52 protein-coding genes and 3 pseudogenes (2 of these 55 only partly in view) are annotated in these 57096 nt (G+C 58.6%); 29 read left to right on the top strand and 26 right to left on the bottom strand.

Annotated features, from left to right (window positions below; genetic code table 11):
- On the bottom strand, window positions 1–688 hold the 5' portion of the coding sequence (locus ASD70_RS26555) for a response regulator (RefSeq protein WP_046068138.1). Its footprint begins 53 nt before the window's first position; only the first 688 of its 741 coding nucleotides appear in the window; it begins with the start codon at window positions 686–688; the stop codon falls past the left edge of the window.
- 305 nt (window positions 689–993) lie between these two features.
- Here ASD70_RS26555 and ASD70_RS26550 point away from each other — a divergent pair, with 305 nt between their 5' ends.
- Window positions 994–1254, top strand: a complete 261-nt coding sequence (locus tag ASD70_RS26550; protein ID WP_046068139.1) for a DUF2790 domain-containing protein — start codon at window positions 994–996, stop codon at window positions 1252–1254.
- A 30-nt stretch (window positions 1255–1284) separates the two neighbouring features.
- Entirely contained in the window at window positions 1285–2496 is a 1212-nt protein-coding gene (locus ASD70_RS26545) for a cytochrome c biogenesis protein DipZ (protein WP_046068140.1), read from the top strand.
- 100 nt (window positions 2497–2596) lie between these two features.
- On the opposite strand, the gene ASD70_RS26540 is transcribed toward ASD70_RS26545, so the two are convergent.
- The 6 genes and pseudogenes from ASD70_RS26540 to ASD70_RS26520 form a co-directional block, all read right to left on the bottom strand.
- On the bottom strand, window positions 2597–4015 hold the full coding sequence (locus ASD70_RS26540; RefSeq protein WP_056847873.1) for an aldehyde dehydrogenase family protein: 1419 nt from the start codon (window positions 4013–4015) through the stop codon (window positions 2597–2599).
- Window positions 4016–4032: 17 nt separating this feature from the next.
- Window positions 4033–4179, bottom strand: a pseudogene (locus tag ASD70_RS29690) (creatininase family protein); the annotation flags it as partial.
- Window positions 4180–4185: 6 nt separating this feature from the next.
- Entirely contained in the window at window positions 4186–4962 is a 777-nt protein-coding gene (locus tag ASD70_RS26535; protein ID WP_056847872.1) for an alpha/beta fold hydrolase, read from the bottom strand.
- A gap of 25 nt (window positions 4963–4987) precedes the next feature.
- On the bottom strand, window positions 4988–5497 hold the full coding sequence (locus ASD70_RS26530; RefSeq protein ID WP_056847871.1) for a cytochrome P460 family protein: 510 nt from the start codon (window positions 5495–5497) through the stop codon (window positions 4988–4990).
- A 26-nt stretch (window positions 5498–5523) separates the two neighbouring features.
- Entirely contained in the window at window positions 5524–6597 is a 1074-nt protein-coding gene (locus tag ASD70_RS26525) for an alpha/beta fold hydrolase (RefSeq protein ID WP_056847870.1), read from the bottom strand.
- Window positions 6598–6659: 62 nt separating this feature from the next.
- Window positions 6660–8027, bottom strand: coding sequence for an epoxide hydrolase family protein (locus tag ASD70_RS26520; protein ID WP_056847869.1), 1368 nt, complete (start codon window positions 8025–8027; stop codon window positions 6660–6662).
- A 563-nt stretch (window positions 8028–8590) separates the two neighbouring features.
- Between ASD70_RS26520 and ASD70_RS26515 the strand changes: the two genes are divergently transcribed.
- Window positions 8591–9520, top strand: a complete 930-nt coding sequence (locus tag ASD70_RS26515; RefSeq protein ID WP_056847868.1) for a LysR family transcriptional regulator — start codon at window positions 8591–8593, stop codon at window positions 9518–9520.
- 48 nt (window positions 9521–9568) lie between these two features.
- On the opposite strand, the gene ASD70_RS26510 is transcribed toward ASD70_RS26515, so the two are convergent.
- From ASD70_RS26510 to ASD70_RS26500, 3 genes are read right to left on the bottom strand one after another with little or no spacing between them, the layout of a single operon-like run.
- On the bottom strand, window positions 9569–10465 hold the full coding sequence (locus ASD70_RS26510) for an alpha/beta hydrolase (RefSeq protein WP_056847867.1): 897 nt from the start codon (window positions 10463–10465) through the stop codon (window positions 9569–9571).
- A gap of 16 nt (window positions 10466–10481) precedes the next feature.
- Window positions 10482–11333, bottom strand: a complete 852-nt coding sequence (locus ASD70_RS26505; protein WP_056847866.1) for a LysR family transcriptional regulator — start codon at window positions 11331–11333, stop codon at window positions 10482–10484.
- Between the two features lie 47 nt (window positions 11334–11380).
- Window positions 11381–12328 (bottom strand): MBL fold metallo-hydrolase, encoded by a 948-nt coding sequence (locus tag ASD70_RS26500; protein ID WP_082561480.1) that lies wholly within the window; start codon window positions 12326–12328, stop codon window positions 11381–11383.
- A 230-nt stretch (window positions 12329–12558) separates the two neighbouring features.
- Between ASD70_RS26500 and ASD70_RS26495 the strand changes: the two genes are divergently transcribed.
- The 3 genes and pseudogenes from ASD70_RS26495 to ASD70_RS28735 form a co-directional block, all read left to right on the top strand.
- Entirely contained in the window at window positions 12559–14196 is a 1638-nt protein-coding gene (locus ASD70_RS26495) for a GMC family oxidoreductase (protein ID WP_056847864.1), read from the top strand.
- Between the two features lie 16 nt (window positions 14197–14212).
- A pseudogene (locus ASD70_RS30090) lies at window positions 14213–14662 on the top strand (aldehyde dehydrogenase family protein); the annotation flags it as partial.
- A pseudogene (locus ASD70_RS28735) lies at window positions 14661–14774 on the top strand (IS66 family transposase); the annotation flags it as partial. The pseudogenes ASD70_RS30090 and ASD70_RS28735, both read left to right, overlap by 2 nt.
- A gap of 21 nt (window positions 14775–14795) precedes the next feature.
- On the opposite strand, the gene ASD70_RS26480 reads toward ASD70_RS28735, so the two are convergent.
- The gene (locus tag ASD70_RS26480; RefSeq protein ID WP_046072457.1) at window positions 14796–15716 is read right to left on the bottom strand and encodes an AraC family transcriptional regulator; all 921 of its coding nucleotides are present in this window, start codon (window positions 15714–15716) and stop codon (window positions 14796–14798) included.
- Between the two features lie 124 nt (window positions 15717–15840).
- Between ASD70_RS26480 and ASD70_RS26475 the strand changes: the two genes are divergently transcribed.
- On the top strand, window positions 15841–16803 hold the full coding sequence (locus ASD70_RS26475; protein WP_056847863.1) for an SDR family NAD(P)-dependent oxidoreductase: 963 nt from the start codon (window positions 15841–15843) through the stop codon (window positions 16801–16803).
- 332 nt (window positions 16804–17135) lie between these two features.
- On the opposite strand, the gene ASD70_RS26470 is transcribed toward ASD70_RS26475, so the two are convergent.
- Entirely contained in the window at window positions 17136–17384 is a 249-nt protein-coding gene (locus ASD70_RS26470) for a CsbD family protein (RefSeq protein WP_046068153.1), read from the bottom strand.
- Between the two features lie 275 nt (window positions 17385–17659).
- Between ASD70_RS26470 and ASD70_RS26465 the strand changes: the two genes are divergently transcribed.
- A complete protein-coding gene (locus ASD70_RS26465) occupies window positions 17660–18250 on the top strand; it encodes an acyl-homoserine-lactone synthase (RefSeq protein WP_046068154.1) in 591 nt (196 codons plus the stop codon).
- Between the two features lie 50 nt (window positions 18251–18300).
- On the opposite strand, the gene ASD70_RS26460 is transcribed toward ASD70_RS26465, so the two are convergent.
- Window positions 18301–19026 (bottom strand): autoinducer binding domain-containing protein, encoded by a 726-nt coding sequence (locus ASD70_RS26460; protein ID WP_056847902.1) that lies wholly within the window; start codon window positions 19024–19026, stop codon window positions 18301–18303.
- Between the two features lie 388 nt (window positions 19027–19414).
- On the opposite strand from ASD70_RS26460, the gene ASD70_RS26455 reads away from it, so the two are divergent.
- The 8 genes from ASD70_RS26455 to ASD70_RS26420 all read left to right on the top strand — a co-directional run bounded on the left by ASD70_RS26455 (window position 19415) and on the right by ASD70_RS26420 (window position 27625).
- Window positions 19415–19906, top strand: coding sequence for a PhzA/PhzB family protein (locus ASD70_RS26455; RefSeq protein WP_056847862.1), 492 nt, complete (start codon window positions 19415–19417; stop codon window positions 19904–19906).
- A 25-nt stretch (window positions 19907–19931) separates the two neighbouring features.
- On the top strand, window positions 19932–20420 hold the full coding sequence (locus ASD70_RS26450; protein WP_043050171.1) for a PhzA/PhzB family protein: 489 nt from the start codon (window positions 19932–19934) through the stop codon (window positions 20418–20420).
- A 24-nt stretch (window positions 20421–20444) separates the two neighbouring features.
- Window positions 20445–21647, top strand: a complete 1203-nt coding sequence (locus ASD70_RS26445) for a 3-deoxy-7-phosphoheptulonate synthase (RefSeq protein WP_056847861.1) — start codon at window positions 20445–20447, stop codon at window positions 21645–21647.
- A gap of 15 nt (window positions 21648–21662) precedes the next feature.
- On the top strand, window positions 21663–22286 hold the full coding sequence (locus ASD70_RS26440) for an isochorismatase family protein (protein ID WP_056847860.1): 624 nt from the start codon (window positions 21663–21665) through the stop codon (window positions 22284–22286).
- 20 nt (window positions 22287–22306) lie between these two features.
- Window positions 22307–24196: an anthranilate synthase family protein gene (locus ASD70_RS26435; protein ID WP_442965943.1), complete on the top strand. Its 1890-nt coding sequence runs from the start codon at window positions 22307–22309 to the stop codon at window positions 24194–24196.
- Between the two features lie 2 nt (window positions 24197–24198).
- Window positions 24199–25035, top strand: a complete 837-nt coding sequence (locus tag ASD70_RS26430) for a PhzF family phenazine biosynthesis protein (protein WP_046068160.1) — start codon at window positions 24199–24201, stop codon at window positions 25033–25035.
- Window positions 25032–25700, top strand: a complete 669-nt coding sequence (phzG, locus tag ASD70_RS26425; RefSeq protein WP_056847858.1) for a phenazine biosynthesis FMN-dependent oxidase PhzG — start codon at window positions 25032–25034, stop codon at window positions 25698–25700. The genes ASD70_RS26430 and phzG overlap by 4 nt, the downstream gene beginning before the upstream one ends.
- A gap of 632 nt (window positions 25701–26332) precedes the next feature.
- Window positions 26333–27625 carry an MFS transporter gene (locus ASD70_RS26420; RefSeq protein WP_046068162.1) on the top strand — a complete coding sequence of 431 codons (1293 nt, stop codon included), beginning with the start codon at window positions 26333–26335 and terminating at the stop codon, window positions 27623–27625.
- 47 nt (window positions 27626–27672) lie between these two features.
- On the opposite strand, the gene ASD70_RS26415 is transcribed toward ASD70_RS26420, so the two are convergent.
- Window positions 27673–29406 carry a hydrogenase maturation protein gene (locus ASD70_RS26415; protein WP_056847857.1) on the bottom strand — a complete coding sequence of 578 codons (1734 nt, stop codon included), beginning with the start codon at window positions 29404–29406 and terminating at the stop codon, window positions 27673–27675.
- 110 nt (window positions 29407–29516) lie between these two features.
- On the bottom strand, window positions 29517–30428 hold the full coding sequence (locus tag ASD70_RS26410; RefSeq protein WP_056847856.1) for a LysR family transcriptional regulator: 912 nt from the start codon (window positions 30426–30428) through the stop codon (window positions 29517–29519).
- Window positions 30429–30569: 141 nt separating this feature from the next.
- On the opposite strand from ASD70_RS26410, the gene ASD70_RS26405 reads away from it, so the two are divergent.
- Window positions 30570–31775, top strand: coding sequence for an MFS transporter (locus ASD70_RS26405; protein ID WP_056847855.1), 1206 nt, complete (start codon window positions 30570–30572; stop codon window positions 31773–31775).
- A gap of 5 nt (window positions 31776–31780) precedes the next feature.
- Here the strand turns inward: ASD70_RS26405 and ASD70_RS26400 are convergent, their stop codons facing one another.
- Both ASD70_RS26400 and ASD70_RS26395 read right to left on the bottom strand, forming a co-directional pair.
- The gene (locus tag ASD70_RS26400; protein ID WP_056847854.1) at window positions 31781–33127 is read right to left on the bottom strand and encodes a DUF6687 family protein; all 1347 of its coding nucleotides are present in this window, start codon (window positions 33125–33127) and stop codon (window positions 31781–31783) included.
- Window positions 33128–33152: 25 nt separating this feature from the next.
- Entirely contained in the window at window positions 33153–34574 is a 1422-nt protein-coding gene (locus tag ASD70_RS26395) for an MFS transporter (protein ID WP_056847853.1), read from the bottom strand.
- Window positions 34575–34772: 198 nt separating this feature from the next.
- Here ASD70_RS26395 and ASD70_RS26390 point away from each other — a divergent pair, with 198 nt between their 5' ends.
- Entirely contained in the window at window positions 34773–35426 is a 654-nt protein-coding gene (locus ASD70_RS26390) for a helix-turn-helix transcriptional regulator (protein ID WP_056847901.1), read from the top strand.
- A 55-nt stretch (window positions 35427–35481) separates the two neighbouring features.
- Window positions 35482–36384 (top strand): LysR family transcriptional regulator, encoded by a 903-nt coding sequence (locus ASD70_RS26385; protein ID WP_046068168.1) that lies wholly within the window; start codon window positions 35482–35484, stop codon window positions 36382–36384.
- A 1-nt stretch (window position 36385) separates the two neighbouring features.
- On the opposite strand, the gene ASD70_RS26380 is transcribed toward ASD70_RS26385, so the two are convergent.
- Window positions 36386–37318 carry a cupin gene (locus ASD70_RS26380; RefSeq protein WP_046068169.1) on the bottom strand — a complete coding sequence of 311 codons (933 nt, stop codon included), beginning with the start codon at window positions 37316–37318 and terminating at the stop codon, window positions 36386–36388.
- 192 nt (window positions 37319–37510) lie between these two features.
- On the opposite strand from ASD70_RS26380, the gene ASD70_RS26375 reads away from it, so the two are divergent.
- Together ASD70_RS26375 and ASD70_RS26370 are read left to right on the top strand one after the other, a co-directional pair.
- On the top strand, window positions 37511–37963 hold the full coding sequence (locus ASD70_RS26375; protein ID WP_046072460.1) for a hypothetical protein: 453 nt from the start codon (window positions 37511–37513) through the stop codon (window positions 37961–37963).
- A gap of 42 nt (window positions 37964–38005) precedes the next feature.
- Window positions 38006–38287: a hypothetical protein gene (locus ASD70_RS26370; protein ID WP_046068170.1), complete on the top strand. Its 282-nt coding sequence runs from the start codon at window positions 38006–38008 to the stop codon at window positions 38285–38287.
- Window positions 38288–38579: 292 nt separating this feature from the next.
- Here the strand turns inward: ASD70_RS26370 and ASD70_RS26365 are convergent, their stop codons facing one another.
- The 3 genes from ASD70_RS26365 to ASD70_RS26355 all read right to left on the bottom strand — a co-directional run bounded on the left by ASD70_RS26365 (window position 38580) and on the right by ASD70_RS26355 (window position 41343).
- Window positions 38580–38801 carry a PLD nuclease N-terminal domain-containing protein gene (locus ASD70_RS26365; protein ID WP_046068171.1) on the bottom strand — a complete coding sequence of 74 codons (222 nt, stop codon included), beginning with the start codon at window positions 38799–38801 and terminating at the stop codon, window positions 38580–38582.
- Window positions 38802–39025: 224 nt separating this feature from the next.
- Entirely contained in the window at window positions 39026–40363 is a 1338-nt protein-coding gene (locus ASD70_RS26360) for an LLM class flavin-dependent oxidoreductase (RefSeq protein WP_046068172.1), read from the bottom strand.
- Entirely contained in the window at window positions 40360–41343 is a 984-nt protein-coding gene (locus ASD70_RS26355) for an ABC transporter substrate-binding protein (RefSeq protein ID WP_056847852.1), read from the bottom strand. Before ASD70_RS26355 ends, ASD70_RS26360 begins: the two co-directional genes overlap by 4 nt.
- Before the next feature lie 329 nt (window positions 41344–41672).
- On the opposite strand from ASD70_RS26355, the gene ASD70_RS26350 reads away from it, so the two are divergent.
- On the top strand, window positions 41673–42542 hold the full coding sequence (locus ASD70_RS26350; protein WP_034119553.1) for an isocitrate lyase/PEP mutase family protein: 870 nt from the start codon (window positions 41673–41675) through the stop codon (window positions 42540–42542).
- A 23-nt stretch (window positions 42543–42565) separates the two neighbouring features.
- On the opposite strand, the gene ASD70_RS26345 is transcribed toward ASD70_RS26350, so the two are convergent.
- Entirely contained in the window at window positions 42566–43042 is a 477-nt protein-coding gene (locus ASD70_RS26345; RefSeq protein WP_056847851.1) for a winged helix-turn-helix transcriptional regulator, read from the bottom strand.
- Window positions 43043–43149: 107 nt separating this feature from the next.
- On the opposite strand from ASD70_RS26345, the gene fabF reads away from it, so the two are divergent.
- From fabF to ASD70_RS26310, 7 genes are all read left to right on the top strand, one after another.
- Complete coding sequence (fabF, locus tag ASD70_RS26340; RefSeq protein WP_056847850.1) at window positions 43150–44418, top strand: beta-ketoacyl-ACP synthase II; 1269 nt, start codon at window positions 43150–43152, stop codon at window positions 44416–44418.
- A gap of 71 nt (window positions 44419–44489) precedes the next feature.
- Window positions 44490–44870: a RidA family protein gene (locus ASD70_RS26335; protein ID WP_046068176.1), complete on the top strand. Its 381-nt coding sequence runs from the start codon at window positions 44490–44492 to the stop codon at window positions 44868–44870.
- A 398-nt stretch (window positions 44871–45268) separates the two neighbouring features.
- The gene (locus ASD70_RS26330) at window positions 45269–46162 is read left to right on the top strand and encodes a bestrophin family protein (RefSeq protein ID WP_056847849.1); all 894 of its coding nucleotides are present in this window, start codon (window positions 45269–45271) and stop codon (window positions 46160–46162) included.
- Between the two features lie 70 nt (window positions 46163–46232).
- On the top strand, window positions 46233–47291 hold the full coding sequence (locus tag ASD70_RS26325) for a tetratricopeptide repeat protein (RefSeq protein WP_046068178.1): 1059 nt from the start codon (window positions 46233–46235) through the stop codon (window positions 47289–47291).
- 141 nt (window positions 47292–47432) lie between these two features.
- The gene (locus ASD70_RS26320) at window positions 47433–48932 is read left to right on the top strand and encodes an ATPase domain-containing protein (RefSeq protein ID WP_056847848.1); all 1500 of its coding nucleotides are present in this window, start codon (window positions 47433–47435) and stop codon (window positions 48930–48932) included.
- Complete coding sequence (locus ASD70_RS26315) at window positions 48932–50602, top strand: ATP-binding protein (protein ID WP_056847847.1); 1671 nt, start codon at window positions 48932–48934, stop codon at window positions 50600–50602. The genes ASD70_RS26320 and ASD70_RS26315 overlap by 1 nt, the downstream gene beginning before the upstream one ends.
- A gap of 132 nt (window positions 50603–50734) precedes the next feature.
- The gene (locus ASD70_RS26310; RefSeq protein WP_056847846.1) at window positions 50735–53989 is read left to right on the top strand and encodes a hypothetical protein; all 3255 of its coding nucleotides are present in this window, start codon (window positions 50735–50737) and stop codon (window positions 53987–53989) included.
- A gap of 85 nt (window positions 53990–54074) precedes the next feature.
- Here the strand turns inward: ASD70_RS26310 and ASD70_RS26305 are convergent, their stop codons facing one another.
- The 4 genes from ASD70_RS26305 to ASD70_RS26290 form a co-directional block, all read right to left on the bottom strand.
- On the bottom strand, window positions 54075–54452 hold the full coding sequence (locus tag ASD70_RS26305; protein WP_034097949.1) for a response regulator: 378 nt from the start codon (window positions 54450–54452) through the stop codon (window positions 54075–54077).
- A gap of 78 nt (window positions 54453–54530) precedes the next feature.
- Entirely contained in the window at window positions 54531–55724 is a 1194-nt protein-coding gene (locus ASD70_RS26300) for a hybrid sensor histidine kinase/response regulator (RefSeq protein ID WP_046068182.1), read from the bottom strand.
- Window positions 55718–56317, bottom strand: coding sequence for a chemotaxis protein CheB (locus tag ASD70_RS26295; protein WP_046068183.1), 600 nt, complete (start codon window positions 56315–56317; stop codon window positions 55718–55720). Before ASD70_RS26295 ends, ASD70_RS26300 begins: the two co-directional genes overlap by 7 nt.
- Window positions 56314–57096: the 3' portion of a CheR family methyltransferase gene (locus ASD70_RS26290; RefSeq protein WP_173664487.1), read on the bottom strand. 48 nt of this gene lie beyond the right edge of the window; only the last 783 of its 831 coding nucleotides appear in the window; its start codon lies off the right edge, out of view; it ends in the stop codon at window positions 56314–56316. The genes ASD70_RS26295 and ASD70_RS26290 overlap by 4 nt, the downstream gene beginning before the upstream one ends.

Genomic DNA, 57096 nt, shown 5'->3' with positions numbered 1-57096 from the left:
TGCGCACGGTTTTGATGTAAGCCGGCTCGCGGGCATCGTCAAGCAGGCGTTGGCGCAGGCGGCTGACCAGCAGATCAATGGAACGGTCGAACAGGTCGGCGTCACGGCCCTGGGTCAGGTTGAGCAACTGGTCGCGATTGAGTACCCGTTGCGGATGGTCGAGGAACACCCGCAGCAGGCGATATTCAGCGCCGCTGAGGGCGACCATGGTGCCGTTTTCATCAAGCAGATGGCGGGCGGATGTGTCCAGGCGCCAGCGCCCGAACTCCAGCAACCTTCCGGTTTCGGTAACGACCAGGTTGGGCGGCAGCATGCGCGTACGGCGCAGCACAGCGTTGATGCGCGCCAGCAATTCACGGGCGGCGAACGGCTTGACCAGGTAATCGTCGGCGCCCATTTCCAAGCCGATGATGCGATCGGTTTCGTCGTTGCGGGCGGTTAGCATCAGCACCGGCGTGGCCTTGTGTTTACCGGCGCGAATGTCGCGGCAGAGCACCAGGCCATCGTCGCCTGGCATCATGATGTCCAGCACGATCAGGTCAACCGGCGTGGACTCGAGAAACGAGCGCATCTGGCGGCCATCCGCAACCACGGTAGTGCGCAGGCCGTTCTTCTTCAGGTAGTTGCCTACCATCTCTCGAATCTCACGGTCATCGTCCACGATGAGGATGTGATCAACGTGTTCCATGGGCCAAGCCTCTGTCAATGGGAATTGCGGCTCAGTCTATAGAGACTGAGTCCGTTCGCCCGCGGCGGTTTGTATTGCAGTGTATCTGCTCTGGCGAAGGATACATGCAGAGGCAAAAACAACAATTTCCGGGGGGGTTGTATGGCCGTGTATCAGGACGGGGTCCTGATACGAATCGAGTTATCCGCGCCTGTTTTTGACACAGACGAGATACCTCACGGGCTTCTAATGAGCCACATCGAGGCCAACCCAAGCGCCTCGGCTCAACTGAACCACCCAACCATCGAAGCCTTGAGAAAACGACCATGAACACCAATACCCTCTATGCCGCTTGCCTGTTTGCCGCCCTGAATATCTGCACCTTCTCGGCCCGCGCCGAAGCCGACGTCACGCCGCAAACCTACACCTACGGCACGCACCTGGACATCCAGAAAGTGCTGGCAATGACACAGGATGCCGGGGCTTCCTGCGGCATCGTCGATGCCCAACTGACCTACCTGAATTCGCAGGGCAAGACCGAGACCCTGAACTACCGCAAATTTGCCGATTGCCACAGCGATAACTGAGTTCGGCCCACATTTCATCAGGTGACCCTTATGTTCCTCATCGCATTCCTGGGCGGCTTATTGACCGTCCTCAGCCCTTGTATCCTGCCGGTCGTGCCATTTCTGTTCGCCGGTATCGACCGCACACGCTCATCGATCCTGCTCACCCTTGGCGGCATGGTCCTGACCTTCGCGCTGATTTCCAGTCTGGCCGTGGTCAGCAGTGAATGGGTGATTCAGGCCAACAACACCGGGCGACATGTGGCACTGGTGGTGATGGCGCTGTTTGCCTTGTCGCTGATCTCGGCGCGAATCAGCGGCTGGCTGGCCAGCCCGTTCGTGTTACTGGGCAATCGCCTCGACCCCCAGACGCGCAAAATGTCCGGGCCGCTGGGTTCGCTGATGATCGGCGTCGCCACCGGCCTGCTCTGGGCGCCGTGCGCCGGGCCTATCCTCGGGGTGATCCTTACCGGCGCCATGCTGCAAGGCGCCAATGCGCAAACCAGCCTGCTGCTGGCAGCCTACGGCCTGGGCAGTGCACTGTCGTTGGGTACGCTGATTTTCGCCGGACGCGGTTTAGTCAATCGCCTGAAGGCCTCGATTCCGGTCACCGGCTGGCTGCGTCGCGCCACCGGTTTTGCGGTCCTGGCCGCAGCGCTGATGATTTCTACCGGTGCCGACAAGACGCTGTTGGCCGGGGCGTCGTCCGAAGGCGTCAGCGTGCTGGAAAAAGGCGTGCTGGAACGCGTCCCCAAAGTCGTCGAATACCTGGTAAGCAAGGCCAAGGCCGAGCCCACCCTCGACAACGCCCAAGGCCCGATGCCGTCGCTGGCCGGCGCGGTGGAATGGCTCAATTCGCCCGCACTGACCAGTGAGTCGCTCAGAGGCAAAGTGGTGCTCGTCGATTTCTGGACTTACGACTGCATCAATTGCCAGCACGCCCTGCCGTATGTGAAGGACTGGGCGCAGAAATACGAGAAGGATGGCTTGGTGGTAATCGGCGTCCACACTCCGGAATACGGCTTTGAACGGATCATCAGCAATGTCAGGGATGAGGTGAAAAAGCTCGGCATCACTTACCCGGTGGCCATCGATAACAACTACGCGATCTGGCGCAACTTCGATAACCAGTACTGGCCTGCGCACTACCTGATCGACGCCAAAGGGCAAGTGCGTTTCACCCACTTCGGAGAAGGTGGCTACAAGACGCAGGAAAAGATGATTCAGCAACTGCTGCAGGAGGCGAAAGCTGCAGCCGCGTAACCCTTAAAGAAACAATGGCCCACAGGCAACGCGCCGTGGGCCATTGGCTTTTTCTCCTGGGGCCTGGGTTGCGCGACCACAATCTGCCGCTCACACCAGGTTAATCGGACACGATGCTTTTGGCCTCAAGAAATGCTTCCAGCCCAAAGACTCCAAACTCCCGGCCGACACCGGACTGCTTTACCCCGCCGAACGGCGCCAGCAGCTCTGGCGAAATTCTGTTGATCAACACCGAGCCGGCCTGCAGCTGGTTCGCCAGGCGTTGGGCACGTTCCGGTTGCCGGGAAAACACATAAGCCTGCAAGCCGTAGATACTGGCATTGGCAATGGCGACCGCTTGTTCTTGCGAGTCATACGCCATGATCGATAGCACCGGGCCGAATATCTCCGCTTGCGCGATGTCCATGTCACTGCTGACGTCGGCAAAGACCGTAGGCCTGACGAAATAGCCCTTATCCAAGCCGGTCGGTCTGCCCTCCCCGCCGATAATCAACGTCGCGCCTTGCGCCTGCCCGCGGCGGATGAAAGCTTGTACGCGGTCGAATTGGGTGCGATTGACCAGCGGCCCGAGAGCAGTGGCCGGATCCTGCGGATTGCCGACGACCATCGCTCCAACAAGGCTTTTGACGCGGTTGATAATGTCTTCGGCGTGCGTGCGTGGCACCAGCAGACGTGTGCCGGCGACACATGCCTGACCGTTGTTCATGAACGCAGCACTCAGAGCCAGGGGAATGGCGATGTCGAGATCGGCGTCATCCAGGATGATAGAGGCCGACTTCCCCGTGAGCGACAGACTCACTCGCTTCATGGTCTCGATTGCGGCGTATGCAATGAGCTTTCCGGTGGCGGTAGACCCGGTGAATGAAATTTTCGCAATGAGTGGGCTGGCGCTTATTTCATCACCCACATCACTACCGCGGCCCAACAGAATGTTGAAAACCCCTTTGGGCAACGCTGCGCGATGCAACGCTTGGGCGAGCACGGTGGTCTGCAAGGGGCTCAACTCGCTCGGTTTGATGACCGAGGCACAGCCAGCCGCAATGGCCGATGCCAGTTTGCTGCATATCGTCCCGGCGGTGCTGTTCCAGGGGGCAAACAGCGCCGCGACTCCGACCGGCTCCATCACCACGGTCGCGTCACCGACCGTACGACTCAGGTCGAAGTGTTTCAACACCTGCGCCGCATTGGTAAATGACTGCGAAGCGTAGCGACTGACCCATTGCGCACGGGCAAACGGCGCACCGTACTCTTGGATGGCGGTATCGCGAATTTCATTCGTGCTCGCCAGCACGGCAGTCTGCAACTGCTCGAGCATGTCGATACGCTCGGCCTTGGAGGTGCGGCTCATCGCGACTTGAGCACGCGAAGCCGCCGCGATAGCGCGCCTGGCATCTTCACGATCAGCCAGGGTGAGCGTACCAATGACCTCCTCGGTAGCCGGATTGATGCATTGCACCGTTTCATTGCCCTGAACGGGAACGAATGCTCCATCAATGTAACTGTGATTGATCTTCCACATCGTGGCGTACCTGATTATGGGCCCCAGTTGGCGGTCTGTGGCGAGTAGTCAACCGACTTGATAGCGTGCGGATAGGCCCGCTAAGTCACGGCAATTTCCCAAGGCGTTGCATGAGTGCCGTGTCCTGTCGGAAACTGGTCCTTCGCCAGATCATTGATACCCTCAGCGTGTTACTTCGCCGTGGCGGCTTTTTCGATCAGGCGAGCGACCGGTTCCGGGTTTGAAACCATCACGACATGTGACGCGCCCTCGACCACTTCCACGGCTTTGGCAGCGGCGCGCTTGGCCATGAATGCCATGGCTTGCGGGGGAATGTTCTTGTCCTTGTCGCCGTAGATGTACCAGGACGGAATATGTTTCCAGGCGGGGCTGCCGGACGCTTCGTTGAGCGCCGCTTCCGTTACCGGACGTTGGGTGGTGGCCATCAATGCCGCCTCTTTCGCGGGGACATCAGCGGCGAACTGGTTGTGAAATTTGTCCTGCTGGATGTACAAATCCTTGCCCCCATCGGCCAGCGGTACAGGCGCAGCCAGCGTTGGGCCCAGCGTGCTGCCCGGGAATTTGCCGGCCAGCCCGGCGACGGTTTCCCCGGCCTCAGGTGCAAACGCACTGACGTAAACCAGGGCTTTGACGTTGACATGATCGTTGGCCGCATCGCTGATAACGGTGCCGCCATAGGAATGGCCGACCAACACCACCGGCGAATGAATGCTCGTCAGCAATGCCGAGATTGCCGAACCATCGCTCTTTACACCGCGCAATGGGTTGGCAGCAGCAACCACCGGGTAACCGTCCTTCTCAAGAATCTTCACGACGCCATTCCAACTCGACGCATCGGCAAACGCGCCATGCACGAGCACAATCGTGGCTTTTTCAGTTTGCGACCAAGCGTGTGTCGCCATGCTCAAGCTGACGGCGACGGCCAGTGCGGTTAATACTTTTTTCATTGTTAACTCCGGGGTTGACGGGAAATCAGGGAGCGAAGCGAGTGAAGACAAAGTCGTGATTACGCACTCGCGCCTGGTGACAGGCGAAGCAGGTTTCGTGTTGGGCTTCATCGGCCGGTTTACCGTTGATAAACCGCCCGAATCCCCAACCACCGGTTGCTGCATATTTTTTCGAGTCCTTGACCATCACCTGCGCGGTCGTGGCCGACCCCGGGATAGACGCCGGCTCGAATTCCGGGGACTGCACATGTTTCCAGGCCAGCTTTACCAGCACCGTGCCATCGGGGAATGGCAGCGTTGAGTCCTGATAAGCCTTGATGGCCAAGTCATTGCCCAGCACGGCTCGCAGTTCATTCAGGGGTGCTGCTTCCTGCGCTGGCGCAATCAGCGGCCATAGGCGGTAGTTTTCAGGCAATTTCACGCCATAGATCGGTGAGGCGTCGCCAGTACTGGCGTCGCCCGAGGCAACACCGGTAGCGGTCAACGCTGCGATTGCAATGGCAGCCGGCATCGCGGCAAGAAATTTCAGCTTCATCATCGCTCTCCTCTCAGCCAGTTTTTTCAAAGATGATCGGCATCGATCACCGCCTGGGCGAAGGCTTTCGGCGCTTCCTGCGGCAAGTTGTGACCAACACCACCGGTGATCAATCGGTACTCATACTTGCCAGTGAAGCGCTTGGCGTACGCTTCGGCAGGTGGGTGCGGTGCGCCGTTCGCATCACCTTCCAGGGTGATGGTGGGCACGCTGATGGATGGAAATGCCGCGAGTTTCTTCTCCAGCGCGTCGTATCTGGCCTCGCCCTTGACCAACCCCAGGCGCCAGCGGTAGTTGAAAATCGACACGGCCACGTGATCAGGGTTTTGCAAGGACGCCGCGCTGCGCTCATAAGTGGCGTCGTCGAAATTCCACTGTGGCGACGCCAGCTTCCAGATGAGCTTGGCGAAGTCATGGGTGTTTTTCTCGTAGCCCAGGCGCCCGCGCTCGGTCGCGAAGTAGAACTGGTACCACCACTGCAGTTCGGCGGCTGGCGGCAATGGCGCCTTGCCCGCCTCTTGGCTGCCTATCAGGTAACCGCTCACAGCGACCAGGGCTTTGACTCTTTCCGGCCACAGTGCGGCAACGATATCTGCAGTGCGGGCGCCCCAGTCAAACCCACCCAGCACCGCCGTCTTGATCTTCAGCGCGTCCATGAAGTCGATCAGGTCGCTCGCCAGCGCAGCAGGTTGACCATTGCGAACTGTCTTGGCCGAGAGAAAATGCGTATCGCCATAACCGCGCGCAGAAGGGATCAACACTCGATATCCCTTGTCCGCCAAAGCAGGAGCGACATCAGCGTATGCGTTGATATCGTAGGGCCAGCCGTGCAACAAAATGACCACAGGGCCATCGGCTGGGCCGAGTTCCGCGTAAGAAACGTCCAGCAGCCCCGCTTTCACATGCTTAAGAGCACCGAGAGAGGTGTGAGCTCCCGGCGTGATCGCCCCAATGGTGGACGCGGGTACATCAGCCGCGCTGGCTTGGGAAAAACCGACAGCCACCGCTGCGAATTGCAGCACCGCTGCTGCCAACAGCGATGGGGCAAGACCCCGCAGGCGGCTGGATTTATTTTGGTTGTTCAGCAAGGTCATCTCCATGGTGTTTCTCCGTAGCGAGCCGCCGAATAGCGGCCCGGTGTGTTGACTCGATTGCGTGCGAGCTACTGGGCTGTCTTCGTTGCGCTCAGCTTGGCGCGAAGCGGCCGGAAGGCCTCCCGCAACTCCTCGCTGAACAATTGAGGTTGCTCCCAGGAAGCGAAGTGGCCGCCCTTGTTAACCTGGCTGTAGTAGGAAAGTGATGGGTAAGCGCGTTGCGCCCAGCTTTTTGGCGCCTGATAGATCTCGTGCGGGAAGACCGTGATCGCCACCGGCACCTTGATGCTTGCGGTGTTCTGCGCGGCAGCGCTGAAATTGTTGTTGTTGTTTTCCCAGTAGAAACGCGATGACGATGCGCCTGCGTTCGTCAGCCAGTACAGGCTGATATCGTCCAACATCTCGTCACGGGTCAATACCCGTTCAGGCTGACCATCACTGTCCGTCCACGCGGCGATTTTTTCGTACATCCACGCCGCAGTACCGGTAGGCGAATCGGCCAGCAGGTAACCGATAGTCTGCGGGCGCGTAACCATCATCGCGCCGTATGCTGCATTGCGGCCGAAGAAGGTGCTCAAGGAGTCAAACGCCTTGCGTTCAGGCTCAGTGAGCCCGACAGGGGCCGGGTCACCACTATTGATCGGCTTGACCAATTCGGGCGGGATGGTGGCCGGCATGTTCAAGTGAATGCCCAACAGACCCGGCGGATTCAGGCGGCCCAATGCATCCGATATCACTGAACCGTGATCTCCGCCCTGGGAAACATAGTGGGTATAACCCAGGCGCTTGATGAGCACATCCCAAGCCTTCGCGACTCGATCCGGCCCCCAGCCCAATTCAGTTGGCTTACCGGAAAAACCGTGTCCCGGAATCGATGGAATGATCACGTCGAACGAATCTTCAACTTTACCCCCGTAAGCAACGGGATCCGTCAGCGGGCCGATAGTTTTCAGGAACTCGAATTGTGAGCCAGGCCATCCGTGTGTCAGAAGCAGTGGCATCGCGTTGGGGTTTCGCGAGCGAACATGGATGAATTGAATATCGACGCCGTCGATAGTCGTGATGAATTCAGGCAGCGCATTGAGCTTTGCTTCGGCCTTGCGCCAGTCATAGCCGCTGCCCCAATACTTCACCAGCGCCTGGACCTGGGCCAACTGCACGCCTTGGGAAACGTCATTGACGGTCTCTTTGTCCGGCCAGCGGGTTGCCGCAATGCGCTTTTTCAGATCGGTCAATTGAGCTTCATCGACATGAATTCGATAAGGTCGGATCGATTCGGGATTGGTCGAGGCCGAGCTGGCAACTGACGCATCGGCGGCCGGGCCAGCAGCCCAGGCACCACCGCTGCCGGCTATCAGTGCCAACCCCAAAACGCCCATTCTCACGGAAGAAGCCTGACTATGGCGCCAGGTGAAACCGAACGTAGCTGCAGGCATTTTGAATTTCCTATAAGTCATTGGTCGACAACGTCGCGAAACGCGCAGAGATAGACGCGAGTTAAATGAGTCATCCATTGGAGAAGGTTTTCGCCTTCTCGATGGGTTCATTTAAAGCCCCGCAGGTATCCCGTATGTGTCATCAACCGACTTAAAAGAATCGCTGTGTATCTATCTAATGCGCAGATACACAACGATACAAACCGACCACACGCTCATCAGAAAGCCAATGCCCCGACTTTCGGGGACGTGGAAAACATAGGTGAACCTGGGAATGTCCAATCCTTAGCTCCCGCGCAACGTCGTGCCTTCATACGCCGTGCGATACACACCAGGCGCTTGCAACAACGGTATGACTTGCACAGTAAACCGATTGAATTGCTGCGGGTGCCTAGGCTGCTTGGGTCAATTTCTTTTCAACCCACTCATATATTTATGCAATTCCACTTATCATCACGCACACCAGTACATTCATTCCACTTCCAGGTGGGTAGAGTTCCAAATACGGTACTCATCTCTACACCCCTTACGCACGCCCAATGGCACAGCAACAGGAGCGGCCCGTGAACAAGTTGGCTGAGATGCATTGCTTCGTGGTAACCGTCGATACCGGTAGTATTTCAGAGGCCGCAAGGCGTCTTGGAACAGCCAAGTCGGTGGTGAGCCAGCGCATCCGGCAGTTGGAAAAACGCCTTGGCATTATTCTTTTCGATCGAGGTCGCCAAGTAAGCCCGACTGAGGCGGGAAAAGTGTTTTATCAGCACTGCGTACGTATCCTTGCGGATGTTGAGCACGCCGAAGAAGCCATTCTTACGTTCACATCTGAATTAAGCGGCAACCTTCGTTTGTCGGCACCGATGGCGTTCAGCAGCCGTTATCTGACGCAGATTCTTTCGTCCTTTGCGCTGCGCTACCCGTCGTTGCGCCTGGATATTGAATATGATGACCGTTATGTGAATTTACAGGAGGAGAACTTTGATGCTGCGATTCGCATTGGTGAATTGCCTGACTCCTCCCTGGTCGCCAGAAGCATTGCTGGAAACCGCCATCTCATCTGTGCAAGTCCTGGGTACATAGCCACTTATGGTGCGCCGCAAACGCCCGAGGAGTTGGCCGAGCACCATGCCCTGCTGTATGTGCATCGTGAGCCTCACGGCATGTGGGCATTGCCGGTAGGTAACTTGACAGAGTCTTTCCGGGTTCGAAGCCGGATGCGCACAAACAATGGATTTCAATTGCTGGAGGGTGCAAAAGCTGGCATGGGGCTGGCGATATTGCCTACCTTCCTTGCCGTGGATGCAATCGTTGCCGGTGAGCTTCAGATCGTGTTGACTTCTCACGAGCCTCGGGGCGGTAACATATCGCTGGTTTATCGTCAGTCGCAGCGCACATCGCCTAAGTTGGAGGCCTTGTCGAACTTTCTGATCGAACAGATTGGCAGCCCTCCTATATGGGAGCAGCAACTGACGGCTTATCTGGAAACCGTCAGTTGAGTGTGCGCAAAGCCCGAGATCTTCGTTTGCTTTGAAGGCCTGGTCATGTCAGCTGTTGAGGTGTTGACTGAACCAGCTGGCAGCGGCTTCACTCGTAACCTTGAAGTTTTCAACGTAGGGAGTGAAGTGCCCTCCTTTGATCATCACAAGCTTCTTTGGCTCCAGCGCTTTTTCATAGGCCGTGAGGCATATGTCCGTGGCGGTCAAGAGATCGTTATCCCCCACAATCATCAGGAACGGCGTTGGGCTGATACGCGAAATAAAATGACCTGGTTCGTTCTCCCGGAACAACTCGGTGCTCCTCAAGGTCACCTCATTCTTCCAGTTCGGCGCAAAAGACGTAGTGTTCATAAAGTACTCATAACTGTCTGCTCCTACCATGGCACAGGCAACGCTCGGGTCATTGGACACAGCCGCAATGGTTGCAGGTTGTGCACCTGCAAAACGGGCCTGCCGGTCATTGTCATAGCGAGCAAGCATGGCAGGCACCAGGTCCGAGCGTAGCCGACGCTTCGCCGACTCATAGCCACTGATCGAGGGAACCTGAGCAACAACGCATTTTACGCGGCGATCGATTGCAGCAACTTCTATGACATGCCCGCCGCTCAGACTTGTTCCCCAGATGCCAATTCGCTGTGGATCAATGCCTGGAAGTGATTGCACAAAAGTAATGGCGTCGCGATAGCCCCGACGTTGCAATACAGGGTCCATCTCCTGGCGCGGCGTGCCTTCACTTTCGCCAAAGTTTGCATGGTCATAGACCAGTACATGAAAACCTTGCGAACAGAACACCTCCGCATATTTATCAAGATATTGTTCCTTGACCGATGTAAAACCATGCGCCATGACAATAGCGGGTGTTGCAGACGAGGTGTTTTCTGGCTCGTAAAGCCAGCCCTTTAATAGAGTACCCTCGGAAATAAAACTAATATTGCTGCGTTTCATAACGTCCTCATCATATTCAAACTGTTGTCTGTGCACTAAAGAGCGCGCGCACAACGGCCTTTAATCGTGGTACATCACGCAAATCACGGTGGTAACCCAGCCAGAGTTCCCGGCCGGGTGGAGGCGCTCCCAGATCGATCACTTTAAGTTCCGGGATTTTCTCACCCACGACCACCGGCAACACTGCGAGCCCCAGCCCTGCCGCGCATAACTGCGCCTGAATGATCCGGTCGTTACTGCGTTGCATGACGGACGCTTCGGGTAGCAATTTCTGTAGCCATGCCACATCCGGAAAATGGTTGAGGTCTGCATTCATCAGAATCAGGTTGACCCCCTCCCCTGTACCGCTGGCGACGCTGTAGTTCTGCGCCGCGTACACCGCATATCGAACGTCCATCAATTTGCGCTGAACGATATCCGGTTGGTCGAACGGGACGTTTCTAAGTGCAACGTCGGCTTCACGTCTGGATAAGTCGAGCATGCGCGGCGAAGTCAGGATTTCCACTCGAATATTCGGATGCTTGCGCGCGAAGCTCACCATCAAGTCAGGCATTACATAACCAGCGAACCACTCTGGACAGGTAATTCTTATAGCGCCCTCAAGGTGCTCATCATGGACTGCCATCTTGCGATTTAGCGCCAAGGCGCTTTGTTCCATGCTTTCTGCCAGCTCGAGAATGGATTCGCCTTCGGCCGTGATCACCAGCCCCTCCCCGGTGCGCTGGAACAGTTTTTGGCCCAGTGCTTCTTCAAGGGCCTGCACACGGCGGCTGACGGTAGGTCGGCTGACCCTCAGTTGCGTTGCTGCATCGGCATAGGTTCCGGCACGCACAACGGCAAGAAAGACCTTAACATCGCCCCACTCCATATAATTGCTCCTTGTCTTTAGTGCCGTTGTGCTCAATCACGCTGCACTCATTTCTGAACGGGATGCCAGAGGTAGTCCTCGCCCTTCTTTTCCACCTTGCCAATACCTGGGAAATCAATATGGGCGTCGGCAACCCAGTATCGGTCAGTGGATGTGGAGGCATCCTCCAAGGCCGCCTTACGGGTACTGATCGCCTGACTTGGGGTGCTGTCATAGATGACGGTGACTTGCGGCTCAGGGAATTGAACCGGTTGCACATGGATTACATCACCCCAGAACAGCAATTGGTCCCCTCCTTCACTGACCTTGAACCCGGTGTGCCCTGGGGTATGCCCGCGCAAATCGATGGCTTCTATGCCCGCCAAAAGCTTGTCGCTCCATTTGAATGTTTTGACACGGCCAGCTTCCTGGTAAGGCTTGAGATAACGTTTAACCGCAGAGAATGCTTCGGGCTTGTCCTCCTTGCCCAACGCAATGGAGGGGTCCGACATCCAGTAGTTCAACTCATTGTCATTGACCTCCACTACCGCGTTCTTGAACGCGCGTTGCTGCCCGTTCAACAACCCTCCAATATGATCGGCATGCAGATGGGTCATCAGTACCACATCGATCTGATCGGCGTTGTAGCCAGCGGCCTTCATGCTTTCCTGCAGGCGGCCGGCGGTGCTTCCGGTCAGTTCGCCACCGCCGGTATCTATCAGGATTTGCTTGTCCCCGGTATCGACCAGATAAACATTGACGGACATGCGCGCATCTTTATTCAGCCCTGCCTGTTCAAGCAGCGTGCTTATGCGGGCGCCGTCGCCCCCCTCGAGGATCTTGACCATATCGGCAGGAAGGTAGCCGTCATAGAGGGCGACCACCTTGAACTTGCCGACATTCATCGAGTAACTGGCCTGGGCGTCGGGCAGCGCAGATGCGAACACACTATTGGAGATAGACAGTGCGAATGCGAACGGCAGTACTGCTGAATACATTGATTTAAATAGGTTCATTGTGTGGTTCCTGAAGTTGGTTGTGTTGCGAAACTGTCCGCTATTGAACCCACTGAGATAAACGTTTTTGTGTGAAAACCGGGCGTACAAAAATGTACGTCAGCCCAGCAGCGGTCGTTCGCCAAATACGAAACGTTGATTCGCTTTTTGCCGGCTTATCAAGCAGTCGAGTTCGGCTCTATCGTTTCCTCAGCACGCATCTGACCTCAGGTTCAACAGGAAGAAAATGCATGAGAGAAACACTCGGTAACCCCTCAAGAAGGACTCTACTGGCAAGCGGTGTTGCAGTCGCCGCAACCCTGGCAGCAGGCAGTGGGCTGACCAGTGCTTACGCTGCCGGTGAGCCTCATACCAAAGACTCGGACGCAAGCTCCCGCGTGGATGTGATCATTGTGGGGGGCGGGTCTGCCGGTGCGGTATTGGCCAGGCGCTTGAGTGAGAACAGCAACCGTCGGGTACTGCTGCTTGAGGCGGGTCACAGTTATGGTCCGCAAAACTATCCGGAAATTGTCGCCAACAGCGACATTGTCGGAGCCAATGCCAACCCTGAGTTCGAATGGGGTTACAAGACTCAGCCAGGTTACGTCGACCACCCTATTGGGGCGCTGCGTGGCAAGGTACTGGGAGGCAGCTCGGCTATTAATGGGGCGGTGGCGATTCGCGCACGTGACACCGACTTCAAACGCTGGAATTTGCCCGGTTGGAGTTACGAAGAACTGCTGCCTTCGTTCAAGAAACTTGAAACCCGCAGCGGCGGCGACACTGCCTTGCATGGGCACGAAGGACCACTGCCAGTACACCAACTCAAGCGCGCAGACGTAACGCCGATGCAGCAGGCGTTCATGGATGCGACGTTGGCCAACGGATTCAAAATCATCAACGATTTCGATGGGGTCGACGCTGACGGCGTGGGGCCCTATCCAATGAACATCGTCAATGGTGTGCGCATCAATACCGGCATGGCGTACCTGAGCGAAGAGGTCCGGGCGCGTAAGAACCTCGTAATCCGCTCAGACAGTCTGGTGGACAAAGTCATTTTCGAAGGCACGCAGGCTATTGGCGTACGGCTGGCCGATGGCGAGACGTTGCACGCCGGCGAAGTGATCCTGTCGGCCGGAACCTATGGCAGTGCGGCCATCCTGCTGCGCTCCGGGGTCGGGCCGAAAGCAGACTTGCAGGCGTTGAAAATCGAGCAAGTGGTGGAGTTGCCCGTTGGCCAGCACCTGATGGATCACCCCTTCTATTACAACGCCTACGCAGCCCGGCCCGAACTGATCGGCCGACAGTCACCTGCCATTGGTGCCAAGTTGTGGACCCACAGCAGCAGCGCCAGCCATGGCGATCTTGATCTGCACATCACCGCAACCCATCTGTTCCCGCACGACCAGAGCCCGACCAAGGTGGGGTTCGTACTCGCTGTAGCCCTCACCCGCCCCTCGTCCCAGGGCACGCTGACCCTGGCCAGCCGTGATCCATTTGTTGCACCGCGCATCGACCTGAATTTCCTCGCAAGGGAAGAAGACCGCCAGCGCCTGCTGGAGGGTATTCGCCTGGCCCGCAAGATCGGTAACACCGCACCGCTGCGGGAGTTGATTCACTCGGAGCTCAACCCCGGCAAAGGCAACGACTCGGATGAAGCCCTGCTGGCCAGCGCCCGGGCTACCCTCGATACCTATCACCATCCCACTTCCTCTGCGCCCATGGGGCGTCCAGGCGATGCGCGTGCGGTGGTAGATCTGGATGCGCGGCCATTTGGCCTGCAAGGGTTGCGAGTAGTCGATGCGTCCATCTTTCCGGATGTGCCCTCGGTCGCCACCAACATCACCGTAATTGCCTTGGCCGAGAAAATAGCTGGCCAGTACGTATGACCCACGAGGCGACACAATGAGCAAATTACCGGTATTGAACTGGATCAATGGCCAATGGCTGGACTCTGGCAATTACAAAGACTCTATTGATCCGGCAACCTACGCATCCATCGGACAATACGCCGAAGGCGGGTTGAATGAGGCCAGCCTTGGTATCGAGGCTGCGCAGCAGGCATTTGGTCATAGCCCGTGGTAAGACGATGTGACGTTGAGAGCCCAAATGCTACTGGAGTTGGCTGATGCGTTCGAGCGAAATGCCGAGGCATTGATCGAACTGCTGGCGCTGGAGAACGGAAAGAGTGAGGTGGACGCGCGACATCTGAAGCGTTTTGGCCTGGAATTGGGAGGCAAGACGCCAATGATGGTGTTCGCGGACGCCGATCTGGATGCTGCGATCCCCGTGCTGGTCAAGGCGCTGACCGTGTTTGCAGGGCAATTTTGTATGACCGGCTCGCGATTGCTGGTTCATTGAAGACTGGAAGGGCAAGTTGGTCTGTGATGATTTTGGTGGCTACAAAGCCAGCTTCGAGCTCGGCGTGACCGAGATCGGCTGTATGGCCCATGCGCGGCGCAAGTTCTTAGCCTACTGAAGATCAGCCCTACTGCTGGGATATGGGGGCCACTCTCTCTCTGTATTCACGAGGCGAACACGTCATAATGCGCTTGAAAGCGTGGCTAAAAGCACTGTCGGAGTCATAGCCCAGCTTTTGTGCTATGGACGAAATGGTCGTGTGGTTTGTTTTCAACAATCTCGTAGCTAATTGCATGCGCCAGCGCAAGACGTACTCTAAAGGGGCGACACCAGATTTTTGCTTGAATCGCAAAGCGAAGGTCGAGCGAGAAACACCCGCGATTTTGGCAAGGCTCTCTACTGACCAAGAACGCGCCGGATCGGCATGAATGGCTTGAATGGTTGCCCCGATACGTGGATCAGATATAGCAAGCAACCAGCTCGGTGCGGTATTTCCTTCTTGGATCAAATAAATTCGTAGAACCTGCACTAGCATGATGTGGCCGAGATGCTGAACCACAATCGAGTTACCAAGAGCCGGATTGGTAAGTTCATGAGCAATACGCTGCAAGGCCCAATTCAGCACGGAAGCTTGATCCGAACCACTTTTGATGACGGCGACGGGAGGCAATCCGTCAAATAGAAGGCGAGCCTCCTCACCGAAGTCAAAACGTCCCCCGATCAGGAAAAACTCATCGGCTGTCCCACAACTGGCGATGCCATTGACGGCATGGCGATAAATCGCATCCGAGTGGATGGCCGGAAATGACAAGTCGCTGCGGAGTGAAAACGCCCGCTTGCGTGGCAGAAGAAAGCAGTCTCCGGCCGTCAATCGGATAGGTTGCTCCACGCCTTGCACCATTAGCCAACAAGTCCCTTCAACGATTGCATTGAACTTGATGCCGTCGGGTGGTGGAAAATCGATGGCCCAATCTCCACCAGCCTTCAGACCTGCAAAAAAGGAGTTATGAGTATTTAGAAGAGAGAGGGTTTCGGAAAGGGGATCCATAAGGTGCGTAGGACGATCTCGACAGATAATTGGACTTTGCTGCATTCACAGTCCCAAGTCTAGTCTAGACAATGGTGTCCATGGGTTTTGCCCCAATTCCATGTCAGATTCACAAGGACACGCCATGACCAGCAAACAGTCTCCCATCCACTCAGGTTACGGAGCGGTAACCACCGCCGCAGAGGTACTTGAAGGGTCCGATCTATCCAACACCACCGCCATTGTCACCGGGGGTCATTCCGGGCTGGGCCTGGAGACGACAAGAGCACTGACGAAGGCGGGCGCGCGTGTCGTTGTCGCAGCGCGTGATGTAGACGATGCTCGCGCAAAAACTAGCGGAATCTCCAATGTAGAAATCGAGCGACTTGATCTTTCCGATCTGACCAGCGTACGCGACTTCGCTCAGCGTTTCTTGGCAAGCGACCGACACGTCGACATCCTGATCGGCAGCGCGGGAATCATGGCTTGCCCGGAAACCCGAGTAGGGGCGGGTTGGGAGTCACAGTTCGCCATCAATCATCTGGGGCACTACGCCCTCGTGAATTTGCTATGGCCTGCACTCAAGGGTCGAGCAAGGGTGGTAGTAGTGTCATCGGCGGGGCATCACCAATCGGGTATCCGCTGGAACGATGTGCAATTTACGCAGGGCTACGACAAGTGGTTGGCATATGGGCAGTCGAAGACGGCCAATGCATTGTTTGCTGTCCACCTTGATCGGCTTGGTCAACACGAGGGTGTACGGGCTTTCTCCCTTCACCCCGGCAAAATTCTCACTCCGCTCCAGCGTCATCTGGCGCAGGATGAAATGATTGCCGCCGGCTGGCTAGACGTCAATGGCCACCTTGCCGATCCGACGTTCAAGACGACGCAGCAAGGTGCGGCAACCCAAGTTTGGGCCGCAACAGCTCCACAGTTGAATGGCATGGGAGGCTTATATTGCGAGGACTGTGAGATCGCTTCGCTGGATGCAAACGAACCACCATCCTTTGCCGGCGTTCGGCCTTATGCCGCCGACCCAGACCAAGCCGAACGCCTTTGGGCACTATCGGCTCAGCTTACAGGGATTGACGCTTTTGAAAGGAAATGAGTGATCGGTACAGAATGTCCATACCTATGTTGCTATCTGTCCGAGGCTGGAGAACTTTTTTGGCTGCGCAGCGTAGAAACTGCCCATCGAGTCGCCGCCGCTGTCGCACACGACGGAAGAACTGGGCAAAGACCCTGGGCGAACAGTTGGGATCCTGAACATCACGCCCCGGCAGCTTGCCGTTGAGGGCGCCATGGAGGCTTGCAAGGACGCAATCAAGGCGATAGGCAAATAGCCGGCCGGAAGGGGCTAGCCGGTCAATTGTGATCGATGAAGCTCTGACGGTGGACGGAAAGGAAGCGTCCCTGACGGAACGCCCCTTCCTCTATGACTCAGCGGCGAAAGAGACGATCTAGAACCAGCAGCGCTACTGCACCAATCGCGATTGCAGCAACTGGTTTTTCTTTAACGAACGTAGATACGCCGTCCAGTACGTCGCCGTAGGTCTGGGTCAACTGACCAGCCGCTTGACGACCAGCGCCTTCTGCTTCCAGCTTAGAATCACCAAACAGCTTCCCGACGACGCTCTGTGTCTTTCCAGCAACCTTTTCTGCAACACCTTCGACTTGTTCACTCTTCATAAATCACCAAACCTTTGCGTGTAATTAGTTAGCTCAGGTTCAACCTGAGCCAGGCGCTAGCTGCACAGTGTTAGGGGGATGGGCGTTAGCATAAGTTCAAAGTTGTTGAGGCTCGTGAGGTGACCGCTGGATTCCTGCTCGAATTCCTCGCGTTTCGTTTGCACTCCAGCCCCGCCGACCACATCAGCCCGCCCTACAAGATCTTGTAGTCGCTAACCCTCCACAAGTCCTCTATAAAAAACCGCACTTCCCCCTCCCCCAAGGAACACCCTGCCATGCACATGGAAGAGCACACGCTGAGCGCAATGGATGACGAGCTTAAACTTATGCTGGGTCGCTTTCGGCATGAACAATTCGTCGAAAAACTAGGGTGGCGATTGCCTATCCCACCGCACCAGGCCGGTTATGAATGGGATCAATACGACAACGAGCACGCCCGCTACCTCCTGGCGTTCAACGAGCATCGTTCAATCGTCGGCTGCGCCCGGTTGATACCCACCACATTCCCCAACCTGCTGGAGGGCGTGTTCAGCCTTGCCTGCGAAGGCACACCACCCAGGCATCCCGCCATTTGGGAAATGACACGCTTCACCACCCGCGAACCGCAACTGGCCATGCCTTTGTTCTGGAAAACCCTCAAGACCGCCAGCCTGGCGGGTGCCGATGCCATCGTCGGAATCGTCAACAGCACGATGGAACGCTATTACAAGATCAACGGGGTCAAGTACGAACGCCTGGGGTCGGTTATCGAGCATCAGGGCGAAAAAATCCTCGCCATCAAACTCTCGGCTCACCGCGAACACCACCGTGGCGCCCGCTTACCTTCAGCCTTCACGTCTGAGGCGTTATTGGAAGAGACTGCTTGATAATAACGGCCGAGTCGTCCTCTTGGGCGACTCGGCGCAGCAGGTGAACCTCAGATATAGCCCAGCGCGACGGCGTAAGACACAGCCTGTACGCGGTTGCTGGCGCCGATTTTGCGTTGGATGTTGCGATGATGGTAGTTCACGGTGTCGGTGCACACGCCCATGATCACGCCAATTTCCTCCGAGGTCTTGCCATCGGCGGTCCAGCGCAACACATCACATTCGCGCTCGCTGAACTCCACATCCGTGTTGAACGCACGTACATCAGTCTCCAGCGCCGAAATCTTCTCCAGGGCCGCCGCCGCAAACGCTTTGGTCACTGGCTTCAATGCTTCGAATTCCTGAAGGCTGATGGCGTTGTCCTTGCGTGCCAGGCTTAACACCCCGACCCTGCCCTGGGTGTTGAACGAAGGTTGGGCCAGGCCATGGCATAGACTCGAGTCGTTGGCTTCTGACCACAGGTCCGGGCAATCTCGGAACAACTCATTGCTCCATAAAATGGGGGCCGACGAGATTTTGCTGTGTTTCACCGTGGGGTCGATCAGCGCATAGTTAGCGGCTTGATAGCGTTGTAGCCAGTGCTCGGGATAGTTGCCGTACATATAGGTCTTGGGCCGCATGAACGGCGTCACGCTGCACATGCCATAGGCGAAAAAATCGAACCGCAGTTCACGCAAGGCTCTCAATGCAACAACGGTGAACTCCTCCATGTTCATGGCTTTTGCAAAGATACTGTAAAAATAAGCATCCCATCCCAACAGCTGTCCTAATTCCATTTTGAACACCTATAACACTCCAAGGGAGTCGTGAGACTAAACCAACCTGAACATCTGTCAACTCCCAAAATCAACAGTCATAGACTGCTTCGCACTAGCGACATGTTTTTTATGTCTAACCCAACTAACTAGCCATAGGCCACTGTTTCTCAGCCGACGAATGAGCCTGCCCCTTCATAATAATGCAACACTCCATCCGACCGATCGCGCCCACCCTGAGCCACTACAAGATCTGGTAGTTCCAAGCCCGAGAAACGCAGGTGTATAAACAACACCGCACAAAACGATCAATGCGAAACAGTTCAAAAGCATTCAATTTCGTCGCATGCAATTAACTAATTATTTAATTGATGTCCGCAATTTCAATCAACTAAGGAGAACATTGCCCATGCCCGGTTCGCTTTCATCTGGCGGCTTTAATGACCATCTTGAACTACGCCAAAAAAACCGCGCCACTGTTGATCAGTACATGCGTACCAACGGCGAAGACCGCCTGCGCCGGCATGAGCTGTTCACACAAGATGGCAGCGGCGGCTCCTGGAACACCGAAACCGGTGAACCCCTTATCTTCAAGGGCCACGCGAAGCTGGCCGCGCTCGGCGTATGGCTCCAACAGTGCTTCCCAGACTGGCAATGGCACAACGTCCGGGTGTTTGAAACCGACAACCCCAACCACTTCTGGGTGGAAAGTGACGGTCGCGGCACTACTCGAGTTCCTGGTTATCCGGAAGGTTATTGCGAAAACCACTACATCCACTCCTTCGAGCTGGACAACGGCAAGATCACGCAAAACCGTGAGTTCATGAACCCGTTTGAACAACTTCGCGCCTTGGGCATCCCGGTGCCAAAAATCAAGCGTGAAGGTATCCCCGCCTCATAAGTCCTTTATTCATTGGAGATCGAGCATGCCTGATAGCACAGTGCAACAACCTATCACTGACGATACTGAACTACGTCGCAAGAATCGCGCCACGGTTGAACAATATATGCGCACCAAAGGCCAGGACCGCCTGCGCCGGCACGAATTGTTTACCGAAGACGGTTCAGGCGGCTTATGGACCACCGACACGGGTGCACCGATTGTAATCAGTGGCAAAGCTAAGTTGGCTGAACATGCTGTTTGGTCACTCAAGTGTTTCCCGGATTGGGAATGGTACAACGTCAAGGTATTTGAAACCGATGACCCCAACCATATCTGGGTCGAGTGTGATGGCCACGGCAAAATTCTCTTTCCTGGTTACCCGGAAGGTTATTACGAGAACCACTTCTTGCACTCCTTCGAGCTGCAAGACGGCAAAGTAAAACGCAATCGCGAATTCATGAATGTCTTTCAACAATTGCGCGCCTTGGGTATTCCAGTGCCGCACATCAAGCGTGAAGGCATTCCTGCCTGATCCTTTTGGGAGAGTGATCGCATCATGGAAGACTTACTGAAACGGGTTCTGAAGTGTGAAGCGTTGCAGCAACCTCAATGGAGCGAGCCCTCACAATTGCATGACGCGCAGGCCTATCTCAGGGACAGCGCGTCACTGATTCGCGTTGAAGATATCCTGGTGTTGCGCGCGACCCTGGCCAGGGTCGCGGCTGGCGAAGCGATGATCATCCAGTGCGGCGACTGCGCCGAGGACATGGATGAAAGCGCTGCCGACCATGTGACCCGCAAAGCCGCGCTGCTGGACATGTTGGCCGGGACGTTCAGGCTGGTCACCCAGCAACCGGTGGTGCGGGTGGGGCGAATTGCCGGGCAGTTTGCCAAGCCTCGCTCCAACCACAGCGAACGCATCGGCGATGTTGAGTTGCCGGTGTACCGCGGCGATATGGTCAACGGTCGTGAGGCCGTCCCCGGCCATCGCCAGCATGATGCGCAACGCTTGGTACGAGGCTATCGCGCCGCTCAGGACATCATGCAACACCTGGGATGGAAGGAACCGTCCGGCCAGGAGCAGCTCACCGGCTCCCCTGCCTGGACCAGTCACGAGATGCTGGTGCTCGACTACGAACTGCCGCAAGTGCGCCAGGACGAACAGGGCCGGACATTTCTTGGCTCTACCCATTGGCCGTGGATTGGCGAGCGTACCCGTCAGCTGGCGGGCGCTCACGTAGCGCTGCTCAGCGAAGTGCTCAACCCGGTGGCCTGCAAGGTCGGCCCGGATATCACCCAGGATCAGTTACTGAGCCTGTGCGAGCGCCTGGACCCCAGGCGCGAGCCCGGCCGGCTGACGCTGATTGCCCGCATGGGCGCCCACAAGGTCGCCGACCGCCTGCCACCGCTGGTTGAAGCGGTGCGCCGTGCTGGCCACAAGATCATCTGGCTCAGCGACCCGATGCACGGCAATACCATCGTCGCGCCCTGTGGCAATAAGACCCGCATGGTGCAGACCATCACCGACGAAATCACCGCCTTCAAACACGCCGTGATCTCGGCCGGTGGCGTGGCCGGCGGTCTGCATCTGGAAACCACTCCCGATGACGTCAGCGAGTGCGCCTCCGATGCCGCCGGCCTGAGCCAGGTTGCCAGCCACTACAAAAGCCTGTGCGACCCGCGCCTGAACCCCTGGCAAGCCATTACTGCGGTGATGGCCTGGAAAGCCTGCCCTCCTCCCTCTTTTGTTTCCCTTTGACTGGAGTTTGTCGCCATGACCGGCATTCCATCGATCGTCCCCTACGCCCTGCCTACCTCCCTCGACCTGCCCGCCAACCTCGCGCAATGGCACATTGACCCCGAACGCGCCGTACTGTTGGTGCATGACATGCAGCGCTACTTCCTGCGGCCGTTGCCGGATGCCTTGCGTGACGAAGTGGTGGGCAATGCCGCACGCATTCGCCAGTGGGCTGCCGACAACGGCGTGCCAGTGGCCTACACCGCCCAGCCGGGCAGCATGAACGAGGCGCAACGCGGGTTGCTCAAGGACTTCTGGGGCCCGGGCATGAAGGCCAGCCCGACCGACCGCGAGGTCGTCGACGCCCTCACCCCCCAGCCCGGTGACTGGCTGCTGACCAAGTGGCGCTACAGCGCGTTCTTCAATTCCGACTTACTGCAACGCATGCACGCCAGCGGGCGCGATCAGTTGATCCTGTGTGGGGTGTATGCCCATGTCGGGGTGTTGATTTCCAGCGTGGACGCGTACTCCAACGATATCCAACCCTTCCTCGTTGCCGACGCTATTGCCGACTTCAGCAAGGAGCACCATTGGATGGCTATGGAATACGCCGCCAGCCGTTGCGCCATGGTCATCACCACCGATGAGGTGGTGCTATGAGCCAAGCCGCCGCCCGCCTCATGGAACGCATCCTGCAACCGGTGCCCGAACCCTTTGCCCTCTTGTATCGTCCGGAATCCAGCGGCCCAGGGCTGCTGAATGTGCTGATTGGCGAGATGTCGCAGCCGCAGGTCCTGGCTGATATCGACTTGCCCGCCCCCTCGATCGGGGCCCCTCGCCTGGATGTACTGACGCTGATTCCCTACTGCCAGATTGCCGAACGGGGCTTTGCGGCGGTGGACGATCAGTCGCCGCTGCTGGCGATGAAGATTACCGAGCAGCAAACCATCAGCATCGAGCAGATGCTGGCGTTACTGCCCAACGTGCCGATCCAGTTGAATAACGAACGCTTCGATCTCAGCGACGCCAGCTATGCCGAGATCGTCAGCCAGGTGATCGCCAACGAAATCGGCTCCGGGGAAGGCGCCAACTTCGTGATCAAGCGCACCTTCCTGGCGGAGATCAGCGAGTACCAGCCGGCCAGTGCGCTGTCGTTCTTTCGTCATCTGCTGGAACGGGAGAAAGGCGTCTATTGGACATTCATCATTCACACCGGCAGCCGCACCTTCGTCGGTGCGTCTCCCGAGCGCCACATCAGCGTCAAGGATGGGCTCGCGGTGATGAACCCCATCAGCGGCACTTACCGCTACCCTCCTGCCGGCCCCAGCCTGACGGAGGTCATGGACTTCCTGGCCGACCGCAAGGAGGCCGATGAGCTGTACATGGTGGTCGATGAAGAACTGAAAATGATGGCGCGTATTTGTGAAGACGGCGGACACGTCCTCGGTCCATACCTCAAGGAAATGACCCATCTGGCGCACACCGAGTACTTCATCGAAGGCAAGACCCGTCGCGATGTGCGCGAAATCCTGCACGAAACCCTGTTCGCCCCGACGGTCACCGGCAGCCCGCTGGAAAGCGCCTGCCGGGTGATCCGGCGCTATGAGCCGCAAGGCAGGGCGTACTACAGCGGCATGGCTGCGCTGATTGGCAGCGATGGCAAGGGCGGACGCTCCCTGGACTCGGCGATCCTGATTCGCACCGCCGACATCGATAACAGCGGGCAGGTACGGATCAGTGTAGGTTCGACCATTGTGCGGCACTCCGAACCGATGACCGAAGCCGCCGAAAGCCGGGCCAAGGCTGCGGGCCTGATCGCCGCGCTGAAAAACCAGGCTGCCTCGCGCTTCGGCGACCACCTGCAGGTGCGCGCGGCATTGGCCAGCCGCAATGCCTACGTCTCGGATTTCTGGCTGATGAACAGCCAGCAACGGCAACAGACCCAGGCCGACTTCAGTGGCCGCCAGGTGCTGATCGTCGACGCCGAAGACACGTTCACCTCAATGATCGCCAAACAGCTGCGGGCCCTGGGCCTGGTGGTGACGGTGCGCAATTTCAGTGATGAGTACAGTTTCGACGGTTACGACCTGGTGATCATGGGCCCTGGCCCTGGCAACCCGAGCGATGTGCAACAGCCGAAAATCGACCATCTGCACGTGGCCATCCGTTCCCTGCTCAGCCAGCAGCGACCGTTCCTCGCGGTGTGCCTGAGTCACCAGGTGTTGAGCCTGTGCCTGGGCCTGGAGTTGCAACGCAAGGCCATTCCCAACCAGGGCGTGCAAAAACAGATCGACCTGTTCGGCAACGCCGAACGAGTGGGTTTCTACAACACGTTCGCGGCGCGCAGCTCCAGTGACCGCCTGGACATCGACGGCATCGGCACCGTCGAGATCAGTCGCGACAGCGAGACCGGCGAGGTACATGCCCTGCGTGGGCCGGCGTTTGCCTCCATGCAGTTTCATGCCGAGTCGCTTTTGACCCAGGAAGGCCCGCGCATCATCGCCGACCTGCTGCGACACGCCCTCATCCACACACCTGTCGACAGCAGCGTTTCGGCCGCCGGGAGATAACCATGCACAACTACGTCATTATCGACGCCTTTGCCAGCGTCCCGCTGGAAGGCAATCCGGTCGCGGTGTTCTTTGACGCCGATGATTTACCGCCCGCGCAAATGCAACGCATCGCCCGAGAAATGAACCTCTCGGAGACCACCTTTGTGCTCAAGCCGCGCAACGGTGGAGATGCGCTGATCCGGATTTTCACACCGGTCAACGAACTGCCTTTTGCCGGGCACCCGTTGCTGGGTACGGCCATTGCCCTGGGAGCACATACCGACAACCACCGGCTGTATCTGGAAACCCAGATGGGCACCATCGCCTTTGAACTGGAGCGCCAGAACGGCAGCGTCATCGCCGCCAGCATGGACCAGCCGATCCCGACCTGGACGGCCCTGGGCCGCGACGCCGAACTGCTCAAGGCCTTGGGCATCAGTGACTCGACCTTTCCCATCGAGATCTATCACAACGGCCCGCGCCATGTGTTTGTCGGCCTGCCGAGCATTGAAGCGTTATCGGCCCTGCACCCCGACCACCGTGCACTGTCCAACTTCCATGACATGGCGATCAACTGTTTTGCCGGCGCAGGACGGCGTTGGCGCAGCCGCATGTTCTCACCGGCCTACGGCGTTGTGGAGGATGCGGCCACAGGCTCCGCCGCCGGGCCATTGGCGATTCATCTGGCGCGCCATGGCCAGATTGAGTTTGGCCAGCCAGTCGAGATTTTACAGGGTGTGGAAATCGGCCGCCCCTCACTGATGTTCGCCAAAGCTGAGGGCCGCGCCGAGCAACTGACGCGAGTCGAGGTATCAGGTAATGGCGTCACATTTGGACGGGGGACCATCGTGCTATGAACAGCTCAATACAAGGCAAGCCGCTGTTGGGTAAAGGCATGTCGGAATCCCTCACCGGCACATTGGATGCGCCCTTCCCCGAATATCAGACACTGCCCGGCGACCCCATGAGCGTGCTGCACAATTGGCTGGAGCGTGCGCGCCGCGTGGGCATCCGCGAGCCCAGGGCGCTGGCACTGGCCACCGCCGACAGCCAGGGCCGGCCCTCCACGCGGATCGTGGTGATCAGCGAGATCAGTGACGCCGGCGTGGTGTTCAGCACCCATGCCGGCAGCCAGAAAGGCCGGGAACTGCTCCACAACCCCTGGGCTTCGGGTGTGCTGTATTGGCGCGAAACCAGTCAGCAAATCATCCTCAATGGCCAGGCCGTGCGCTTGCCAGACGCCAAGGCTGATGATGCGTGGCTCAAGCGCCCTTATGCCACGCACCCGATGTCATCGGTGTCTCGCCAGAGTGAAGAACTGGAGGACGTGCAGGCCATGCGCAACGCCGCCAGGCAACTGGCGGACGTGCAGGGTCCACTGCCGCGTCCCGAGGGATATTGCGTGTTCGAGTTGCGACTTGAATCGCTGGAGTTCTGGGGAAATGGGCAGGAGCGCTTGCATGAGCGGTTGAGGTATGACCGCAGCGATACAGGCTGGAGGGTGCGGCGTTTGCAGCCCTGAGTAGCATCGGAAATAACCGGCCTTTCACAAAACCTTCTCCGTGACACATCTCGGTCAAAGGTGGGAGGGCCTTGCACCCGATGAGCATAGGTATCTACACAACTTTGCAGTCGCCAACAGCAACTACGATGCGAAGCGAGCCGCTCTTGATCTTGATCTGCTTTTGATCTCAGGCCCCCCAAATCCCTGTCGGATTACGGGCACACCGAGCCTAAGCGAGGTGCCGAGTGGTGGGGCAAGAGCGTTTAATAGTGGCCGTTGCCCAAATAACGGATATGTACCCGGTCTGATCCAACATCCTGGTCGGCTGTCAGGCCGCCATCGGGGGCAAGCCCCCTCCCACAGTGTCCGACGGCGTACCAGAGGCTGTGTAGATACCTGTGCCCGCTACCTGCGTCCTAACGTCGCAGCAGCCAGCTCTTGGAAAATCCCACACAAGCCTTAGAATCGCGCGCTCGCTTGCAGTCGTCGGGACTTGATGACTGGAGGCTTCAGCAACGCGTACCTGAATGGCTGGCCACACATTCGTCGATGTGTGTCCGACTCAACCACCCTCATTTGCACAACACACTTCGGTTTGGCAATCGCACGCACGCCTGTGCCTGTTTCGCTGTTCGATTCTAGAGGTCTTTATGTCTCCGCGTTTGCTGGCCATGGCGCTGGCGCCCCTGCTCGGGCTGTTCATTGTTGCTCTGGGCAACGGCTTTCTTTCATCCCTGACCACCCTTCGACTGGACGCGGCCGGTGCCTCGGCCACCATGATCGGTATCGTTTCCTCGGCGTACTTCATAGGCCTGACGCTGGGTGCCGTCTTTAATGATCGATTGATTCTGCGCATCGGTCATATCCGCGCCTACGGCAGCTTTGCCTCGCTGATCGCGGTGACCATCCTGCTGCAGGGGTTGTTCTATGACACGTGGGGCTGGTTCGCGCTGCGTCTGGTCAACGGCTGGGCGACGGTCGGGGTGTTCCTGGTGATCGAGAGCTGGCTGTTGCTGGCCGGCGACGCGAAGATCCGTGGGCGCTTGCTCGCGCTGTATATGATCGTGCTGTATGGCGCGGGCGTGCTGGGCCAGGCAGCACTGGGCAAGATCACCGGCCTGAGCGAAAGCGCGCCGTTCATGGTGGCCGGCATGCTCGCTTCGTTGTCGGTGCTGCCTATTGTGATCCTGCCACGGGTGTCGCCGCTGCTGGATCAGGTTGAACCCCTCAAGCCACGGCAACTGCTGGGCGTGACGCCGACCGGGCTGATCGGGTGTTTTGGCTCGGGGGTCACCATTGCGGCGATTTACACCTTGCTGCCGCTGTACCTGCAACGCGCCGGCCTGGACGTCGGCGAGGTCGGCAGCATGATGGCCTGGACAATCCTCGGCGCCATGCTCCTGCAATATCCGGTCGGGCGCTGGTCCGACCACAAGGATCGCTTGCAGGTGCTGACAATTCTGGCGATGGCCTGCACGGTCTTGTCGCTGGTGATCGTATTGTTGCCGTTGTCGTCGCTGATGCTGGCCGTGCTGCTGTTCCTGCTCGGCGGCGCGGTATTTGCGCTTTACCCGGTTGCCGTCAGCCATGCCGCCGACCGCGCCCCTGCCGAGGCGCTGGTACCGATGATCCAGGGCTTGCTGCTGATCAACTCGTTGGGCTCGGCAATCAGTCCGATGATGATCTCACCGCTGATGAATTCGTTCGGCGCAAATGGGCTGTTCTGGGTATTCGCGCTGGTCAACCTGTGCATGGTCACCTTTTTCTTATGGCGCCGTAACAAACGCGCCGCTCCGGCCAATCCCGCACCTTTTGCCGCTGCGGCAACGTTCTCGCCGACCGGTGCTGAATTGCGCGTGACCGAAGATCTGCGCCAGGCGGCGCAGGATCATCCGCCCATGGTCGATGCGTTGAGTGGCGAGCCTACGCACTCCCAGTCCTGAACCACACCCAATCGCCCCCAGCCTGCGCGGCTGGGGGGATTTCGCTCTTAAGCGCTTTCCCGGTTCTGTTGTACTGTCGGATGCGGGCTCAACGCCCAAGCCGCCATCAACCGCTGCGGACTCTGGCAAGTTTTACGCTTGAGCACAAAACCCTGGCACTTTTGCGCAAACTGTTGACGGTTCTGCACCATATCCAACTGCATCTGTGCCAGTTCCTGTTCGCGGCAGCGTTCAACCTGCTGAATATCCATCGCGGCTTTACGTGCGCGTGCTTGAATGTATTTCTCATCGGTCAACGCACTGCTGGCCTGCTGCATGAGCCACAGGCCAAATGCGTCTGGGCAACGCGGTCCGATGCCTTGGATCATTGCGTATTGCTGGGCTTGGAGGGCACTGATGGGCAGGCATTCTTCGGTGAGTTTATGCGCGATTTCACTGCCGACGGCCCGTGGCAGGCTGTAGGTCCAATATTCGGAGCCATAAAGCCCCATGGTTTTGTAATGCGGGTTGAGCACGACACCCTCACGGGCCAATACAACATCGGCGGCCAGCGCCAGCATCACGCCGCCTGCGCCAGCGCTGCCGGTCAGGCCGCTGATTACCAGTTGCCTGGCTGTTAGAAGTTCCAGGCACACATCGTCGATGGCCTGGATGTTGGCCCAGGCTTCGAGCCCCGGCACTTTGGCGGCCTGGATGACGTTGAGATGAACGCCATTGGAAAAACTGCCGCGCCCGCCCTTGATCAGCAACACCTGGGTATCTCGCGCCTTGGCCCAGCGCAATGCAGCCGCCAGGCGTTGGCATTGTTCGGTGCTCATGGCGCCATTATAGAACTCGAACGTCAGTTCACCGACGTGTCCGGCTTCGCGGTAGCGAATCGGTTGATAGGCCAGCGCATCGGACGTCTGGCAGGCGATGGAGCTATCCAGCACCGGCACGCCGGCCAACTGCTCAGCCAGGACGTGCCGTGCCGGCAGCTTGAAGGTCTCCTCCCCTGGCTGGGCTTTGCGTTTGAGCGAGCCGATCCACAGGCTGCGGTCGCCGGCCGCCACCAGCACGGCGTCGTCCTGTACCGCGAGGATTGCTCCCGGCGTACCCTGGCGTGAATCCAGGTGTGCGTCGTACAGGTAATACTGCCCGCCCTCAAGGCTTGCCAGCACGCCGGGCTGGCCATCGGCGGCGTCGATGCTGCGTTTGATGAAGCTTGCGCAATCGAACCAGCTGAAGGTGCGGTCGGCTTGGGTCATGTTCGGCTGCAAACGCCCGATGACGTTGGGTTGTGTGTAGTCGAGCGGCACCGGGACGAAACCGTTGGCAAACTTTTGCACCACATCGCGGATGCAAACCATCGCGGCGTCACTCACCGGGCCGTTGTACAGCTCGGATTTGCGCACATCAGTGGGCATGTCGAATTCGCAGGTGGACCAGATCGGCCCGGCATCCATCTCCTCCACCGCTTGCAGGGCTGTGACACCCCAGCGGCTGAGCTGCCCGGTGATGGCCCAATCCAGTGCACTGGCGCCACGGTCGCCGACAATGCCCGGATGGATGATCACTACCGGGCGCTGCGCATGGCTCCACAGCTGCTGTGGCACACGGTCCTTGAGAAAGGGGCAGATCACCAGGTCGGCGCCTGAAGCCTCGATCTGCCGGCACACCGAGGCTTCATCGGTGAACACCACCACGCTGGGGTCGTGACCCGCCTGGCGCAGGTCCAGCCAGGCGCGCTGGGTCAAACCGTTGAACGCCGATGATAACAAGAGGATCTTCAATGACCGCATGGCTGACTCTTCCTTGAGAATGCGCGGCCAGAGACACTCCTTGAGCCGTCCCTGGCCTTTGATGGAATCACAAGATTATAGCGCTCGCCGGTACGGTCACCTGATCAGGATCAATCTTGCGTGCCCAGCCCGGCGATCAACGCATCGAGCACCACACGAACCTTGGGCTGCGCCTGGCGGCTCTTGACCCAGGCCAGGTTGATCTCAAACCCTGCTGTCGCCAATTGCGGCAAGACCTGGACCAAGGTTCCGTCGTGCAACTGCTGCTGGATCAGCCATGTTGGCAACTGGACGATACCGCAGCCAGCCAACGCAGCCATCAGCAACCCTTCACCATTACCCACCACCCACTGCGGCGCAGCATGCTTGTGCAGCGTCATGCCCTGTTCGCCAGTGTAGCGCCACGGGCTGATACGCCCATCCGCCCAGCCATAGGCGATGCACTGATGGTGGGCGAGGTCGTGCTCCGACACCGGTGTGCCATGACGGGCCAGGTACGCCGGCGCGGCACACAAGACATGCCACTCATGCGCGAGCACCTTGTGCCCTAGCGTCTGCGGCCACTCATCCGCATTGCCGATGTGCACGACGATGTCGGCGCCTTCCAGGAACGGGTCGACCAGGCCATCACAGAAGGTCAGGTGCGGCACCAGCAGCGGATGTGCCTGCATCCATTGAACAAGGAATGGCAGCACCTGGGTGCGACCGAATGTGCCTGGCAGGTCAATGCGCACTCGTCCACGCGGCTCGGTATTTTCCGCTTGCAGGGACAGCTCGGCTTCTTCCAGGTCAGCCAGCACCCCGGTGCAGGTACGCAGGAACGCCGTGCCCGCATCGGTCAATGCCAATACACGCGTCGTACGCTGGAACAGTCGGGCGCCCAGGCGTTTTTCCAGCCTGGCAATGGATTTACTCACGGCAGACGCGGTCAGGGCCATGTTCTCGGCGGCAGCGGCGAAGCTGCCGTATTGCGCAACGCAGACAAACACGTCAATGCCCTTCAAACGTTCGGAGGCAAACATAGACGGTCCTTATTCATGAATTCATTTCCTTAGTCGTTGGAAAAAGCATCCTAAATCAGAATTCATGGCACCAGTAAGCTATGTCTATCCATACAAGCGGCTCATGACGCTTGCACTTGGTCAATGGACGATGAGGCTCGAATGCTCGCCACGCTTAAAACCTACCCCGCTACCCTCAACCTGCTGCTGTGCGCTTCATTGGTACTGACCCTCGCCCGGGCGGTCACCCTGCCCTATCTGGTGATCTACTTGTCGGGCAACTTTGACCTGGGCATTGCCGACATCGGCCTGGTCATCGGCAGCACGCTGATCATCGGCTCTTTATTGAGCCTGTATGGCGGGTTCCTGGTAGACCGCATGCGCAGTTACACGCTGATTCTCACCTGCTGCGCAGTATTCGCCCTGGCCTTTCTTGGCGCGTACGGCGCGTCCCAACTGTGGCTGTTCTACCTGTGCCTGGTACTGGTCAACCTGGCGTATGCGGTGATTGATATCGCGGTCAAGTCCGGATTCGGCAGCCTGCTCCCCGTCGATCAGCGCAGCGAAGCGTTTTCGATCAAGTACACCCTGACTAATATCGGCTATGCCATCGGGCCATTTCTCGGCGCTGGGGTGGCCAGCCTGGACATCAGCCTGCCGTTCCTGCTGTCGGCGGGGCTTGGGGCCGGCTACTTCCTGATCTACTGCGTATGGGGCGACAAAAACCTGGCGACTGTGGAAACGGGTCAACCACCCACGCCGTTCCTGGCGGTCGGCAAGGTATTGCTGCGTGATTACCGCCTGGTGTGCTTTACGCTCGGTGGTTTATTGAGTGCGGTAGTGTTCGGCCAGTTCACCGCTTACCTCTCGCAGTACCTGGTGGTGACCACTACGCCCGAGACCACCTACCGGATCATCAGCACCGTGGTGGCGACCAACGCCCTGATGGTGATCAGCATGCAATACAGCCTCGGCAAGCGTATTTCCCGTCGGCACCTGAACGCCTGGCTGGCGGCAGGGCTGAGCCTGTTTATCGTTGGGCTGGGCGGCTTTGCCCTGTCGACCACACTGTTGGTGTGGATGATTGCCATGGCGATCTTCACCCTCGGTGAAATCATCGTCTTCCCGGCCGAATACATGTTCATCGACAGCATTGCGCCGAACCACCTGCGGGGCATGTATTACGCGGCGCAGAACCTGGGCAACATCGGCGCCGCGCTCGGGCCGGTGCTATGCGGCCTCGTGCTGGCGACGCAACCGGCGCAGTATATTTTCTACATGTTGATGCTGTTCATCGTTGCCGGTGGGTTGTTCTACTGGCTGGGCGGTCGCATTGCCAGTGATGGGAACCTTGAACCGCTCAGGTGAGGCGCTCAACCTGCCCCGCTCGCCGAACCTGAGGGCGATCCCCACCAGGCGACGGGTGCAACGGCCAGGAACTGCCTCAGCTCCATCAGTAACATCTCGCTCGAGTACCGCGTAGCGCCTGGGTTGGCGCATTTCAACGCCGGCATGATGTTTTCCACGCCGCCGTAGTGCCAGGTACAGCCTTCTCGTTCATCCTGTTGAAGGGCCCGGGTAAAGATCGCCAGGTCCCGACGTGGCCGAGGAATTCCTGAAATACGCTCCACCCAGCTCTCGTAACGCTGCCTGACTTCCAGCGCAGCACCGTGAACAATCGCCACGACACCGCAGCGTGTCCGGTTGTGAAAGGCGATGTTCGACAAGCCGAAATAAGATTGCTGGTAGTCCAAATGGTCCGTAACGAGCGCAGCCGGCAGATGGAACACCGCCAGATCGACATCCTTGTATTCCACCAGCCGCGTTTCGGGATGGTTCAACAGGCGTTCACTGCGCGCCAGGTGGTGCATCCCCTCAAGATAGCAATGGGCGTACTGCCCGGGATGCTCCAACACGTGGCCCACCTTCGGCAACACAGCTCGGTAGGTCTGCAGCAAGGCCGTATCGGCATCGAGTACGCCCGGTCGTTTTACTTGGGCTGCCAATGAATTGAGGGTAAAGGCCACTCTCAGCGCTTGGGGCGACGTTCCTCTGGAGAAGTCGCCAAGCCTGGCCACATCAATCAACAAGTCCTGGTGCCGCAGTGCGCTGGCAGGCGACAGAAACGCATAAATCGAAGCCAGCCCATCCAAGTCGAAATGATCGCTGGTGACAATCCTTGCCTCACCCACCGGATTGCCTTCGCGCAGATAACGGAATGCGCTTTGCGTTGACAGGTTGGCTTTATAACGCTGCGGTGTGTGGTTCGATGGCCAATGTGAAAGGGTCAGTAAGGTGGCGGCGTTATCAATGGAGTCCAGCGAGATGTTGGGCACCTGTGCGGTATGCCCCAGCGGTAGATACCGGAACGGGCTGTCCGGGTCGATACCACCGATGGCGTGTTCAATGCCCGCTACCGGATCAGCCTGCGTACGAGCGGGTATGGCCAAGCGACAAAAACCTGCCTTGATCGGTCCACACACCAGCTCTCCACTGGTGCCGAGGGCATAGCGCAAGCGAGAGAGGTTTTCTCGACGGATATCGCTCGGGTCGCCATTGTTCAAGACCGCCCCACTGCCCCCGATGGCGCTGGGCAAATCAATGAAGTGGTTGTTGACGATGCCAATGGCCCGCCCACCCAGTACCCGCGTTTCAAGGCTGGACAGCTGTGCGGCGATATCCGGATCGGTCACTAACTCAGATGAACACAAGCGGTTCATGCTCGAACTCCCTTCGAAGAAATAATCAGGCTGCATCCAGCGCTGCGCGCTCGGCTTTGCTTCGTATAACCGGCCGGACGCTGACGAATATGAGCAGCGACAGTGCGGCGTACACCCCAAAGAGCCAGGCTGCGGCACTCGATGCACCCGCCACGCCCCCGGGTGAAGAGAAGCCGCCAAGGTTGACGATCATGCCGGCCAATGCGGCCCCGATCGCCGTAGCGATCAGTTGAACCGTGGTGATCGAAGCGCCAGCCAACTCCTTTTCATCCTCGGCCACGCTTTCCAGCACGCGTGTGAGCAGATGCGGCCACGCCAGGCCGATCCCGGCACCGACCGCGAGCATTCCCGCACACACGCCTGCCACATTGAGCAGTGATGGATCGAACCGTGGTACGAATACCAACGCCAGTACCAACCCGGCAACAATGAAAAACGGCGCGATGCCAATGGCACGCAGCGCGGTAGTGGATTTCAGCCCGGAACTGTAAAGCGCCCCCAAGGTCCAGCCCGCCGCCATCAACGCACTGATATAGCCCGCCAGCAACGGTGTCTGCAGGTGCAAGACTTGCAGGAAATACGGCACAAAGACTTCGCTGGTCATGCCGATCACCATCAGGCTCATGGACACGTAAAGCGGCAGTAACGCACCGCGGGCAGCCAGGCCGCCCTTGGGCATCAAGCGCCAGGTCGAGCGGGCCTCTACGCGATAAACCAAATAGAGCAGCAAGAAACCCACGGCCAGGCCGAGCACGCTGTAGATCGCCTCAGGCTTGATACTGCCGACCGAAATGGCCAACACTACGGCGCTCAGAAGCACCAGTTGCGCCCACGGCACCCCGACAGGTCGGGAGGTATCCGCGCTTTTCTTCGGTAGCAGTGCCCAGGCCAGTACCATGAACAACGCGGTGACCGGAATCAGGGCCCAGAATGCGGCGCGCCAGGCATCGTACTCGGCGAATACCCCGCCCACCGCAGGCCCGATCAGCGTTGCAGCACCCCACATGCCTGAGATCAGCGCCATCGCCCGTGGCCACAAGGGCTCGGCGAACACCAGACGAATCATCGCGTAAGGCAGCGCGAACAGCAGCCCCCCGCCCAGGCCTTGAATAGTGCGGCCAAGAATCATGACCGCCATATCCGGCGCCAGGCTGCACACCCCGCTGCCAATGGCAAAGATCACCCCGGCCCAGACATACGCGGCCCTGGCGCCCAGGGCCGTGAGGCACTTGGTGGACAGCACCGAGCCAATGATCGAGGCGACCACAAACAAGGTCGTGTTCCAGGCGTAGTAGTCCAGCCCACCGATATCGGCTACCACTGACGGCAGTATGGTTGTCACCAGATAGACGTTGATGGCGTGAAGTGCGACGCCTCCCGCCAACGCCGCAGAGCGTAATCCGTTCTTCCCAAGGAGTAGCGCTGACCAACCTGTAGTAGATGTCATCCTGATATCCAAGTCTGATTAACCTGGGATCACTGTATTACAAAAGATAAACCTTGTGTAATTAGCCTGTCTTTTTTAAGTGATTTTCCTGACCGCCAAAACTGACTATGCTGGCAGGCCCCCGCCCTTATGCAATGGGTGACGCCACAGTCGACGGACGTCAGTGATGCCTTCATTTTCCATGGTTACGTGCAACCTATGACCACCAGAGCTAACGACGACACCCAGGCCTCCACAGCCGATCGCATCCTGTTCATGCTCAAGACCCGTGGCCCCTTGAAGACCACTGAACTGGCGACCCTGCTTGAAGTGACCTTCGAAGCCACCCGGCAGCACATTCAGAAATTGCAGGCGTCAGGGTTGATCACCGGCATTTGCGCACCGACCAGCGGCGCCGGCCGGCCGTCCCTGAGATGGGCGTTGACCGATACCGGCCACGGCAAGTTTCCGGACGCCCACAGCGTGTTGACCCTGCACCTGATCGAATCCATCGAAGGGGTTTTCGGCACCGAGGGGGTCGAGAAAATAATCGCCAGCATGGAAACCACCAATCGACGCGAATACCTTCAGGCCTGCGAGAAAGCCTCATCCCTGGAAGAAAAGGTACGCATCCTGGTGGGCATCCGTGAACGTGCCGGTTACATGGCGCAAATGGAGGCGGCGGGCGACGGCTGGCTGCTGATCGAAAACCACTGCCCGATCTGCGCGGCGGCCCGCAAATGCCAGGGCTTCTGCCGGTCGGAACTGCAGATATTCCGCGCAGCCCTGGGCGACAGCGTCGTGGTCGAGCGTTGTGAATACCTGATTTCCGGGGATCGGCGTTGCGTCTACAGCATCCAGCCGCGCATGTGAGCCGTCCTTCCCCTGTCGCCCTTTAATTGCGCCATGCTCGACAACGAGGCTGCCCTTGGACTATTTCGCCGCCCTCACCGCCTTCGTCGAAGCTGCCGAAGGCAATAACTTCTCCCGCGCCGCCGAGCGTCTGGGCATCAAGGCGTCCACGGTGTCGCGCTACGTGAAGGATCTTGAGCAAGACCTGGGCATCGCGTTGTTCAACCGCTCCACTCGCACGCTGCACCTGACGGAAGGTGGCCAGACCTTCCTGATGCACGCTCGCAGGGTGCTGGATGAGCTGGAACACGCCAAGGCCGCCACCTCGGCGTTGAACCAGCAACCCCGAGGCTTGTTGAAACTCAACCTGCCGCCGGCATTTGCCCGGCATCACATCCTTCCGGCCTTGAACGATTTTCGCGCGCGCTACCCGCAAATCAGCGTGGAGCTGGTGCTGGATAACGCCCAGGTCAACCTGATCCATGCCGGCGTCGACCTCGCCATTCGCATTGGCGCGCTGGCCGATTCCACGCTCAAGGCCCGCAAACTCAGTGACGGCCGGTACTATGTGGTGGCCAGTCCGGCGTTCGCGATGCAGTACCCGCCCCCGTCAACGCCCACCGACCTGGCCGGCTTGCCTGCCGTAGTGGGTACGACTTCCAGCGCTATCACCTTTGTGAACGGCGACCTGGCGTTACCGCTGATGCATGCCGCCGGTATTCGCATCAACGACCTCGACGCGCAGTTGATCGCTGCGCGCCAAGGCCTGGGCTTCGCGTTGCTGCCGGATTGGCTGGTGGCCCGCAGCATCGACGCCGGCGAGCTTGTGGTGTGGTTGCCGCAGTGGCGCATTCGCGATGTCGAGCGGGGGTTTGCCGTGTGGTTTGTCTACCCGCCCAAGCGCATCGTGTCGTCCAAGGTCAGGTGTTTTATCGACTTTATCGTTGAGCGACTGGGCCAGGCACCGAACTGGAAATGATTCAGCTGAAACGAATATCCAGGGCGCGCAGGTAGGTTTGCAGCCCGGCATCCTGGATCGGGATCAGGAACGCTTCGGTGTCTGATTCATTGAAGTGCGCGTGCCAGTACCCAGGCGGTGTGACAAACGCCAGGCCCGGCGACCAATCCACCCGCTGAGGGTTGCGGATCTGCCCATCCGCATCCAGCTCGGTGCCTACCAGGGAGTAGCACCCCACCGGGCAATCAATGATGAAGTCCAGCGCAATCGACTGATGCCGATGGGGTTTCTGCACCGAGCCCGCCGGCAGGATCCCGTACATTGCCCACAGCACATGGGTCACCGTGCGGGTCTGCGGGAAGTTGCGATTGCCCAGCAGAATGCTGATGCGGCTGCGGTCCTGCGCACGGGGATCATCCGCAGCTTCACGCAGTTTTGCGTTGGCCAGTGCCGCGGGGTACAGCGTCGGTGTAAAACGATCTGCGCTGCGTGTCACCCCCAGGTAACGCAATAATGGTTCATCGTGCACATAGTAAAGACGCGCATCCTGGCTTGCGCGAAAGTGCGCCGCCTGCAAGCCGGGCAAGGCGATGAAGCAGCCTTTGGACCATTGAATCTCATACGCCCCCTGAACCACGCTGCCCTCCCCGGCAATCACGTAGAACACCTGGGAGGTCGCATTCGGTTGCAGGCTGAGGGTGTCGCCCCGATTAAGGCGCATGAAGTTCGCGCACAGCCCGGGCCCGGTTGCCGGCCCTTCACAGCCCAGGGCGTCGCTGAGGTCCAGCGGTATCACGCGCGAGGGGCCGCTGGCATACAGCGAGGCGGGAAAGCTGTGGTAGGGAATCCGTGGGATGAGATTGGCGCTGATGGGGTTGGCCGCCTTGCTGTATTCGAAGTACTCGGCGTCCACTTGGTTCATGTCGCTTGGTGCGGGTTGCAATTCACGGTTCATCTGGCTCACCTCGGTCTGCGCTAGTGAGGGAACTATAGGCATGGCGGCTCAGCGGATTAACCCCTGGAGCTGCACAGCAGTTGTGCAAGATGGGAACGCTGGCAAGCGTTGTAGTGCCTTTCGGTCATTTGGATTGAACGATCATTTACTCAACCTCCTCTATCGCAGGACATGTAAATGGAGGAAGTCATCATGATCGACTCAGCAACCGGAATGAGACCCGGCCAGCGCTACACCGTGCAAAACCTGGAGCGCACGAAGAATTTCGGTGGATTCTTCCTGGATGGAAAGTACTACCTCGGTCCTGAGCTGATGACCGCCGTCGGTTGGCTGGAAGGCCAGAAATTCCTGTATGACGAACTGGATGCCAACGGCGAGCCGGTGTTTCCAGATCGGGTCGCCGGCACTATCGAAGACCTGACCCTGGTGTTGAACGATGGCGCACGCCTGGAACTGCAGGAAATGCAGGTTGACGCCCCCATGCAGGCGCCTGAATCCGCACCGGCCAGTCAACGCCGGGAAGAGACCGTCAGGCGAAAAACCAGTCAGCCACCCTACTTATTGATTGCAACAGGCGCCGCCTTGCTGGTAGCCGGCATTGCGATTGCGCGTGCCTGTCGAATGAACACTCAACGCCGCAGATAACTGCCTGCGCGCCCGCACTCTTACTACCAAAGGTACGCACGTATGTCTTACGACTATGAAGGTTCTGCAAGTGTCATCACCGCATCGCGTCATCTGGGCACTGGCTCAGATGAATGCCTGAATGACTCGGTAGACATCCACATGAGCAGCAGCGGTAAACCCACCGTCGTGCGCTTGGCATTCGATACCCCGCTTGAGTGGCCAGGCCACCCGAACTTCGTGACGGTCAATTTGCCCGACGGCACCTCTGTGAGCGGGGTGATTGTTGAAATTCAAAGACCCACCGATGGGCCGGGCTGGGTCACGTTCACTGTGGATGACTAAGACCGTTTGCGGGCGACACTAACGGCCCTGGCAGCCTAAACCTATCTAGCTGATGCCGAGCGATCCAAATGTGGGAGGTGGCTTGCCAGTCAGTGAAGGCTTTGTGTAGGAGCGAGCTTGCTCACGAAAAACTCACAGGCGCCGCGTTCATTCAGGAAGCAGGCGTTATCGTTGAGGTTTTTCGCGAGCAAGCTCGCTCCTACAGAGGGCGATGTACGCTTAACTGACTGGCACTGGGGCAAGCCGCCTCCCACATTTGGATCGCTCGGCATCAGTCGGATAATCTTAGTGGTCACCCCTTGCTGTGTTCCGGCGACGACGGGCCTTTGGTTACGCCACGGGGGCCGGCCACGCTCCATATCACCGCGCCGACAAATGGCAGCACCACCACCAGCGCAGTCCATCCGGCCTTCGTGCCCAAGGTTTTATCGCTGCGCCATACGCTGTTGACGATCCACAGATCGAGTAACACGAGAATGACTGCCAGGCCTATCCAGAAATACGTGGTTTGCATGCTGCACCTCCAGGTCAGTGATGCAAGTTAGGTCAAGGGCGGGTGCGTGAGGTTCAATATAAAGGCAACTAAGCGAAGCGACGGTTGACCCTATGGGTTCAGTTTCGGCGCGCTTGAATTGATCGCAAAAGTTATACGAAGCGGCACGAATTAACGCTGAGTTGTATAAGTTTTTTGCACTGCACTACCATTCATCACCGCGCCGTCACCAGCTTCATTCACTCCTAGCGCGCCTGGACCCGGCCCGGCGTACACGTTGGAATCGACAACCCCAGGCTCTCACGCAACGTCGAGCCTTCATACGCCGTGCGGTAGACACCGCGCTCCTGCAGCAACGGAATGACTTCCCGGGTGAATCGATCAAACTGCCCTGGGTGCCCGATATAGATATTGAACCCATCCACGGCCCTTGCTTGCAGCCAGTCGGCCATTTTCTCTGCGACCGTGACGGCGCTGCCAACGAAGGCGCCGGGGCGCAGTTGCCGGCCAAACTCGACGGCTTGGCGCAGGGTAAAGCCTTTTTCCCGGGCGTGATCAGCGATGCGCTTGGCCGCAGTGAAAAAGCTGCTGCGCGCCGCCTCCAGGCTCTCTTGGGGGAATGGCGCATCCAGGTCGTACTGGCTGAAATCATGCCAACCGAAGTTACGTCCGAATTCCTTGAGTGCCAGTTCAAAACTATGGTCGAGCTGATGGTAGTGCTGCTCGATTTCCCTGGCGTGCGCATCGGTATCGCCCACGTAGATTTCTGCCCCGGGCATGATCAATATCTGCTCCGGATCGCGCCCCCGTTGCAGCGCCCTGCCCTTGATATCCCGGTAAAACGCCTGACCCTGCTCGATGCTGGCCGCATGGGTGAAGATGACATCCGCCGTGGCGGCGCCCAGGTCACGGCCGGGCTCTGAGTCACCGGCCTGGAAGATCACCGGCTGGCCCTGGGGTGAGCGCTGGATATTCAGCGGCCCGACCACGGAGAAATGTTCGCCCTGATGATTCAGGCTGTGCAGCTTGCTCGGATCAAGAAACTGGCCGGTAGCCCGGTTGCGCACAAAGGCATCTTCCTCATAGGAGTTCCACAAGCCCTGCACCACTTGCACATGTTCAGCGGCGCGGCCATAGCGCGTGGCATAGTCATAATGTTCGTCGCGGCTGTAATTGCCCGCAGTGCCGGCATCGCCGCTGGTCACCACGTTCCAGCCGGCGCGGCCTTTGCTGATCAGGTCCAGGGACGCCAGGCGCCGGGCGACGTTATAGGGTGAGTTGTAGGAGGTGGTCAGCGTACCGACCAGGCCGATATGCCGGGTGCTCACCGCCAATGCCGATAACAGCGTCAGCGGCTCCAGGCGATTGAGGTAATGGGACGGTGAGCCTTCGGTTATGAACTGGCTGTCGACGATAAACATCAGGTCGAACAGCGCCGCCTCGGCCTGGCGCGCAATGTCGATGTACCAGTCGACGTTGACGCTGGCATCGGCCGGCAATTGCGGGTCAAGCCACAGATTATGCCGGCCCGGCCCGCCGCAACCCATGGTCAGGGCGCCGAGTTTGAGCTGTCTTTGAGTCATTGTGCAGGGGTTCCTTGAAGAGTCCCGGGCTGGGCTTCGGCCACGGCGGGCTGCAAGGACGCCGTGAATGAAGGGTCGAACAGGGTGGCGGCCGAGTAGGACTTGACCAGGCCCTGGCTGGCAAAAAACTCGACGGTCTTTTGCGCTTCCACAGGCGTCTGGGCCGTCAATGGCTCGACGGTGGTGCGCGCACGGGCAAACCAGGCGCGGGCGATGTCAGCGTCGGCGCGGGTGCGCTTGGCCCAGGCGTCGGCATACGCATTGGCGTTGGCTGGGTTCTGCCGAGCCCAGTCACGGGCTTTTTTCAGGCGCTGGAGAAAATCGCTGATGGGCCCGCGCTTGGCCTCGACGGCACCGGCATTGGCGGCAATGAAGCTCTGGGCGGGAATCAACCCCTCAGCGGTCGCCAGTACCCGCGCACCCTGGCGCTCCTGTTGCGTGACGTAGGGTTCCCAGGTGGCGATGACGTCAACCGAACCGCCTTCCAGCGCATGGGAGGCGTCCAGCGCACTGAGGTAGCGAAATTCTAGAGAGTCCCGCGCAACCCCGGCTTTATCCAGGGCCGTCAGCAACAGTTGTTGGCTCCATGAGCCTTTCCAGATCGCTGCGCGTTGACCGGCAAGATCGGCCAGGCTGTGGATCGACGATTCCTTTTTCACCAGGATCGCCACGCCCTCGAGGTTCTGTCGGCTGACCGCGATCACCTTGATCGGTGCGCCCAATGCGCCCAGGAACAATACCGGCGCATCCCCCAGCAGGCCTATATCCAGGCTGCCGACGTTGAGCGCTTCGGCCACCGGCGAGCCGGCGGTGAATTGCTTCCAATCAAGTGTGTAGGGCAGATCATCCAGCACTCCCGCCGCTTCCATCACGGCCTGGGCGTTGTAGCTCTGGTCGCCGACGACCAGGGTTTGTGCCTGTGCCGTCAGGCATAGTAAGGCGGAGGTCAACCCCACCGCCAGTGTTGTCAGGTAACGCACGTTCGTCTCCAGATGCCCGGTCAGGGCATTTCAAGTCGATCCGCGCGCGCGGTCTCGGCAATGGTTGTCAGGGTTGATACGATGAGGATGCAGTGACCATGTGTAAAATACCCATAATGCATAACGTAATTCTTTAATAATGCAGCTATTGCATCTAATCGATCTTCTGGCCGGCTTCTCCATCCTCAACCCTTTAACCGACCCATCATGGGCTCGCTACGCGGGCCATGCTCAAACGTCATAATCCTGCAGGCGTCTGCGTGGTAATCTCACGCCACCACGAATAGACATTGATCGTCACTTGACGATGACCAAAGCCAGGAAAGAACATGCCCAAGATTTCTCACTCAGCGCTACGCCGCAACTTCCGTGACCTGCTTGCAACGCCCATCTGCGTTGAAACCGCTTCCGTATTCGACCCCATGTCTGCCCGCATCGCGGCCGACCTGGGTTTTGAAGTCGGGATCCTGGGCGGCTCAGTCGCTTCCCTGCAGGTACTGGCGGCCCCCGATTTTGCGTTGATTACCCTGAGTGAGTTCGTTGAGCAGGCCACCCGCATCGGCCGTGTCGCCCAGTTGCCGTTCATTGCCGACGCCGACCACGGCTATGGCAACGCCCTGAATGTGATGCGCACCGTCGAAGAGCTGGAACGTGCCGGCGTCGCGGCGCTGACCATTGAAGACACCCTGCTGCCGGCACAATTCGGGCGTAAATCCACGGATCTGATTTCGGTCGAGGAAGGCATCGGCAAGGTCAAGGCCGCCCTTGAAGCGCGGGTCGACCCTGAGCTGTCGATCATTGCCCGCACTAACGCGGGCGTGCTGCCCACCGCAGACGTGATTGCACGCACCAAGGCCTATGAAAAGGCCGGTGCCGATGGCATTTGCATGGTCGGGGTCAAAGACTTCGAGCACCTGGAGCAGATCGCAGAGAACCTCACCGTGCCGCTGATGCTGGTGACCTACGGCAACCCGCAACTGCACGACAGCGAGCGCCTGGCCAGCCTGGGCGTACGCATCGTGGTGGCCGGGCATGGTGCCTACTTCGCCGCAATCAAGGCCACCTACGACAGCCTGCGTGCGCAGCGCCAGCTGACCCACAGCACTTCGAACCTCAGTGCAACGGAACTGACCCACACCTACACCTTGCCCGAAAGCTATGTGGCGTGGGCCGAAGAGTTCATGGACGTTAAAGAGTAATTACCGCAGCGGTACTGCCTCAATCACTCAGGGGCCAGCCGCTTGCGCATGCCTGCGCTGGCGGCCGGACCGGCCTGTACGAGGCACTGGTCCAGCGGCACCACCGCACCTTCAGCCGTTGCCATCACCGGCTGCACCGGACGGCCCGTATCGCGTTCCACCACCTCCACACTGGCGCCCTCTTCGGCGTAATGCCGGTTGCCCCACGCCACCAGGGCCATCAGCACCATCCGGAAGTCCTCACCCTTGGCCGTCGGCACGTATTCGTAGCGTGGCGGCCGCTCGCTGTAGGCGCGGCGCTCCAGCATCCCGGCTTCGACCAAGCCATTCAGGCGCCGGGTCAGCATGTTGGGCGCGATACCCAGGCTGCGCGAGAACTCATCGAAGCGCCGTAGACCGTGCAACGCGTCACGCATGATCAAGATGCTCCACCACTCCCCTACCCGCTCAAGGCTGCGGGCGATCGGGCATTCGTCACTGATGAGGGATTTGCGCTGCATAAGAAGTCCTGGGTGCGAGTTCACACTTGTGTGGCGCCATGTTACTTTCATTATGATAGTGACGTCCATACGCTAGGTATCCCTCAAGCAACAGGAGTCGATTGATCATGAGTAAACGTGTCGTCGTGACGGGCATGGGCGCGCTGACGCCACTGGGGTCGAGCGTGGAATCCACGTGGCAACGCTTGCTGGACGGCCAGTCGGGCATCCGTCGTTTGCCGCAAGCATTAATCGGTGATTTGGCGATCAGTATCGGTGGCCAGGTGCAAAACATGGAGCAAGACCCCGAAGCCGGATTTGACCCAGATCGACTGTTGGCCGCCAAGGAACAGCGCAAGATGGATCGTTTTATCCTGTTCGCCCTGGCGGCGGCAGATGAAGCCTTGAAGCAAGCCGATTGGGCACCGAAAACGCCCGAGGAGCAGGAACGCACCGCAACCATCATCGCTTCCGGTGTCGGTGGTTTCCCGGCGATTGCCGATGCGGTGCGCACCACCGATAGCAAAGGCCCGCGGCGTTTGTCGCCATTCACCATTCCGTCATTTTTGAGCAACATGGCCGCCGGGCACGTGTCGATCAACTACGGCCTGAAAGGTCCCCTGGGCGCGCCGGTGACTGCGTGTGCGGCCGGCGTCCAGGCCATCGGTGACGCAGCGCGCATGATCCGCGCCGGGGAAATCGATGTCGCAGTCTGCGGCGGTGCCGAAGCGGCAATTCATCGGGTCAGCCTTGCTGGCTTTGCCGCGGCACGGGCGTTGTCCAGCGCATTCAATGACGCGCCGGAGCGTGCTTCACGACCGTTCGACCAGGCACGCGATGGTTTCGTGATGGGCGAAGGCGCCGGCATTCTGGTGATTGAGGAACTGGAACATGCCCTGGCCCGCGGTGCGCAGCCGATTGCCGAGCTGGTGGGATATGGCACCAGTGCCGACGCCTATCACATGACAGCCGGGCCCGAAGACGGTGACGGCGCGCGTCGGGCGATGACCCAGGCGTTGCGCCAGGCAGGTATCGACGCGTCGCAGGTGCAGTACTTGAACGCCCACGCGACCTCCACGCCGGTAGGTGACAAAGGCGAACTGGCGGCGATCAAGACAGTCTTCGGTACCGGCAGCGGGCCGGCCATCAGCTCGACCAAATCCGCCACCGGCCACCTGCTCGGCGCAGCAGGAGGGATCGAAGCGGTCTTCACCGTGCTTGCGCTGCGCGATCAGATCGCGCCGATGACGCTCAACCTGGACAGCCCGGACGCCCTCGCCGACGGCCTGGACATGGTGCGCGTTGCTGCGCGGCCCATGCCGATTGAATATGCGCTGTCCAATGGCTTCGGCTTTGGCGGCGTGAACGCCAGCGTGCTGTTCCGACGTTGGACATGATCAGGGGTTTGCCCCTGGGGTAAATTTCGCGGACCATGGCGCCTTTCTGTCCTTGCCAACAAGAGGTGCCCATGGCCAACCACGACCTGTCCTACACCCCCGACCCGGATGCCGATTCCATTTCTTCCGATGTTATCGGCTTCAACGGCATCCTGGTTTCCACCCAAGTGCCAACCCGCGCCGACGGCAGCCTGGAACTGGGCGATATCACCCTGCAAAGCGAATGCACCCTGCAAGCCTTGAAAGTCGCGCTGGAAAAAGCCGGCAGCTCCATGGACCGGGTCATGCACCTGACCATCTACCTCACCGACATGGCCGACCGTGGGGCGTTCAACGAAGTCTACAAGCGCTTTTTCGCCAAGCCATGGCCGGTCCGCGCGGCGGTGGGCGTTGCTGCGCTGGCTGTGGAAGGCATGCGTGTCGAAGTGACGGCGATGGCGGCCAAGGCCTGACAGCCACCGAGTATTTGCATGGTGCGCCGCGAACCAAATGTGGAGGGGCTTGTTCCCGAGCCGCCGTTACCGCAGGAATGGATATGTACTCGGTCTGATCCAACATCCTGGTCGGCCCTGAGGCCGCCATCGGGAGCAAGCCCCCTCCCACAGGTACAGCGCCATACCAGAAATTGTGTAGATACCTATAGCCATTGGGGCAAGCCCCCTCCCACATTTTTACCGAGTGCAGTCAATCAGACCGCCACGAAATCAAGTTCCCTCGTCGCAAATTCAGGGGCACGCCAGAGCTGCCCTCCCCCTGATCGATGCCAATGATCAGGCGGTTGACCCAAGTGATTGGACGCTCTGCCTGCCAGCTTCTAACCTGACGGCCTGCACCATCACAGAAGCCTGCCATGATCGTTCGTCCCAAGCCCAACCTCCTGGGTATCCTGTTTTCCCTCAAGGGCTCGATTGCCAAGCGCATTGCCTGGCGCAGCCTGATGGTCACGCTGCTCGCCTCAGTGATCGTGCTGGTGGAAACCCTGCACCCGGCGTACTTTTCCAAGGTCAACGCCACGCCGTTCACCTTGCTGGGGTTGTCATTGTCGATTTTCATGAGCTTTCGCAACAATGCCTGCTACGACCGCTGGTGGGAGGGCCGCAAGCAACTTGGGCAAATGATCATTGAGGTGCGCTCGCTGATCCGCGAAACCCAGGTGCTTGGCGACACCGCCGAGCGTGCCGGCTTGTTGCGCGGCCTGTGCGGTTTTGCCCACGGCTTGATCGCCCACTTGCGCCATGAAGATGAAACCCGCGCGATAACACCCTGGATAGCGGTGCAGGCAAGCCACCCCAACCTGCCTGACAGCGTGCTGCAAACACTCGGTGCGCGGTTTTCCGTATTGGCCTGCCAGGGTGTGATCAGTGAGTGGCGCTACACCCAACTGGAAGCCCCGCTGGTCAGCCTGAGCCAGGTGCAGGCGTCGTGCGAGCGCGTCAAGACCACACCACTGCCCTTCCCCTACACCCTGCTGCTGCACCGTACCATCTACCTGTTCTGCATACTGCTGCCATTCGCCATGGCCGAGCCGCTGGGATGGTTGACGCCGGTGTTCACCGCTATCGTCAGCTACACCTTCTTTGGCCTGGATGCGATCGGCGACGAATTGGAGGACCCGTTTGGCTTCGACGAAAACGACCTGCCGTGCGATGCCATCCTGCGCACCCTGGAGCGCGAGATTCTCGCGGCCCTTGGCGAAGACGACCTGCCCCCTGCCCTTGAGCCGCTGGATTACGTGCTGACCTGACGCCGGTTTGACACTCGCCCTGCACTGACCGAAGCTTGGGGCTTTGCTGCTCGAGCTTTCGGACACCCGCATGTCAAAGTCACGCCGTTATTCCATCATCGGCCTGTGTGCCCTGTTGCTGATTGTGCTGGTCAGCTGGTTTTTTTCCCGTACCGCACCGGTCGCTGTGGCACCGGCCATTGCCCATGGTTACTCCAAGGCATTGAAGCAGGCACATAATGGCGAACCGGGCGCGGCGCGGGTGTTGTATCAACAGTTGGGGCGCCCGGACCTGTCGCCTGAACGCCGCGCCGCCTTGCATGCCGAATTGCCCAATTACCCCAGCCCTCAAGCCCTTAAGCTGGCGGATAAAGACTTGGCCAATGAATCGCCAGTGGTGCGCGAGGCCGCGATTCACAGCATCGTCGGCCTGGTACCCAGCGGCCAGCGCACCTTGCTGCTCGGCCCGGTCCTGGATGATCCCGAACAGCCAGTGCGCTTTGCCGCCGCCAATGCCCTGCTCGGCCTGTCGCCGGATACCCTGGGCTTGTATTTCGGCCCCCTGCAGCAGGTGCTCGACGAGTTCGTGAAAACCCTCAAGGCCCAGCCCGAGACCGCCGAAGGCTGGATTCAACTGGCGCGCCTGTACATCCACAGCGCCCTGTTGCCGCAGGCACAAAACGCCCTGGAGCAGGCGATGCGTTTGCAGCCGGATAACTTGCAGGCGGTCGTGTCGCAGATCGAACTGCTGGACAAGCAAGGCAAGAGCGACGAGTCGCGCCAGCTGTTGGCGCGGCAATTGGCGGCGCATCCGGAGTCGGCTTACCTGCAGCATGCCCTGGGCATGTGGCTGCTGCACCATGGCGAGCGCCCGTATGCGCTGCTCGGCCTGTCCAAAGCGGTGGAGCTTGAGCCGGACAACCAGGATTACCGCTACGACCTGGCCACCACCCTGCATGCCCAAGACGAAGTCGAGGCGGCCCAACGTCAACTGGAAGAAATCGTCCAGCGTCATCCGGCCAACCGCAAGGCCCGCGTGCTACTGGTCAACTACTGGAAAGAAACCGGGCAACTGCAAAACGTCCAGGTACTGCTCGCACAACTGGAGCAGCAGAACCCGGACGACCCGGCGCTGCAACAAGGCCTGTAGGCACAGGCTTGCTCGCAACGTAATTGCCGGCCCTGTGCAATTTTTACGAAACGTTGAACCGCCACTGGCCACTACGGTCAAGTAAATATGGCGCGTCCTTCTCGGCGTGCCCCTTACTTGTACGTGACCTGAGGGCACTTCTTGTCTACATCCAAAGAGCTGTTCAGTGAAAAGGCGGCCACCGGCATCGAAGGTCTTGATGACATTCTTGCCGGAGGCCTATCGCGCAGCCATCTGTTCCTCCTGGAAGGCGAACCCGGCACCGGTAAAACCACCGTGGCGTTGCACTTCCTGCAGGCCGGCGCGCAAAACGGTGAACGCTGCTTGTATATCACCCTGTCAGAAACTGAGCGCGAATTGCGCCAGGGTGCCGAGTCCCATGGTTGGGACCTGGATGACAATATCTTTATTTTTGAATTGACCCCGCCCGAAAGCCTGCTCAACGCCGAGCACCAGCAAAGCCTGCTGTATTCCTCCGACCTCGAACTGGGTGAAGCCACCCGCCAGATTTTTGAAGTGGTGGAACGGGTCAAGCCGACCCGCGTGGTGGTCGACAGCCTCTCGGAAATCCGCCTGCTGGCGCAAAGCTCCCTGCGCTACCGCCGGCAGATCCTGGCCATCAAGCATTACTTCGTGCGCTATGACGCGACTGTATTACTGTTGGATGACCTGACCACCGAATCCCTGGATAAGACTGTGCACAGCGTGGCCCACGGAGTCATTCGCCTTGAAGAACTGACCCCCAACTACGGCGCCGAGCGCCGCCGCGTACGGGTGGTGAAATACCGCGGCCAGAAATACCGTGGAGGCTTTCATGACTTCACCATCATGGGCGACGGCATCCACGTGTTCCCGCGCCTGGTGGCGGCTGAGCATCGTGGCGGATACAACCGCCAGACATTGACCAGTGGCATCCAGGAGCTGGATTCGCTGCTCGGCGGCGGCATTGAGACCGGTTCCAGCAGCCTGATCCTTGGCCCGGCGGGTACCGGCAAGTCGCTGATCTCGATGATCTTCGCCGCCGCCGCCGTAGCCCGGGGCGAAAAGGCCGCACTGTTCATCTTCGATGAAGAACTGGGCCTGCTGTTCGAGCGTATGAAAAACATGGGCATCGATCTCGCGGCGTTGCAAGACACCGGCAACCTGCTGATCGAGCAGGTCGACGCCGCTGAGTTGTCGCCCGGCGAATTCTCGCACCGGGTACGTCGCTGCGTGGATGAAGGCGGCATCAAGACTGTGGTCATCGACAGTATTAACGGCTACCAGGCCGCCATGCCGGAAGAGAACGCGCTGATCCTGCACATGCATGAGCTGCTGCTATACCTCAACCGCCGCGGTGCCGCGACCTTCATGACCGTGGCCCAGCATGGGTTGGTCGGCGATATGCAAACCCCTGTGGACATTACCTACCTGGCCGATACCGTGATTCTGCTGCGCTATTTTGAAGCCCTGGGCAAAGTCCGCCGGGCCATTTCAATCATCAAGAAAAGAACCGGCTCCCATGAGTCGACCATTCGTGAATACCGCATCGGTAGCCGAGGCATGACGGTTGGTGAGCCGCTGGACAACTTCCAGGGTGTACTGCGCGGCATTCCGATTTACATGGGCGCCGGTTCCCCACTACTGAAGGATGAGGGCTAGTGCCGGCTCTTTCTCCGGTCTCAGAGCGTGTCATCGTCCTGGCACCCATGGGGCGCGACGGTTCATTGGCGCTGATGATGCTCAATGAAGCCGGCTACAGTGGCATGGTGGTCAGCAGCCTCACCGCGCTGTGCGAAGCCATGGAGCAAGGCGCCGGCATGCTGATCATTGCGGCCGAGGCGTTGCGCGGCGTCGATTTTGAGCCGTTACTCAATTATTTGCACCAGCAGCCAGCCTGGTCCGACCTGCCTATCGTGCTGATGACCCATCACGGCGGCAAAGAGCAGAACGGCACATCGCACTTGAGTGGCTTGCTGGGCAACGTGACATTCCTGGAGCGGCCCTTCCACCCGGTCACGCTGATCAGCCTGGTCAGTACGGCGCTGCGCGGTCGACGGCGCCAATACGAAGCACGCGACCGGTTGATCGACCTGAGCGAAAGCGAATTGCGCCTGCAACGCACCTTGGAAACCCTTGAACAGCAAGTCGAAGAGCGCACGGCGCAATTGCGCAATAACGAAGAAGCGTTGCGCCAGTCGCAGAAAATGGAAGCCGTCGGCCAGTTGACCGGCGGCATCGCCCATGACTTCAACAATATGCTCACGGGGATTATCGGTAGCCTGGAGCTGCTGCGCAGGCGCGTGTCCCGCGGCAAGCTGGATGATCTGGACAGCCTGATCGACCTGGGCGTCACCTCGGCAAACCGTGCTGCCGCCCTCACCCACCGCCTGCTGGCTTTCTCCCGGCGCCAGTCTTTGGATTCCAAACCCGTGGAGATCAACCAGTTGGTGTCCTCCATGGGCGAGTTGCTGCAACGCAGCATCAACGAAAGCATCGCACTGGACATGCGCCTGACCAGCACGCTGTGGACTGCCGAAGCCGACCCCAATCAACTGGAAAGTGCCCTGCTCAATTTGGTCATCAATGCCCGGGATGCGATGCCAAACGGCGGCAAGTTGATTGTCGAAACCTGCAACCGGCACCTGGATAGCGTATTCACTGCGGCCTACGGCACCTTGCAGCCCGGCGATTACGTCGAGCTGAGCGTCAGCGATACTGGCTGCGGGATTCCGGAACATCTGATGAACCGCGTGTTCGACCCGTTTTTTACCACCAAACCTATCGGCCAGGGCACGGGGCTGGGGTTGTCGATGATCTACGGCTTCGCCCGCCAATCCCACGGCCATGTGACGATTCACAGCGAACTCGGCAAAGGCACCACAGTAAGTTTGTTTCTGCCGCGTTTCATTGGCGAGATGCAGACACAGGAGCCGATCAACCCGACATTGTTGCCGTTTGCCAGTGCGGGTGAGACCGTATTGATCGTCGAAGACGATCCCGCGGTCCGGGTATTGGTCAGCGCCGTACTCAAAGAGTTGGGCTATGGATTTGTCGAAGCGTGCGACGCGGATACGGCGGTGCCGATCATTGAGTCCGGGCAACGCATTGACTTGATGATCAGCGATGTCGGCTTGCCCGGCATGAACGGGCGGCAATTGGCAGAAATCGGCCGGCAGATTCGCCCGACACTCAAGGTCTTGTTCATTACCGGCTATGCCGAACATGCGGCGGTGCGCGGGGGCTTCCTGGACCCCGGGATGCAGTTGATCACCAAGCCGTTTACCTTTGATTTATTGACGGCCAAGGTGCGGGAGATGATCCAGGCGTAGAGCGGTCGTGACTCGCAACAGGCGGTCACGGTTTAAAAGTCGGCAGATGGAATCGATGCAGGTTTCTTTCCACATAGGGTTGCGAACTACTTATGTAAAGAAATCAAACTACATCGACCCGGAGCTTTTCTGATGACTGTTAGTCCTAATTCACGCCTGCCTGAACTGTTTACGCCTGTGCTGATCAATGCAGGCTCCTCCCCGACGCCATTGACACTTATCGATACGGAAGTGTCGAGGCACGACGTTGAAACACCCCAGGACAAGGGTGAGCGTGCTTTGGCCAGGTTGTACGCCCAAGGCCTGAAAACCGCGTCGAGCGTTGGCCAGGACCCTCGAGAGGTGAGCGTTACGGACATTCCGCCGGCATCGTCCTTCGGTCAACTGCGTGCGCGGCTGGGTGATATCCTCAAAAGCCCTGCTTTCAAGGCTTGGGCGCAAGAGAAGCAGTTGGATCTGTCACAGGGCGTTACCCTTGATGCCAGCCGCGGCACCATCACCGCCAAGCGTGCCGGCAGCGTCTTCTCTTTTTCCACCGAGACTCGTGAGCAAACTGTGGACGTTCACAGCTTTTCGGCCTGGCCGCTGCTCCAGAACGTGGCTAAAGCACTTGCAGGCTCGGGCAACAGCATAAAATTTGAGACGGCGACCACGGCAAGAGCCGCTGATATCGCTCAGTTTTATGGTCACACTCTGCCTTTTGACCCCTCCCTCTCGCCTTCAGAGCAAGATGCATCCATCACAGACTACATCGCCGGTTGGGAGCGCAAAGATACGCTCATCTCTGATGCAGCCAGCCACCCTTCCCAGGCTGAACTGGAACGTCATGCTTCGAAACTTGGCGACCAGAACAATCGAGGGGCTGTAGTTGCGGTTATACCTAAGCTGGCAGCTGACGCCGCCAGCAGTATTGCGCAAGATCTTGCTGCTGCCACTCGTGAAAATCCCAAACTCAACGAAGATGAATATCGGGAGGTATCCTGGCAATCCTATCGTCAACGGATGCAGGAGGCTCTGGACACGCCTATCGAAATAGACCCGACCTCGTCCTATGCTCGGGATCACGACCTGAAGCCGGGCGTAGCGGTGACCCTGCGCGATTATCTGGTGGGTCATGGCTTGCTGGTTCCAAAGACCCCTTCGGAGCTGGCAGCCATTGCACAGTCCCTGGCTAGTCCCCCCCCGCTAAGCCCTGAGCACGGCAATATGGGTGGAGCCCTTTCATGGCCCACGCTGTTGAGCAATAAGGATCAACGCACACTCAGTCGCGTCATTGATGATGCCTTGAAAAATGAGCCGCAAGACAACCTGCTTGAGCACTTGACCCATGACCTGAACCTGGATGAAAAGACCCTCAAGGATGACCCGGGTCGCATCATTGACGACATCCTCAAGTCCAGCAACGCTCAAGCCATAGGTCGCGCCGCCGAGCAGGCAATAGGTGAGATCGCTTCGCCAGAACCTATCAGTGACTGGCTTCTGGCAGCACTCTATGCGTCGCTGGACAAGCAAAGTGTCTTCACCGATCCGTCATTCTCAACACGAACCCATATCGCTGGATTCGATTTGAACAGCGTGTCTGGGCGAAGCGCTTCCTACATACGTAAAGCGCTGGCGCATCACTTGATCCAGACGGGACTAGCCACACCGCGAACCGTCGACCTCGCCGTATTCATATTGTTGTCGCGCAAGGCACCAGAGCTCTTGGTCAAGGACATACCTGAGGCGTTGGTCAAGGGCTCCCACGCATGGGTCACTTTTACCACGGCAGTGGCTCGTATTGAGGCCCAAGCGCCCGGCTCGACCCGCTTGATGACGTATGAGCAGATCATGCTGCGACATGAACTGGCCCCCGTAACACTGGCCGACCTGATGGTTGAAGCTCTGGCGCAAACTGACGGACTGAAAGACTGGGGCCGCAACAGCGGCTTGCTCGGGCGCAACGCAGAAGATAAATACTCAGAAACGAAAATGAACGACGTACGTTTTGAGTTCAGTAAACAGGTGTCTGAGTTAAATAAAGCTTCGAATTACTTTGCAATGGAGGCCCCTGACCTTCACAAATGGGCGCTAGCGGAAATAAAACAGCAAAACTCACATTTGTCTGAAGAGCAAATCAAAGAAAAATCCATAGACACAAAAGACGCCGGCTTTTTGGAATTTCCTGGTCCCTACTCGCTGCTGGACATATTTCTCAACACACGCGACCACCTTAAAGACATCGACTTTAATGACTATACCTCTCGCAATGAATCCATTGATCTTACGACAATTACCTTTAAGCCTTTTTCAAGGGCCGAGCTGAAATCCCGTTTTGAAAACGGCCTTGATTTATATTTCAACCGTATCGAGGCGGCCGCGCAGGCGCAAACCAAATACTTGATTTCAACACTGCCCATTGAAGATCGAGAAATCATTGAGCATGGAAAAATCTCGGTCGGCAAAGAAGTGTCAGTCAATACAAATAATTCTGGCGCAACCAATAAGGCAACAACATCCGGTTCTCTAGTGGTGCGCAGCGAATTCAAGGACAGGGACGGTAATGAAAGCACCCATACCTATGAAATAAATATGACGTCCAACACCATTAAAAAGCGTGATGACTGGAACGATATAGACATCGCCCCGCTGCCTGACGAGTTCAGAGCGGGTATCGGTTCAACATACCTTGAACCCGTTGCTCCTGAAGGCAATTACCCGGAAAACATACTGCAGGCCTCGTCGCTCTACACTGTCAACGACACGCCCAACAGCTACTTCAGTGATAAGACTGGGTACATCGCTGACGCCATGGTAAAAAACCTGGGTATCCAGAATTTTGCAACGGAGCTGCGCGGACAGACGACGTTCGATACTGAATCTCCTTTTTGGACAAAAGCCGAGTTGTTCGTGCGAGGGCTTATTCCAGGCTATAACGCCATTAATAACTTTATTGACGGCAAGTGGCGTGAAGGCTTGGTTGATTTGTCATTCGATGCCTTAGGCTTTCTCCTTTCCGGGGTCGGCGGAGCCGCTAAGGTTGCCAACACCGGAGTGCAAGTCGGAACGACTCTTGCTCAAGGGGCGAAAAAGCTGGCGCGTGGCGCCATAGGTGCACTCAACCCCATAGACCCCGTGGGTCTTGGGCTGGCAGGCGTACAAACAGGTTTGGAAGCGCTGGATCGACATTCGCGCACAGGCGACAAAAACGGCTCCAGGCCTGTTGTCAAATATGACGTGGTCAAAACCTTCAGGGACGTCGACAGTGCCACAATAGGCAAAGCCAACGTGCAAGGTGAAGTGGAAGACGTCGCCGCTACGCAGAAGAATGGCAAATGGTATGCCCTGAACCCTGTCACCAAGCAGCCCTATGGTCTTCCTTTGAAGGATTTCGTGCCTTCCACATAAGGTAGAAAAACACTGCCCCAGGTTCTTCACGGCGTACCGGGAAGAACCTGCGCGGCCAGACATTGAATGGATGGCATTGAGCGGATTACGCCAACAAGCGCTGGATATGCTCCTGCAATGTATCCAGGTCAAACGGCTTGGCCAGGATCGGTGCGTTGCGCGTGATCGGGCTGTCGCAGTCGAGAATTTCCTGCGGGTAACCGCTGATAAAGATCACTTTCAATTCCGGGCGCAACTTGATCGCGGGCTCCGCGATCTGCACCCCGGAAATCCCACCAGGCAGGCGATAGTCGGTGACCATCAGGTCCAGGTGCGGCTTGGTCGCAAGGATTTCGAAGGCCTGCTCCCCATTGATCGCCTTCAAGACCCGGTAGCCCAAGCCTGCCAGGTACTCACCCAGCACAAACATAATGGATTCGTCGTCCTCGACGATCAGTACGACATCTTGCGCATCTTCACTCATGGGAAGCCTTTGTCCGGTCAATTGCTGCAGTTACGACCATGGGGTCACGCAGAGGTTGCGTCGAGGTGACGACTGATTTCACTCGACCGCCTCAAGGGGCAGGCACACGCGAAACAGCGCGCCCTCGCCTATCTGGCTCTCGACCTCGATAGTGCCGCCGTGGGCCGCGACGATCTGCTCGGAAATGAACAAGCCCAGGCCCAGCCCTGCTGTCACGTGGTTGGCAGAGACCCGTTCGAACTGCTGGAAAATGCGCTTCTGGTTCTCTTCGCTGATACCGATACCATGGTCACGTACCTCTACCCGCGCTTCGCCATGCTCGCTATATACCCGCACTTCCACGGGGCTCTTGGCCCCGTAGCGCAAGGCATTGGTCAGCAGGTTGGTGATCACCTGCTCGATCCGGAACTCGTCCCAATTGCCTTCCACCGCTTCGTCGGCCTGCAGTTGCATCGAGGACTCGGCGGCCGCCACTTGCGGTGCAAAGTTCTGCACCAGGTTGCGCACCAGTTGGGCAAGGTCAAAGCGGGCCGGGCGGATCGACAGCTTGCCGGTGCGGATACGCGACACGTCGAGCATGTCTTCGATCAGGCGGATCAGGCTCTGGATCTGGCGTTCATCGCGGTCGACCATGGCGTGCATCTTGTCCAGAGTAAACGCCGCGGCGTTGTCCCTGGCCAGGTGCATCTTGCGCAGCTGGGTCTCCAGGATCAGCCCGTTAAGGGGCGTGCGCACTTCATGCGCGACAATCGACATGAAGTCGTCACGCATGCGTACCGCTTGCTCCAGTTCGGCCTGGGTGGCCTGCAGGCGCGTCAGCAGCAACTCCTGCTCGCGGCGGCTGCGCTCCAGCTCCTCCAACTGCAATTTCATCGCCTTGCTCTGGCGGTACAGGTCGACGAACACATTGACCTTGCTCTTGACCGCGTGGATATCCAGCGGCTTGTGCAGGAAGTCCACGGCGCCGCTTTCATAGCCCTTAAAGGCGTAATTGAGCTCACGGCCGGCGGCGCTGACGAACACAATCGGGATGTTCTTGGTCTTTTCGGTGCCGCGCATCAATTCGGCCAGCTCGAAACCGTTCATGCCGGGCATCTGCACGTCGAGGATCGCCATGGCGAATTCGTGTTCCAGCAACAGGGACAACGCCTCGTCGGCACTCAATGCCTTGAACACCTGGCGATCCTCGCGCTTGATCAGCGCTTCGAGGGCCAGCAGGTTTTCCGGCAGATCGTCGACGATCAGCAGTTTGGCCTGGACAGTACTTAACATGGATAGGGTTCCAGGGAAGCCAGCAATGAGCCGATACGGCTCAAGGAAAGAATATGGTCAGGTGTGTGTAACGCCAGGGCTGCCAAGGGCATCACGGCAATGCGCGCCTCCTGGGGGTCCTGGACGACGGTGGTGCCGCCCGATTGCTTGACATGGGCCAGGCCGCTCGCGCCGTCTTGGTTGGCGCCGGTCAACAGGATCGCGAGCAGGCGGGGCCCATACACGTCAGCAGCTGAGGCAAACAGGTAGTCGATGGCGGGCCGGGAGTGGTGCACGCGGTCCTCCTGGCTCAGGGACAGGCTACGGTCATGCTCCACTGACAGATGATAGCCGGGGCCGGCAAAGTACAAGGTGCCCGCCTCCACTGCCTCTTTATCCCGGGCTTCCTTGACCGGAATGCTCAGGCGCCGCGCAAAGACTTCCGCCAGCTGGCTGCGACGCTCATCCGGCAGGTGCAGCACGGCAATGATCGGCAAGGCGAAGGTCTCGGGCAGTTGGCCGAAAATAGTCAGCAGCGCCTCGACGCCGCCAGCGGAAGCGCCGACGACGATGGCTTCAATCCCGTGAATCGGGGTGTCTGGCACATCGCTCATGATTTTCGGTAGATCCGTTCCTGTTTGACCAAGGGCTCGAATTGCTTGCTGTAGGCGGAAAAGTCGAGGGTTTCCTTGCTGCCCAGCACCAGGAAGCCGCGATGACACAGCGACTCATGAAACAATCCAAATGCTCGATCCTGCAATTTTTTATTGAAGTAAATCAATACGTTGCGACATGAAATTAATTGAGTTTCCGAAAAGACACTGTCGGTGGCAAGGCTGTGGTCGGCAAAGGTCACGTTCTCGCGCAGGGTCTTGTCGAAGATCGCGTAATCGTAAGCCGCTGTGTAATAGTCGGCAAATGAACGGTGCCCGCCGGCCTGCTGATAATTGGCGGTATAGGCACGTACGTTTTCCAGGGAGAAGATACCCTGCTTGGCTTTGTCCAGCGACGCCGGGTTGATATCCGTGGCATAGATGATGGTGCGCTCCAGCAAGCCTTCTTCACGCAACAGGATGGCCATGGAGTACACCTCCTCCCCCGTGCTGCAACCGGCGATCCAGATCTTGATCGACGGGTAGGTCTTGAGCAGCGGCACCACTTCCCGGCGGATCGCCAGGAAATGCGACGGGTCGCGAAACATCTCGCTCACCGGGATGGTCAGAAATTGCAGCAACTGCATGAACGCCGCCGGGTCGTGCAGTACCCGCTCCTGCAGTGCGGAAATGGTCGCGCAGTCGAACTGGCGCAAGGCATGGGCCACCCGCCGCTTGACCGACGCGCCGGAGTAGTCGCGAAAGTCATAGCTGTACTTGAGGTAAATCGCCTCGATCAA

It is taken from the genome of Pseudomonas sp. Root569 (assembly GCF_001427465.1).
Taxonomy (GTDB): Bacteria; Pseudomonadota; Gammaproteobacteria; order Pseudomonadales; family Pseudomonadaceae; genus Aquipseudomonas; species Aquipseudomonas synxantha.
This window is presented reverse-complemented; position numbering and strand designations above follow the sequence as displayed.

Coding starts and splice junctions, on each gene's coding strand:
- ASD70_RS26395 (WP_056847853.1), bottom strand. CDS start 34,574: ATGACATCTACTACAGGTTGGTCAGCGCTACTCCTTGGGAAGAACGGA.
- ASD70_RS26460 (WP_056847902.1), bottom strand. CDS start 19,026: ATGGAATTAGGACAGCTGTTGGGATGGGATGCTTATTTTTACAGTATC.
- ASD70_RS26505 (WP_056847866.1), bottom strand. CDS start 11,333: ATGGAGTGGGGCGATGTTAAGGTCTTTCTTGCCGTTGTGCGTGCCGGA.
- ASD70_RS26375 (WP_046072460.1), top strand. CDS start 37,511: ATGATCGACTCAGCAACCGGAATGAGACCCGGCCAGCGCTACACCGTG.
- ASD70_RS26545 (WP_046068140.1), top strand. CDS start 1,285: ATGTTCCTCATCGCATTCCTGGGCGGCTTATTGACCGTCCTCAGCCCT.
- ASD70_RS26440 (WP_056847860.1), top strand. CDS start 21,663: ATGACCGGCATTCCATCGATCGTCCCCTACGCCCTGCCTACCTCCCTC.
- ASD70_RS26420 (WP_046068162.1), top strand. CDS start 26,333: ATGTCTCCGCGTTTGCTGGCCATGGCGCTGGCGCCCCTGCTCGGGCTG.
- ASD70_RS26475 (WP_056847863.1), top strand. CDS start 15,841: ATGACCAGCAAACAGTCTCCCATCCACTCAGGTTACGGAGCGGTAACC.
- ASD70_RS26510 (WP_056847867.1), bottom strand. CDS start 10,465: ATGAAACGCAGCAATATTAGTTTTATTTCCGAGGGTACTCTATTAAAG.
- ASD70_RS26450 (WP_043050171.1), top strand. CDS start 19,932: ATGCCTGATAGCACAGTGCAACAACCTATCACTGACGATACTGAACTA.
- ASD70_RS26525 (WP_056847870.1), bottom strand. CDS start 6,597: ATGGAGATGACCTTGCTGAACAACCAAAATAAATCCAGCCGCCTGCGG.
- ASD70_RS26350 (WP_034119553.1), top strand. CDS start 41,673: ATGCCCAAGATTTCTCACTCAGCGCTACGCCGCAACTTCCGTGACCTG.
- ASD70_RS26400 (WP_056847854.1), bottom strand. CDS start 33,127: ATGAACCGCTTGTGTTCATCTGAGTTAGTGACCGATCCGGATATCGCC.
- ASD70_RS26405 (WP_056847855.1), top strand. CDS start 30,570: ATGCTCGCCACGCTTAAAACCTACCCCGCTACCCTCAACCTGCTGCTG.
- ASD70_RS26325 (WP_046068178.1), top strand. CDS start 46,233: ATGTCAAAGTCACGCCGTTATTCCATCATCGGCCTGTGTGCCCTGTTG.
- ASD70_RS26415 (WP_056847857.1), bottom strand. CDS start 29,406: ATGCGGTCATTGAAGATCCTCTTGTTATCATCGGCGTTCAACGGTTTG.
- ASD70_RS26360 (WP_046068172.1), bottom strand. CDS start 40,363: ATGACTCAAAGACAGCTCAAACTCGGCGCCCTGACCATGGGTTGCGGC.
- ASD70_RS26520 (WP_056847869.1), bottom strand. CDS start 8,027: ATGCCTGCAGCTACGTTCGGTTTCACCTGGCGCCATAGTCAGGCTTCT.
- ASD70_RS26465 (WP_046068154.1), top strand. CDS start 17,660: ATGCACATGGAAGAGCACACGCTGAGCGCAATGGATGACGAGCTTAAA.
- phzG (WP_056847858.1), top strand. CDS start 25,032: ATGAACAGCTCAATACAAGGCAAGCCGCTGTTGGGTAAAGGCATGTCG.
- ASD70_RS26295 (WP_046068183.1), bottom strand. CDS start 56,317: ATGAGCGATGTGCCAGACACCCCGATTCACGGGATTGAAGCCATCGTC.
- ASD70_RS26330 (WP_056847849.1), top strand. CDS start 45,269: ATGATCGTTCGTCCCAAGCCCAACCTCCTGGGTATCCTGTTTTCCCTC.
- ASD70_RS26370 (WP_046068170.1), top strand. CDS start 38,006: ATGTCTTACGACTATGAAGGTTCTGCAAGTGTCATCACCGCATCGCGT.
- ASD70_RS26455 (WP_056847862.1), top strand. CDS start 19,415: ATGCCCGGTTCGCTTTCATCTGGCGGCTTTAATGACCATCTTGAACTA.
- ASD70_RS26535 (WP_056847872.1), bottom strand. CDS start 4,962: ATGAAAAAAGTATTAACCGCACTGGCCGTCGCCGTCAGCTTGAGCATG.
- ASD70_RS26305 (WP_034097949.1), bottom strand. CDS start 54,452: ATGAGTGAAGATGCGCAAGATGTCGTACTGATCGTCGAGGACGACGAA.
- ASD70_RS26500 (WP_082561480.1), bottom strand. CDS start 12,328: ATGAACCTATTTAAATCAATGTATTCAGCAGTACTGCCGTTCGCATTC.
- ASD70_RS26300 (WP_046068182.1), bottom strand. CDS start 55,724: ATGTTAAGTACTGTCCAGGCCAAACTGCTGATCGTCGACGATCTGCCG.
- fabF (WP_056847850.1), top strand. CDS start 43,150: ATGAGTAAACGTGTCGTCGTGACGGGCATGGGCGCGCTGACGCCACTG.
- ASD70_RS26470 (WP_046068153.1), bottom strand. CDS start 17,384: ATGAAGAGTGAACAAGTCGAAGGTGTTGCAGAAAAGGTTGCTGGAAAG.
- ASD70_RS26530 (WP_056847871.1), bottom strand. CDS start 5,497: ATGAAGCTGAAATTTCTTGCCGCGATGCCGGCTGCCATTGCAATCGCA.
- ASD70_RS26540 (WP_056847873.1), bottom strand. CDS start 4,015: ATGTGGAAGATCAATCACAGTTACATTGATGGAGCATTCGTTCCCGTT.
- ASD70_RS26445 (WP_056847861.1), top strand. CDS start 20,445: ATGGAAGACTTACTGAAACGGGTTCTGAAGTGTGAAGCGTTGCAGCAA.
- ASD70_RS26310 (WP_056847846.1), top strand. CDS start 50,735: ATGACTGTTAGTCCTAATTCACGCCTGCCTGAACTGTTTACGCCTGTG.
- ASD70_RS26550 (WP_046068139.1), top strand. CDS start 994: ATGAACACCAATACCCTCTATGCCGCTTGCCTGTTTGCCGCCCTGAAT.
- ASD70_RS26430 (WP_046068160.1), top strand. CDS start 24,199: ATGCACAACTACGTCATTATCGACGCCTTTGCCAGCGTCCCGCTGGAA.
- ASD70_RS26435 (WP_442965943.1), top strand. CDS start 22,307: ATGGAACGCATCCTGCAACCGGTGCCCGAACCCTTTGCCCTCTTGTAT.
- ASD70_RS26345 (WP_056847851.1), bottom strand. CDS start 43,042: ATGCAGCGCAAATCCCTCATCAGTGACGAATGCCCGATCGCCCGCAGC.
- ASD70_RS26390 (WP_056847901.1), top strand. CDS start 34,773: ATGACCACCAGAGCTAACGACGACACCCAGGCCTCCACAGCCGATCGC.
- ASD70_RS26410 (WP_056847856.1), bottom strand. CDS start 30,428: ATGTTTGCCTCCGAACGTTTGAAGGGCATTGACGTGTTTGTCTGCGTT.
- ASD70_RS26495 (WP_056847864.1), top strand. CDS start 12,559: ATGAGAGAAACACTCGGTAACCCCTCAAGAAGGACTCTACTGGCAAGC.
- ASD70_RS26380 (WP_046068169.1), bottom strand. CDS start 37,318: ATGAACCGTGAATTGCAACCCGCACCAAGCGACATGAACCAAGTGGAC.
- ASD70_RS26480 (WP_046072457.1), bottom strand. CDS start 15,716: ATGGATCCCCTTTCCGAAACCCTCTCTCTTCTAAATACTCATAACTCC.
- ASD70_RS26365 (WP_046068171.1), bottom strand. CDS start 38,801: ATGCAAACCACGTATTTCTGGATAGGCCTGGCAGTCATTCTCGTGTTA.
- ASD70_RS26335 (WP_046068176.1), top strand. CDS start 44,490: ATGGCCAACCACGACCTGTCCTACACCCCCGACCCGGATGCCGATTCC.